Annotated in this window: 51 protein-coding genes and 2 pseudogenes (1 of these 53 cut by a window edge); 11 read left to right on the plus strand and 42 right to left on the minus strand. The window is 68.6% G+C overall.

Translation table 11 applies throughout. The annotated features are described in order from the left end of the window. Window positions 1-306 precede the first annotated feature (306 nt). The 6 genes and pseudogenes from tyrS to argH form a co-directional block, all read right to left on the minus strand. Window positions 307-1,581: a tyrosine--tRNA ligase gene (gene tyrS / locus BKH20_RS05370; RefSeq protein WP_075390245.1), complete on the minus strand. Its 1,275-nt coding sequence runs from the start codon at window positions 1,579-1,581 to the stop codon at window positions 307-309. A gap of 143 nt (window positions 1,582-1,724) precedes the next feature. Then, a pseudogene (locus BKH20_RS14605) lies at window positions 1,725-1,889 on the minus strand (SAM-dependent methyltransferase); the annotation flags it as partial. Then, the gene (locus BKH20_RS05380) at window positions 1,879-2,439 is read right to left on the minus strand and encodes a MarR family winged helix-turn-helix transcriptional regulator (protein ID WP_075390246.1); all 561 of its coding nucleotides are present in this window, start codon (window positions 2,437-2,439) and stop codon (window positions 1,879-1,881) included. The gene BKH20_RS05380 and the pseudogene BKH20_RS14605, both read right to left, overlap by 11 nt. Next, a complete protein-coding gene (locus BKH20_RS05385) occupies window positions 2,436-2,861 on the minus strand; it encodes a hypothetical protein (protein WP_075390247.1) in 426 nt (141 codons plus the stop codon). The genes BKH20_RS05380 and BKH20_RS05385 overlap by 4 nt, the downstream gene beginning before the upstream one ends. Before the next feature lie 134 nt (window positions 2,862-2,995). Then, complete coding sequence (locus BKH20_RS05390; RefSeq protein WP_178387875.1) at window positions 2,996-3,658, minus strand: DNA-3-methyladenine glycosylase; 663 nt, start codon at window positions 3,656-3,658, stop codon at window positions 2,996-2,998. 32 nt (window positions 3,659-3,690) lie between these two features. Further along, window positions 3,691-5,277, minus strand: coding sequence for an argininosuccinate lyase (gene argH, locus BKH20_RS05395; RefSeq protein WP_178388558.1), 1,587 nt, complete (start codon window positions 5,275-5,277; stop codon window positions 3,691-3,693). A 166-nt stretch (window positions 5,278-5,443) separates the two neighbouring features. Here argH and BKH20_RS05400 point away from each other — a divergent pair, with 166 nt between their 5' ends. Next, window positions 5,444-6,316: a formate/nitrite transporter family protein gene (locus tag BKH20_RS05400; RefSeq protein WP_075390248.1), complete on the plus strand. Its 873-nt coding sequence runs from the start codon at window positions 5,444-5,446 to the stop codon at window positions 6,314-6,316. A gap of 41 nt (window positions 6,317-6,357) precedes the next feature. Here the strand turns inward: BKH20_RS05400 and BKH20_RS05405 are convergent, their stop codons facing one another. From BKH20_RS05405 to pheS, 9 genes are all read right to left on the minus strand, one after another. Then, window positions 6,358-7,581: an argininosuccinate synthase gene (locus BKH20_RS05405; RefSeq protein ID WP_075390249.1), complete on the minus strand. Its 1,224-nt coding sequence runs from the start codon at window positions 7,579-7,581 to the stop codon at window positions 6,358-6,360. 81 nt (window positions 7,582-7,662) lie between these two features. Then, window positions 7,663-8,250, minus strand: a complete 588-nt coding sequence (locus BKH20_RS05410; protein ID WP_070660826.1) for an ArgR family transcriptional regulator — start codon at window positions 8,248-8,250, stop codon at window positions 7,663-7,665. Further along, a complete protein-coding gene (locus BKH20_RS05415; protein ID WP_075390250.1) occupies window positions 8,247-9,521 on the minus strand; it encodes an acetylornithine transaminase in 1,275 nt (424 codons plus the stop codon). Before BKH20_RS05415 ends, BKH20_RS05410 begins: the two co-directional genes overlap by 4 nt. Further along, window positions 9,518-10,444, minus strand: coding sequence for an acetylglutamate kinase (argB, locus tag BKH20_RS05420; protein ID WP_070660819.1), 927 nt, complete (start codon window positions 10,442-10,444; stop codon window positions 9,518-9,520). The genes BKH20_RS05415 and argB overlap by 4 nt, the downstream gene beginning before the upstream one ends. Further along, window positions 10,441-11,637, minus strand: a complete 1,197-nt coding sequence (argJ, locus tag BKH20_RS05425; protein WP_075390251.1) for a bifunctional glutamate N-acetyltransferase/amino-acid acetyltransferase ArgJ — start codon at window positions 11,635-11,637, stop codon at window positions 10,441-10,443. The genes argB and argJ overlap by 4 nt, the downstream gene beginning before the upstream one ends. Continuing rightward, window positions 11,634-12,740 (minus strand): N-acetyl-gamma-glutamyl-phosphate reductase, encoded by a 1,107-nt coding sequence (argC, locus tag BKH20_RS05430; RefSeq protein WP_075390252.1) that lies wholly within the window; start codon window positions 12,738-12,740, stop codon window positions 11,634-11,636. Before argC ends, argJ begins: the two co-directional genes overlap by 4 nt. Window positions 12,741-12,841: 101 nt before the next feature. Beyond that, window positions 12,842-13,360 carry a flavodoxin domain-containing protein gene (locus tag BKH20_RS05435; protein WP_075390253.1) on the minus strand — a complete coding sequence of 173 codons (519 nt, stop codon included), beginning with the start codon at window positions 13,358-13,360 and terminating at the stop codon, window positions 12,842-12,844. A gap of 126 nt (window positions 13,361-13,486) precedes the next feature. Further along, window positions 13,487-16,144 (minus strand): phenylalanine--tRNA ligase subunit beta, encoded by a 2,658-nt coding sequence (gene pheT / locus BKH20_RS05440; RefSeq protein ID WP_075390254.1) that lies wholly within the window; start codon window positions 16,142-16,144, stop codon window positions 13,487-13,489. A gap of 1 nt (window position 16,145) precedes the next feature. Further along, complete coding sequence (gene pheS, locus BKH20_RS05445) at window positions 16,146-17,231, minus strand: phenylalanine--tRNA ligase subunit alpha (RefSeq protein ID WP_075390255.1); 1,086 nt, start codon at window positions 17,229-17,231, stop codon at window positions 16,146-16,148. A gap of 200 nt (window positions 17,232-17,431) precedes the next feature. Between pheS and BKH20_RS05450 the strand changes: the two genes are divergently transcribed. Genes BKH20_RS05450 through BKH20_RS05460 form a run of 3 tightly spaced genes read left to right on the plus strand, consistent with a single transcriptional unit; the run spans window position 17,432 to window position 20,978 of the window. Continuing rightward, window positions 17,432-18,295, plus strand: a complete 864-nt coding sequence (locus BKH20_RS05450; RefSeq protein WP_075390256.1) for a MerR family transcriptional regulator — start codon at window positions 17,432-17,434, stop codon at window positions 18,293-18,295. Beyond that, window positions 18,292-19,308, plus strand: a complete 1,017-nt coding sequence (locus tag BKH20_RS05455; protein WP_081381602.1) for an ABC transporter ATP-binding protein — start codon at window positions 18,292-18,294, stop codon at window positions 19,306-19,308. The genes BKH20_RS05450 and BKH20_RS05455 overlap by 4 nt, the downstream gene beginning before the upstream one ends. Next, entirely contained in the window at window positions 19,308-20,978 is a 1,671-nt protein-coding gene (locus tag BKH20_RS05460) for an ABC transporter permease (RefSeq protein ID WP_075390257.1), read from the plus strand. Before BKH20_RS05455 ends, BKH20_RS05460 begins: the two co-directional genes overlap by 1 nt. 42 nt (window positions 20,979-21,020) lie before the next feature. Here the strand turns inward: BKH20_RS05460 and BKH20_RS14950 are convergent. Further along, window positions 21,021-21,379 (minus strand): annotated as a pseudogene (locus BKH20_RS14950) (hypothetical protein). A gap of 47 nt (window positions 21,380-21,426) precedes the next feature. On the opposite strand from BKH20_RS14950, the gene BKH20_RS05470 reads away from it, so the two are divergent. Continuing rightward, on the plus strand, window positions 21,427-21,903 hold the full coding sequence (locus BKH20_RS05470) for a MarR family winged helix-turn-helix transcriptional regulator (RefSeq protein ID WP_075390258.1): 477 nt from the start codon (window positions 21,427-21,429) through the stop codon (window positions 21,901-21,903). Between the two features lie 5 nt (window positions 21,904-21,908). Next, the gene (locus BKH20_RS15025) at window positions 21,909-22,163 is read left to right on the plus strand and encodes a type II toxin-antitoxin system Phd/YefM family antitoxin (protein WP_430793379.1); all 255 of its coding nucleotides are present in this window, start codon (window positions 21,909-21,911) and stop codon (window positions 22,161-22,163) included. 118 nt (window positions 22,164-22,281) lie between these two features. Here BKH20_RS15025 and BKH20_RS05480 read toward each other — a convergent pair whose 3' ends face one another. The 4 genes from BKH20_RS05480 to BKH20_RS05495 form a co-directional block, all read right to left on the minus strand. Beyond that, on the minus strand, window positions 22,282-23,157 hold the full coding sequence (locus BKH20_RS05480) for an amino acid ABC transporter permease (protein ID WP_075390260.1): 876 nt from the start codon (window positions 23,155-23,157) through the stop codon (window positions 22,282-22,284). Next, window positions 23,154-23,810, minus strand: a complete 657-nt coding sequence (locus tag BKH20_RS05485; protein WP_075390261.1) for an amino acid ABC transporter permease — start codon at window positions 23,808-23,810, stop codon at window positions 23,154-23,156. The genes BKH20_RS05480 and BKH20_RS05485 overlap by 4 nt, the downstream gene beginning before the upstream one ends. A gap of 129 nt (window positions 23,811-23,939) precedes the next feature. Further along, on the minus strand, window positions 23,940-24,920 hold the full coding sequence (locus BKH20_RS05490; RefSeq protein WP_075390262.1) for a glutamate ABC transporter substrate-binding protein: 981 nt from the start codon (window positions 24,918-24,920) through the stop codon (window positions 23,940-23,942). Window positions 24,921-25,009: 89 nt separating this feature from the next. Next, window positions 25,010-25,795, minus strand: a complete 786-nt coding sequence (locus BKH20_RS05495) for an amino acid ABC transporter ATP-binding protein (RefSeq protein ID WP_075390263.1) — start codon at window positions 25,793-25,795, stop codon at window positions 25,010-25,012. 265 nt (window positions 25,796-26,060) lie between these two features. Here BKH20_RS05495 and BKH20_RS05500 point away from each other — a divergent pair, with 265 nt between their 5' ends. After that, on the plus strand, window positions 26,061-26,711 hold the full coding sequence (locus BKH20_RS05500) for a TetR/AcrR family transcriptional regulator (RefSeq protein WP_143224944.1): 651 nt from the start codon (window positions 26,061-26,063) through the stop codon (window positions 26,709-26,711). Between the two features lie 209 nt (window positions 26,712-26,920). Continuing rightward, entirely contained in the window at window positions 26,921-28,201 is a 1,281-nt protein-coding gene (locus BKH20_RS05505; protein WP_075390265.1) for a glycosyltransferase, read from the plus strand. Window position 28,202: 1 nt separating this feature from the next. Here BKH20_RS05505 and BKH20_RS05510 read toward each other — a convergent pair whose 3' ends face one another. The 6 genes from BKH20_RS05510 to BKH20_RS05535 form a co-directional block, all read right to left on the minus strand. Further along, window positions 28,203-29,135, minus strand: coding sequence for a TrmH family RNA methyltransferase (locus BKH20_RS05510; RefSeq protein WP_075390266.1), 933 nt, complete (start codon window positions 29,133-29,135; stop codon window positions 28,203-28,205). A 123-nt stretch (window positions 29,136-29,258) separates the two neighbouring features. Beyond that, on the minus strand, window positions 29,259-29,639 hold the full coding sequence (gene rplT, locus BKH20_RS05515; protein ID WP_003780489.1) for a 50S ribosomal protein L20: 381 nt from the start codon (window positions 29,637-29,639) through the stop codon (window positions 29,259-29,261). 27 nt (window positions 29,640-29,666) lie between these two features. Beyond that, on the minus strand, window positions 29,667-29,861 hold the full coding sequence (gene rpmI / locus BKH20_RS05520; RefSeq protein WP_003780493.1) for a 50S ribosomal protein L35: 195 nt from the start codon (window positions 29,859-29,861) through the stop codon (window positions 29,667-29,669). Between the two features lie 124 nt (window positions 29,862-29,985). After that, window positions 29,986-30,585 (minus strand): translation initiation factor IF-3, encoded by a 600-nt coding sequence (gene infC / locus BKH20_RS05525; protein ID WP_430793377.1) that lies wholly within the window; start codon window positions 30,583-30,585, stop codon window positions 29,986-29,988. A gap of 363 nt (window positions 30,586-30,948) precedes the next feature. Next, window positions 30,949-32,559, minus strand: coding sequence for a DUF6297 family protein (locus BKH20_RS05530; protein ID WP_075390268.1), 1,611 nt, complete (start codon window positions 32,557-32,559; stop codon window positions 30,949-30,951). After that, window positions 32,556-33,227 (minus strand): ABC transporter ATP-binding protein, encoded by a 672-nt coding sequence (locus tag BKH20_RS05535; protein WP_075390269.1) that lies wholly within the window; start codon window positions 33,225-33,227, stop codon window positions 32,556-32,558. The genes BKH20_RS05530 and BKH20_RS05535 overlap by 4 nt, the downstream gene beginning before the upstream one ends. A gap of 300 nt (window positions 33,228-33,527) precedes the next feature. On the opposite strand from BKH20_RS05535, the gene BKH20_RS14610 reads away from it, so the two are divergent. Then, window positions 33,528-33,728, plus strand: coding sequence for a hypothetical protein (locus BKH20_RS14610; RefSeq protein WP_256693042.1), 201 nt, complete (start codon window positions 33,528-33,530; stop codon window positions 33,726-33,728). Window positions 33,729-33,750: 22 nt separating this feature from the next. Here the strand turns inward: BKH20_RS14610 and BKH20_RS05545 are convergent, their stop codons facing one another. The 3 genes from BKH20_RS05545 to hisH form a co-directional block, all read right to left on the minus strand. Beyond that, window positions 33,751-34,653, minus strand: coding sequence for an SseB family protein (locus BKH20_RS05545; RefSeq protein WP_178388559.1), 903 nt, complete (start codon window positions 34,651-34,653; stop codon window positions 33,751-33,753). Between the two features lie 86 nt (window positions 34,654-34,739). After that, window positions 34,740-35,492 (minus strand): bifunctional 1-(5-phosphoribosyl)-5-((5-phosphoribosylamino)methylideneamino)imidazole-4-carboxamide isomerase/phosphoribosylanthranilate isomerase PriA, encoded by a 753-nt coding sequence (gene priA / locus BKH20_RS05550; RefSeq protein ID WP_075372721.1) that lies wholly within the window; start codon window positions 35,490-35,492, stop codon window positions 34,740-34,742. A 42-nt stretch (window positions 35,493-35,534) separates the two neighbouring features. Next, window positions 35,535-36,173, minus strand: a complete 639-nt coding sequence (gene hisH, locus BKH20_RS05555; RefSeq protein WP_075390271.1) for an imidazole glycerol phosphate synthase subunit HisH — start codon at window positions 36,171-36,173, stop codon at window positions 35,535-35,537. A gap of 419 nt (window positions 36,174-36,592) precedes the next feature. Here hisH and BKH20_RS05560 point away from each other — a divergent pair, with 419 nt between their 5' ends. Then, window positions 36,593-38,176 carry a serine/threonine-protein kinase gene (locus BKH20_RS05560; protein WP_075390317.1) on the plus strand — a complete coding sequence of 528 codons (1,584 nt, stop codon included), beginning with the start codon at window positions 36,593-36,595 and terminating at the stop codon, window positions 38,174-38,176. 46 nt (window positions 38,177-38,222) lie between these two features. Here the strand turns inward: BKH20_RS05560 and BKH20_RS05565 are convergent, their stop codons facing one another. The 6 genes from BKH20_RS05565 to BKH20_RS05590 all read right to left on the minus strand — a co-directional run bounded on the left by BKH20_RS05565 (window position 38,223) and on the right by BKH20_RS05590 (window position 45,817). Then, window positions 38,223-39,137: a hypothetical protein gene (locus BKH20_RS05565; RefSeq protein ID WP_178388560.1), complete on the minus strand. Its 915-nt coding sequence runs from the start codon at window positions 39,135-39,137 to the stop codon at window positions 38,223-38,225. Next, window positions 39,137-39,736: an imidazoleglycerol-phosphate dehydratase HisB gene (hisB, locus tag BKH20_RS05570; RefSeq protein ID WP_070662245.1), complete on the minus strand. Its 600-nt coding sequence runs from the start codon at window positions 39,734-39,736 to the stop codon at window positions 39,137-39,139. The genes BKH20_RS05565 and hisB overlap by 1 nt, the downstream gene beginning before the upstream one ends. A gap of 111 nt (window positions 39,737-39,847) precedes the next feature. Continuing rightward, complete coding sequence (locus tag BKH20_RS05575; RefSeq protein ID WP_075390273.1) at window positions 39,848-40,990, minus strand: histidinol-phosphate transaminase; 1,143 nt, start codon at window positions 40,988-40,990, stop codon at window positions 39,848-39,850. Between the two features lie 334 nt (window positions 40,991-41,324). Next, a complete protein-coding gene (locus BKH20_RS05580; protein ID WP_081381603.1) occupies window positions 41,325-42,632 on the minus strand; it encodes an integrase core domain-containing protein in 1,308 nt (435 codons plus the stop codon). A gap of 287 nt (window positions 42,633-42,919) precedes the next feature. Beyond that, complete coding sequence (locus BKH20_RS05585; RefSeq protein WP_075390275.1) at window positions 42,920-44,845, minus strand: cation:proton antiporter; 1,926 nt, start codon at window positions 44,843-44,845, stop codon at window positions 42,920-42,922. A gap of 42 nt (window positions 44,846-44,887) precedes the next feature. After that, entirely contained in the window at window positions 44,888-45,817 is a 930-nt protein-coding gene (locus tag BKH20_RS05590) for a MarR family winged helix-turn-helix transcriptional regulator (protein WP_075390276.1), read from the minus strand. A 328-nt stretch (window positions 45,818-46,145) separates the two neighbouring features. On the opposite strand from BKH20_RS05590, the gene BKH20_RS05595 reads away from it, so the two are divergent. Then, complete coding sequence (locus BKH20_RS05595; RefSeq protein ID WP_075390277.1) at window positions 46,146-48,452, plus strand: RecQ family ATP-dependent DNA helicase; 2,307 nt, start codon at window positions 46,146-46,148, stop codon at window positions 48,450-48,452. Window positions 48,453-48,517: 65 nt separating this feature from the next. Here the strand turns inward: BKH20_RS05595 and BKH20_RS05600 are convergent, their stop codons facing one another. The 7 genes from BKH20_RS05600 to hisD form a co-directional block, all read right to left on the minus strand. Continuing rightward, a complete protein-coding gene (locus tag BKH20_RS05600) occupies window positions 48,518-50,011 on the minus strand; it encodes a Tat pathway signal sequence (protein ID WP_075390278.1) in 1,494 nt (497 codons plus the stop codon). 94 nt (window positions 50,012-50,105) lie between these two features. Further along, the gene (locus BKH20_RS05605) at window positions 50,106-52,061 is read right to left on the minus strand and encodes a DUF2334 domain-containing protein (RefSeq protein ID WP_075390279.1); all 1,956 of its coding nucleotides are present in this window, start codon (window positions 52,059-52,061) and stop codon (window positions 50,106-50,108) included. Next, entirely contained in the window at window positions 52,058-53,260 is a 1,203-nt protein-coding gene (gene wecB / locus BKH20_RS05610; protein ID WP_075390280.1) for a non-hydrolyzing UDP-N-acetylglucosamine 2-epimerase, read from the minus strand. The genes BKH20_RS05605 and wecB overlap by 4 nt, the downstream gene beginning before the upstream one ends. A gap of 84 nt (window positions 53,261-53,344) precedes the next feature. Beyond that, window positions 53,345-54,064, minus strand: a complete 720-nt coding sequence (locus BKH20_RS05615; RefSeq protein WP_081381604.1) for a hypothetical protein — start codon at window positions 54,062-54,064, stop codon at window positions 53,345-53,347. Further along, on the minus strand, window positions 54,061-55,623 hold the full coding sequence (locus tag BKH20_RS05620; RefSeq protein ID WP_075390281.1) for a glycosyltransferase family 2 protein: 1,563 nt from the start codon (window positions 55,621-55,623) through the stop codon (window positions 54,061-54,063). The genes BKH20_RS05615 and BKH20_RS05620 overlap by 4 nt, the downstream gene beginning before the upstream one ends. After that, entirely contained in the window at window positions 55,623-55,871 is a 249-nt protein-coding gene (locus tag BKH20_RS05625) for a hypothetical protein (protein ID WP_256277449.1), read from the minus strand. The genes BKH20_RS05620 and BKH20_RS05625 overlap by 1 nt, the downstream gene beginning before the upstream one ends. Window positions 55,872-56,224: 353 nt before the next feature. Continuing rightward, a protein-coding gene (gene hisD, locus BKH20_RS05630) for a histidinol dehydrogenase (RefSeq protein ID WP_075390282.1) crosses the window boundary here: on the minus strand, window positions 56,225-56,461 show its 3' portion. Its footprint extends 1,131 nt past the window's final position; the window shows 237 of its 1,368 coding nt (coding positions 1,132-1,368); its start codon lies off the right edge, out of view; its stop codon occupies window positions 56,225-56,227.

Raw genomic sequence — 56,461 nt, forward strand, 5'->3', positions numbered from 1 at the left:
CAAACAACACACCCACCGAGAACTCATCACAAGACGTTCTGTCTTCTGCTTCGCTCCCGGAAGCGCCTGAGAAACTTTAGCGAGCCGGATTTTCTGAGTCAAACGAATGGGCGGTGACCCTCGTCTCTTATTCGGCTCTCTTCAGTTCTCAGTTCCCGGTCGGCCTGAGGAAATTCATCCTCCCCGTTTCGGGCCGGAGAGAACATTACGCACCGACCACCAACCCGTCAAACTGTTGAGCGGTGACGGTGCCCACAAGGCACCGTCACCGCTCAACAACCGTGTTCGTAAGGTGCAGCTTCCCCCTTATGAGGAAGCCTGAACCGCGCGTCCGACGGCCAGGTTCCGCCGTCCCTTACGCACCAGGACCACTCCCCCGGCGAGCAGGTGCTCGGGACCGATGACCGCGGTCTCGTCGGCCACCTTGACGTTGTTGATGTAGGCCCCGCCCCCGGCAATGGTCTTGCGGGCGGCGTTGCGTCCTCGCTCCAGCCCCGTGCCCACGAGCAGGTCCACGATCGTGGTCTGTCCGACTGTCACGTCACTGGAGGCGAGATCAGCCGTGGCCGCCAGGATCGTCGCCTCATCGATGTCGGCGAGGTCGCCGCGGCCCCACAGTGCGGAGGTCGCCGCCTGCGCCTGGGCGGTCGCGTCGGCTCCGTGAACCCACGTGCAGACCTCATGCGCCAGAACCCGCTGCGCCTCACGTGCCTTCGGGTTCTCGGCCGTGGCCGCCTCCAGGCGCTCGATCTCCTCACGCTCCAGGAAGGTGAAGACCTTGAGGAAGCGCACGACGTCGGCGTCGTCGACCTGGAGCCAGAACTGGTAGAAGGCGTAGGGGCTGAGCATCTCGGGGTTGAGCCAGATCGCCCCGCCCTCGGACTTGCCGAACTTGGTGCCGTCGGCCTTGGTGATGAGGGGGTTGGTCATGACGTGGACCGAGGCGCCCTCGACCTTGTGGATGAGGTCCATCCCGCCCACGAGGTTGCCCCACTGGTCGTTGCCGCCGATCTCCAGGGTGCAGCCGTAGCGTCGGTAGAGCTCGAGGTAGTCGTTGGCCTGGAGGATCTGGTAGCTGAACTCGGTGTAAGAGATGCCCTCCTCGCTGGCCAGGCGCCGGGCGACGATGTCCTTGGAGAGCATGGTGCCCATGCGGAAGTGCTTGCCCAGGTCCCGCAGGAAGTCGATGGCGCTCATCGCCTGGGTCCAGTCCAGGTTGTTGACGATCCGCGCCGGGTTGTCCCCGCTGAAGTCGAGAAGGTTCTCAAGCTGCTCCTGCAGGCTGGCTGCCCAGCCGGCAACGACGTCCTTGGTGTTGAGGGTGCGCTCCCCCTTGGCGCACGGGTCGCCGATAAGCCCGGTCGCCCCACCCACCAGCGCCAGGGGGTGGTGCCCGGCGAGCTGAAGATGACGCATGACCTTGACGGCTACGAGGTGCCCGTGGTGAAGGCTCGGCGCAGTGGGGTCGAACCCGCAATAGAAGGTGACGGCCCCGTCGCTGAGCGCCGCTCGCAGCGCGTCAATGTCGGTGTGCTGGGCGATGAGCCCGCGCCACTGCAGTTCGTCCAGGATGTCCGTCACTGTCCAGTCGCCTTCCGTGGGTTGTCGTGCTTACCGCACTCGTGTTCCCGGCGCGTCACGCTCGGGTCCGGCTGATACCTCCGGCACAGATAGTCTGCCATGCTCCGGCTCGGCCTCCACGAAGAGACCAAGCCGACGACGATCTCGTCGGTTTCAAGTCCGACGGCGCAGCGGCACACCGTTGCCAGGCGCGCAAGCAGGAGCCCGTCACCGCATCCGACATCGAGCGCTCTGCCGCCGCGCAACGCCGCGTCCCGCACGATGCGCCGGTGAAAAGCGACGTTGTGGCTCCAGTAGTCACCGGCCACTGCGGGAACCTGGCGGAGTAGCCGCCTGGGGCGGACCGGCTGAGTCATCCGAGATCGTGGGGCTCACAGTCCGGTCGATGGACGCATTGGTCTCCTCGTTGGGCTGCGGCGCTGATCCGCGCGCTACGACGCCGGCTTCGCGCAGCAGCGCCTCACGCAGGTGGGGCACGGCGGCGAAGTACGCCTCGTCGGCATCCTCCACCAGACGCGTTGCCCGGGCCCCGACATCTCTGCCTGCCGCCGTCATGGTCACGATCCGGGCACGGGCGTCCTTGGGATCCGGTTGCCGCGACACCAGACCGGCCCGCTCCAGCCGGCGCAGCACCTGACTGGCGGTCTTCACGTCCATTCCCGCCTGGCTCGCAACCATCACCTGACTGGCCCCGTCCCCGTGCTCCTCGAGCCACTGGGTGCAAGCCAGGAGAACGAACTGGGAGTGCGTCAGTCCAACTGGCTCCAGGGCGGCAGCAATGTCTCGCTGCCAGGCCAGCGCGGCCCTCCACATGAGGAAGCCGGGACTCGCCCCAGGACCCTGGAACCTTGTCTTCACATATCGACCCTAGCAGCCTCGACGAGCGAGTCGATGGCCTGCGGAAAGTCCTCGGCGATTCCTGGGCCGATCGTCGGGCCTACATCGTCGGCACCGGGGCCGTCGATGTCGAGGCGGGTAGTCACCACACTCTTCCCTTGCGTCTGCGCGGGCATGAAGGAGTGGGTGAAGGTCAGCTCCACTCCCCCGTAGGAGACCCGGTCTGCCTGGACATGAGGGGGTTCCCAGCGGATCACCGTGATCTCGATACTGTCCTGCCCCTCCGGTGTCATCGTGATCGAGGCGCCGGGCCCCACAGGCTCACGCGGCTCGTAGCGATCTCCCTGCGGGAGCTCGATCCGACCGGAGAGCACCTTGATCCAGGTCTCCCACAGGACCTCCGCCGGGAGATCCACTGTCCGTTGGCACTCAGTCGACCACATGGCCGTCTCCTTCCTCCGCGCTCAGCGGTTCAGTGCTACGAATAGTCTTCGCAACGATAATCTGTGCACCCATTATTAGTGGATGGGAAGAGTGCTTGCAAGTGGGTGCCCGACGACGTGAGGCTCAGTGACGTTCAGTCCTGTGAGCGTCTCCTGGTGACGGCAGGCCGGTACGTCGAGACAGTGGGCTCTCCGTCCAGCCAGAAGCGCCACGGGAAGGCATCTCCGTCTCCCCCGGGGCCGGCCACCCCGGTTCGGGGCCCGCGGCGGATGCGCCCGGCATCCGGTGCCCGCTGCGGCTCCGGCAACGTCAGGCTGATGCGTGATCCCGGCCCGCCCAGCAGTGCGCCGTCGTCGGAGCGATCCAGTCCCAGTGCGGCGCACAGCCGCGCCGGGCCACGAGCCAGGTCGCGGTCAGTGCGGGCTGCGGGGCGACGCGCCCGAGCCTGCTCGATTCCCTCCACGACCTCTCCCCCGCGCAGCAGCACCGCGCGTGAGACTCCCTCAGGTCCGGTGACAATGTTGAGGCAGTGGTGCATGCCGTAGGTGAAGTAGACATAGATGCGCCCGCCGGCCTCGAACATGGAGGCGTTGCGCGCCGTGCGCCCCCGGAAGGCGTGGGAGCCCGGGTCCTTCTCGCCGCGGTAGGCCTCCACCTCGGTCAAGCGGATCGCGACGCGCCCGTGCGAGTCGCTCACGGCGATGACGGCGCCCAGCAGCGCCGGAGCCACCTCCAGGCTGTCGCACCTGAGCAGCGAGGCGACCTCGGAGCTCAACTCGGTCACCGTCTCCCCCATGCCACCACCTGACATCGTCCTGCCGCCCCGACTCAGTCCTGCTGCTCCTCGTCCCGCTCCACATCGGCCTCACTGGGCTCGGGCCACTGGGGCCCCGCGGGGCCGTCCAGCAGGGAGCCCTCCCAGGCGAAGACTCGCAGCTCGGCGCTGCGGGCGATGGCGCGGGCGAGCTGTTCCACCACCCGCACCGGGGCGGTGCCGCCGTGCCCGGTGCGAGCGGCTACCGAGCCCTCGGCCGACAGGACCTCCCGCACGCCCGGGGTGAGCCGCCCATCAATGGCGGCGAAGTCGGCGTCGGTCAGGTCCCACAGCTCGACGCCGCGCTTCTCGCACTCGCGCACGCAGGCTCCGGAGATCTCGTGGGCGCTGCGGAAGGGCACACCGTTCTTGACCAGCCACTCCGCGATGTCGGTGGCCAGGGAGAATCCCTGGGGGGCGAGCTCGGCCATGCGCTCGTAGTGGAGGGTCATCGTGCTCACCATGCCGCTGACGGCCGGCAGGAGAATGGCCAGGGTGTCGACGGCGTCGAAGACCGGTTCCTTGTCCTCCTGCAGGTCCCGGTTGTAGGCCAGGGGCAGGGCCTTGAGGGTGGCGAGCAGCCCGGTCAGGTCACCGATGAGACGTCCGGCCTTACCGCGGGCGAGCTCGGCCACATCCGGGTTCTTCTTCTGCGGCATGATGGACGAGCCCGTGGAGTAGGAGTCGTCCAGGGTGACGAAGTCGAACTCCTTGGTGTTCCAGATGATGATCTCCTCGCTCAGGCGCGAGACGTTCACCGCCACCATCGCCAGGACGAAGCTCAGCTCGGCGACGACGTCGCGGGCGGCGGTACCGTCAATGGAGTTCTCCACGGCGGCCTCGAATCCGAGGTCGGCGGCCACGGCATCGGGGTCCATACCGAGTGTGTTGCCCGCCAGCGCGCCGGATCCGTAGGGGCTCACGGCGGCGCGGGAGTCCCAGTCCTCAAGGCGCTCGACGTCGCGCATGAGGGGCCAGGCGTGGGCCAGCAGCTGGTGGGCGACGAGCACCGGCTGGGCGTGCTGCATGTGGGTGCGTCCGGGCATGATGGCGTCGGAGGCCTGGGCGGCCTGGTCGATGAGGGCGTCGACGACGTCGAGGACGAGTCCGGCCACGTGGCGGGCCTGGTCGCGCAGGTACATGCGGATGAGGGTGGCGATCTGGTCGTTGCGGCTGCGTCCAGCGCGCAGACGGCCCCCCAGGTCATCACCGGCGCGCTCGATGAGGCCGCGCTCCAGAGCGGTGTGGACGTCCTCGTCGGTGGCCTCCGGGACGAAGATGCCGGCGACGACGTCGGCCTCGAGACGGTCCAGGGCTCCCAGCATGCCGGACAGCTGCTCCTCGTCCAGCAGGCCGGCCTGCGCCAGAGCGCGGGCGTGGGCCCGGGAGCCGGCGATGTCGTAACGGGCCAGGCGCCAGTCGAAGTGGGTGCTCACCGACAGGGCAGCCAACGCGTCGGCGGGTCCTCCTGAGAAGCGTCCACCCCACAGGCTGACGCCGGCGGGGGCCGCGTCCTGCTGAGGTTCTGAGGCGACGGGCTGGGCAGCGGATGGCTTATCGGGCTGGCTGGAGAACTGGCTCATGACACCATCATGACCCATCTGCCCGCGCAGGTTCCTCAACGTCCAGTCAGGAAAGGCCCTGTCGTGGGTTATTCCCGGGCATTCGTGAGGAAGGTGAAGGAGAGGGAGCCAGGCCGGCGGTGCCAACCAACGAGAAGGAGGAAAGGCCTGTATCGCGGTTGACGGGCAATGTCATGATAAGCCAATGCCCGCCGAACAAGACGCACTTTTCCCAGGCAAGCAGTTCATCTCTACCGTACTCGAGGCCCTCGAGACCAAGACCAGGATGACCGGGGCGATCGCCCACCGCTACCTCATGCGCGCCGCCATGGCCGGCATGATCGTGGCGGTCTTCTACATCGTCAACTACGCCATTGTCGGCGTCTTCGACGGCCTGCGCCTCGGGGACGCCTCGCTCGCGGGGGTCGGAAAGATGCTCGGGGCCCTGGCCTTCGGGCCCGCCCTCGTCTTCATCTACTACACGAAGTCCGAGCTGCTCACCAGCAACATGATGGTGGTGGTCATCGGCTACTACTACAAGCGCATCTCAGCGTGGAGAACCCTGAGGGTGCTGGCCATGTGCCTGGCAGGCAATTTCATGGGCGGTCTCGTCTTCGCCGTCATGTACCACTTCTCCACCCTCGTGGACGGAGCCACTGGCGAGCAAGCCGTGCACTCGGTGGAGGCCAAACTCCATTACCTGTCATCGGCCTCCGGGGTCGCTGACCTGTTCGTGCGGGCGATCCTGTGCAACTTCATGATCAACCTGGCGATGCTCCTCATCTACAACGGCTTCATCCACGAGGACTGGTCCAAGATCTTCTCCATGATCATTGCCGTATTCGTCTTCGCCTTCCTCGGCTTCGAGCACTCGGTGGCCAACACCGTCCTGTTCACCGTCGTGGGGCTGACGCACGGGATCGATGTCCTGCCGGCGCTGGGGAACGTGGCCGTGGCGCTGCTGGGCAACTTCGTGGGCGGTGGGCTGCTGATCGGTGGCTACTACGCCTACGCCAACGACGACTCCCACTGGCTACGCCGCCAGCCCCACCACCACGAGGCACAGGCGGCCGAGTAGCCGAGTGCTTCGGAGGTGGCGGGGCCGGCGGCGCGGCTCGGTCAGAACCCTCGACCGTTGCCGGCGCGCACGTCGCGGGCGGCAGCGAGCTTGGACTGCATCCCGTAGATCTCGATGAATCCTCGTGAGGAGGACTGGTCGAAGGTGTCTCCGCTCTCGTAGGTGGCCAGGTTGAAGTCGTACAGGCTCGTCTCGGAGCGGCGCCCGTTGACTGTCGCCCGGCCGCCGTGCAGGACCATTCGAATGTCACCACTGACGTAGCGCTGCGTGTCCTCGATGAAGGCGTCCATGGAGCGCTTGAGCGGGGAGTACCACTGGGCCTCGTAGACGAGCTCGGCCCAGGTCTGCTCCATGCTCCGCTTGTAGCGGCGCTGCATGCGTTCCAGGGTGACGGCCTCGAGCGCCCGGTGGGCCTCGATCAGGGCCACGGCGCCGGGGGCCTCGTAGATCTCGCGGGACTTGATCCCCACGAGTCGGTCCTCGACCATGTCGATACGTCCCACGCCCTGGGCGCCGGCTCTGCGGTTGAGCTCCTGAATGGCTTCCAAGGGGCTGACCTCGCGACCGTCGATGGCTACGGGAACGCCCTCCTTGAACGTGAGGATCACCTCGTCGGGCAGGGGCGGGTAAGCGGGGTCATCGGTGTAGATGTAGACGTCCTTAGTGGGGGCGTTCCACAGGTCCTCGAGGAACCCGGTCTCGACGGCACGCCCCCAGACGTTCTGGTCGATGGAGAAGGGGTTGTGCTTGGTGGTCTCGATCGGCAGGTTGTGCTTCTCGGCGTAGTCGATGGCCACGTCACGGGTCAGTGCCAGATCGCGCACCGGGGAGATGCAGTCCATGTCAGGGGCCATGGAGGTGATGGAGACCTCGAAGCGGACCTGGTCGTTGCCCTTACCGGTGCAGCCGTGCGCCACGGTGTGCGCGCCGAACTCGCGGGCGGCCTTGACCAGGTGGCGAGCGATGACGGGGCGGGAGAGGGCCGAGACGAGCGGATAGGTCCCCTCATAGAGGGCGTTGGCCTTGAGAGCCGGCATGCAGTAGTCATTGGCGAACTCGTCTCGCGCGTCGGTGACGTAGGCCTCGACGGCGCCGCAGTCGAGGGCTCGCTGACGGATCACCTCAAGGTCCTCGCCGCCCTGACCGACGTCGACGGCGACAGCCACAACCTCTCGACCGGTGGCCTCGCCGATCCAGCCGATAGCGACGGATGTGTCCAGGCCTCCGGAGTAGGCCAGGACGACACGGTCCTTGTGGATGCTCATGGGATCACTCTTCTCTTCGTGATGGCGCCGACGAAGCGGCGTTGAGGTGACTGGGAATGTCAAGGGTGGTGGGGAGAAAGGTCAGGCTCGGGCCGAGGGATCGGCCAGAGCGAGCAGGTGCCTGGCCACATCGGCTGCAACCTGGGCGCCGCGGGTGATGACCAGGACGGTGTCGTCGCCGGCGATGCACCCCATGACGCCGGGCATCATGGCGTCGTCGACGGCCCCGGCGAGCAGCTGGGCGGCGCCGGCAGGAGTTCGCAGGACCACCTGGGGGCCGGCCCACTCGGCGGTGACGAGCAGCTCGGCGCACCAACGGGACAGGCGAGGGGTGGTGTGGGCACGCAGGGAGTCGTCGGTCTCCTCCGTCTCGGAGAGGGTTCCGGCATGGACCTGGCCGGGGGCACCGGCCTCAGGCATGGCGTAGATGAGCTCTCCGCCCGGAGCGCGAATCTTCGTGGCCCGCAGCTCCACCAGATCCCGTGAGAGCGTGGCCTGGGTGGTACTGATGCCGCGCTGAGCCAAGGACTTGCGCAGCTGGGCCTGGGAGCGGATGCGTTCACGTGACAGGATCTGGACGATACTGGCGTGCCTGGCGGCCTTGGTCCCGGGAACCAGTGGGGCCGCTGCCGTCTGGTCACGTTGAGAGGCCTCGACTGCGGCACTCATGAACCGGCATTCTCTGACAGGGCCCGAGCAAGGACCTTAGACAGTGTGGTGGTGAAGGCCCTGGCGTCGTCATCGGAGAGGATGAAGGGGGGAGCCAGGCGGATCGTGTCGGGGCGCGGCGCGTTGACGATGAAGCCGCGGGTCGCCAGGGCGGCGGCGAGCTCAGCAGCGGGCGGGAGCCCGTCTCCCATCCCGACACCGAGCAGCAGGCCCCGGCCGCGCACCTGGTCGACTCCGTCAACGGCCGCCAGCTCTCGGGACCAGGCCGAGCCGAGCCGCTGAACCCGGTTGAGCAAGGCCTGGCTGCGGATGGTCTCGATAACGGCGAGCGCTGCTGCGCAGGCCACGGGGTTGCCGCCGAAGGTGGTGCCGTGCTGGCCCGGCTCGAGGAGAGCCGCGGCCTTCCCGGTGGTGACCACCGCACCGATGGGGATGCCTCCGCCCAGTCCCTTGGCCAGGGTGACGACGTCGGGGACGACGCCCGGTGCCAGCAGGTGATGGGCCATCCAGGCGCCGGTGCGTCCCATTCCGGTCTGGACCTCGTCAATGATGAGCAGCGCGCCGGCGGCCTCAGTCAGCTCGCGGGCCGCCTCCAGGTATCCGGCGGGAAGCTCACGCACCCCGGCCTCGCCCTGAATGGGTTCGACGATGAGTGCCGCCACGTCCGGCCCCAGTGCGGTGCGCAGTGCCTCGACGTCTCCGGCGGGGATGAACTCGACCCCGCCGGGCAGGGGCTCGAAGGGCTCACGGTAGGCGGCCTTGTAGGTCAGGGCCAGGGCACCCATGGTCCTGCCGTGGAAGGCATTCTGGAGGGCCAGGACCCGGGGGCGCCGGCTACCGCCATGGCGGCGGGCGATCTTGAAGGCGGCCTCGTTGGCCTCGGTACCGGAGTTGGCCAGGAAGACGCGGGAGTCGTGAGCGGGGCAGTCGGGGAAGGTGAGCCGGACGAGTTCCTCGGCGAGACTGACCTGGGCGGGGGTGGTGAAGAAGTTCGAGACGTGCCCCAGCTCGGAGAGCTGCTCGGTGACGGCCTGAACGATCGCGGGATGCGCGTGCCCCAGGCAGTTGACGGCGATGCCCGCCAGCAGGTCGATGTACTCCTGGCCGTCGGCGTCCCAGACGTGGGCGCCCCGCCCCCGCACCAGGACCCGGCTGGGGGTGCCGAAGGTGTTCATGACGGCGTCGGTGTAGCGGGTCAGCCAACCGGCGTTGCCGGTGCCGGCCCCGTTCACCTCTGCGACGGGTGCCTGAGCGTGTGAGGAGGGGGTCATAGGCTTTTGCCTCCGTTCAGCGGTGGGACCGGGGCGTCTCCGGGGTGAATGACGGTGCCGACGCCCTGGTCGGTGACGATCTCGAGCAGCATGCTGTGGGCCTGACGTCCGTCAACGACGTGCGCCTGTGCGACTCCCCCGTAGACGGCCCTCAGGCAGGCCTCCATCTTGGGGATCATCCCGGCCTCGAGCGTGGGCAGGAGCTCCTCCAGCGCGGCGGCGCTGATGAAGGGCACCAGCGTGCTGCGGTCGGGCCAGGCGGCATAGAGCCCCTCGACGTCGGTGAGCATGAGCAGGGTGCGGGCCTTGAGGGCCACGGCGATCGCGGCGGCGGCCGTGTCGGCGTTGACGTTGAGGACGGTCTCGGAGTCCGTCGTCAGCGGGGCGACCGAGGAGATGACCGGGATGCGGCCCTGGTCGAGCAGGTCGATGATGGGCTGCGGGCTGACGTCGACAACGTCACCGACTAGGCCGACGTCGACCTTGTTCCCGTCCACCGTGGCCAGGCGCTGCCGGGCTCGCAGGAGTCCGCCGTCCTCACCGCTGATGCCGACGGCGGCTGAGCCGTCGATGTTGAGCAGGGAGACGAGCTCTCTCTGCACGGAGCCGGTGAGGACCATGCGGACCACGTCCATGACCTCGGGGGTGGTGACGCGCAGGCCTCCGCGGAACTCCGAGGCGATGCCCAGCCGCTTGAGCATCGCGTTGATCTGGGGCCCGCCGCCGTGGACGACGACGGGGCGCACCCCGACCTGGTGGAGGAAGAGAATGTCCTGGGCGAAGGCGCGCTTGAGCTCATCGTTGACCATGGCGTTGCCGCCGTACTTGATGACCATGGTGGCGCCCTTGTAGGTGCGCAGCCACGGCACGGCCTCCAGCAGGACGGATGCCTTGGTCTGTGGGTCGAGAGGGGTCCGTTTCATGTCGTGTAGTCCGCGTTGATGGTGACGTATCCGTGAGTGAGGTCGTTGGTCCACACGGTGGCCTCGGCCGGGCCCGCCGACAGGTCGATGTCGATGCGGGTCTCGCGTGGGCTCATGTCCACCGCGTCCCGGTTGGGCTGGGGGGCGCCGTGGCTGAAGATCGTGATGCCGTTGATGGCGACGTCGACCTCATCGGGGTTGAAGGGGCAGACGTCCTCGGGCACGGTCCCCAGCTGGGAGAGGATGCGCCCCCAGTTGGGATCGGCCCCGGCGACGGCGCACTTGAGGAGGTTGGAGGAGCTGACGGTGCGGGCCGCGGCCTCGGCGGCCTCCTCGCTGACGGCTCCGGAGACGGTGATGGCGATGTCGTGGGTGGCGCCCTCGGCGTCGGCCACGAGGCGCCGGCCGAGCCGGCTCATCACCTCGGTGAGCGCCTCGTCGAGCTCGGCCCGGGAGGGGGTGGTGCCGGAGGCTCCGGAGGCCAGCAGGAGGACCGTGTCATTGGTGGACATGCAGCCGTCGGAGTTGATCCGGTTGACGGTTCGCGTTGTGGCGAACGCCAGGGCATCCTGCGCCTGCTGAGGGGTGAGAACGGCGTCAGTGGTGATGACGGCGAGCATGGTGGCCATCCCGGGGGCCAGCATCCCTACTCCCTTGATCATGCCGCCGATGGTCCAGCTCTGTGCCCCGGTACCGACCGTGAGGGTGTCCTCCTTGGAGACGGTGTCGGTGGTCATGATGGCGGTGGCGGCGTCGGTCCCGGCCTGGGGCGTGTCGGCCAGGGCGAGGGCGGCGACGTCGATGCCCTCCAGGAGGACGGGCATGTCGATGCGCTCCCCGATGACGCCGGTGGAGCAGACCAGGATCTGGCCCGGTTCGGCGCCCAGCAGACCCGCGGTGCGGGTGGCGGTGGCTTCGGTGTCGTGCATGCCCTGCGCTCCGGTGCAGGCGTTGGCGCTGCCGGAGTTGAGGACGACGGCGCGGGCGTGGCCCCGCTGCCCGCCTTCCTGACCGGCCAGGAGCCGGCGTGACCAGACCACGGGGGCGGCGACGACCCGGTTGGTGGTGAACACCCCGGCCGCGGTGTCCAGCGGCCCGTCATTGACGACGAGGGCGAGGTCAGGCTTGCCGGAGGCCTTGAGGCCGGCGCGCACGCCGGCGGCACGGAATCCCTGGGCTGCGGTTACGCTCACGGTGCGACTCCTTGGGCGGTGATGGCGGTGGTCTCCTTCAGCCCGAGAGCAAGGTTGAGGGACTGAAGGGCGGCACTGGCGGTGCCCTTACCGAGGTTGTCGATGGCGCACATGGCCACGACGGCGTCCGCGCCACGGTCGATAGCGACCTGAACGGTGGCGGTTCCGCTTCCCAGGACGGTGCCGGTGGTGGGCCAGGTCCCCTCGGGCAGCAGCTGGATGAGGCTCTCACCGGTGCCGGTGGCCCCGTAGGCGTCGTTCCAAGCCGCCCGCAGGACGGCTTCGGGTTCGGGGGCCTCGCGCAGGGCCGTAGTCATGGGTGCGGTGACGGTGGCGAGGATGCCGCGGCTCATGGGGACCAGGACCGGGGTGAAGGACAGGTGCACGCAGCCCGCGGCGGCGCCGGCCACCTCCAGGTTCTGGAGGATCTCGGGAATGTGCCGATGGGTGCCTCCGACGGCGTAGGGCTGAGCCGACCCCAGCGCCTCGGCTGCGGTGAGGTGAGGCTTGAGGGTCTTGCCTGCGCCGGAGTAGCCGACGGCCAGCACCGCGGTGAGCCGGGAGGGATCGAGGAGTCCGGCGGCGATGCCGGGCTGGACCGCCAGGGTGACAGCGGTGACGTTGCAGCCGGGGACAGCGATGCGCCTGGTGGCTGCCAGCTCTTCACGCTGAGCGCGGGCGCGCGTCTCGCCGTGGTGCAGGAGCTCGGGCATGCCGTAGGTCCAGGCACCGGCGTAGTCCGATCCGTAGAAGGTCTCCCACGCCTGCTGGCTGGTCAGTCGGTGGTCCGCCCCGCAGTCGATGAGAAGCGGCGCGCCGCCGCTCGAGGTGAGCTCCTCCAGCGCCGCCGTGACGGCTCCTGAGGCTCCGTGCGGCAGGGCCAGGACGACGACGTCGTGCTCGGCGAGGATCTCCGCCTCAGTGGGTTGGACGATGCGATCCGCCAGGGACAGCAGGTGCGGATGGTGGTCTCCGATCCGACTGCCCGCGGACGAGGCCGCGGTGAGTGCGCCGACCTCCACCTCCGGGTGGGCTGTGAGCAGGCGCAGAACCTCGCCGCCGGCATATCCGGTGGCTCCAGCAACAGCAACTGACCAAGTCATGCAGCAACCATACATCCGCATGCATAGAAATGCATTCATCGCCCGCTGCTGTGATTCATCTCCTCCCTCCGCCCTCAGGGTCGAAGACTCAGGGTCGAGGACTAGGAGCGATCACGGCGGCCGGTGAGCGCGTCGTCATGGAGGGAGGTGGCGATGGCGTCGGCCCACTGGCGCACCTCGTCCCAGTCGCGGTAGTCGCCCTCACTCGCTCCCCCGAGCTTGGCGATGGAGCGCTCCCGCAGGCTGAGCCTGGAGGGGTCGAAGCGGCCCGCGAAGGTCATGTGATCCTTCGGGTCGATGGCCAGGAGCACCGGGCCGATGCGCATGGGGTCGGAGACCTTGCCCTTGGGCAGGCCGGAGAGCCCCACGGAGAAGGCCCACACGGGCTTGGCCCTGAGGACGTCATGGAAACGCTTGGTGAAGTCGACGGCCTCCGGCGTCCACTTGGTCATGTAGACCGCACTGCCCAGGATGAAGGCGTCATACTCCTCGACGCTGTCGACATCCTCGGGGCGCTTGGTCTCCACATCGATCTGGGCGGCCTGGAGCCGCTCGGCAATCACCGCGGCCACCTCATCGGTGGACCCGTGCTTGGAGGAAGAGGTCAGCAGGATCTTCATGCCGCCTAGTATTACTGAGACCACACCCGCTGTCTGGGATCCCCTACTCGACGAAAGCACTGAAAAAGCGCTGACGGCCATGATGTGCATCACATATGGCCGTCAGTGCTGGTAGATCTGCGTGGTTCAGCTGCGCAGCTCGGCCCCCAGAAGCTTGGCTGCCCGCTTGACCACGCGCTTGCGCACAGCGGCGGTCTCCTCGGCTGTCAGCGTGCGGTCGGGGGCCCGCAGCACCAGGGAGAAAGCCAACGACTTCTTGCCCTCGCCGAGCTGGGGGCCGCGGAAGACGTCGAAGAGGCGAACCTCCTCAGCCAGATCCCCTGCGGCCTGTCTGACCAGGGCCTCGACCTCGGCGGCGGTAGTGGTCTCGTCGACGACGAGGGCGATGTCCTCCTTGGCGGCCGGGAAGGTGGAGACGGCCTTGACCTGGAGCGCCCCGGCGCTGCGGGCGGCCTCCAGCAGCGGGTCGAGGTCGATCTCGACGGCGCAGGCACGCTCGGGAAGTCCGAGCGCGCGCACCACCCGCGGGTGGAGCTCTCCGGCATGGGCGACGAGCCTGCCGGGCTCGATCTCCTTGCCCCGACGTCGGCCGGGCAGGCGGATCTCCGCGGTGCGGCCGGGGTGCCAGGGAGCGTAGGGGTGCTCAGGGGCGCAGACCTCGACCTGCACCCCGAGCGCCGCGGCCACGGTGCGAACCACCTCGACGGCGTCGGCCCAGTCCCAGGGGCGGCCCGCCCCGAGAACCCCGGAGCGCTCGCGCTCACCGGTCATGACGGCACCGACGTGGGTGGGCTGAGCGGGGATGCCCGCCTCGAGGGCGGCCTCCTCGGACTGGCTGGGGCGCTCGGAGGTTCCGGGGATCGGGGCGGGAACGGTTCCGGCCGGGTGGGTGACGGAGCCGACCTCGAAGACGGCGACGTCAGTCAGGCCACGGGAGACGTTGCGCCGGGCGACGTCGACCAGGGAGTCGAGCACGCTGGTGCGCAGGTAGGGGGCGTCCTCAGCCAGGGGGTTGGCCAGGCGGACCCTCTGGCGGCGAGCGTCGTCGGCAGGGATCTCGAGCAGGTCGTGGACGTCCCCGATGAAGGGGTAGGACAGGACCTGGGTGAGTCCAGCGTCGGCCAGGGCGCGCACGATGTCACGGCGGGCCCTCTGGTCGGCGCTCAGTCCCGTGCCGGCGGGGGCCGTGGGCACGATGACCGGGATGGCGTCGTATCCGTCGAGGCGGGCGATCTCCTCGGCCAGGTGGGCGGGGCCCACCAGGTCCGGGCGCCAAGTCGGCGGGGTGACGGTCAGCAGGATGGTGCCGTCGTCGGCGGAACCGCTGTGCTCCACGGTGCATCCGATGGTGGTGAGCAGCTCGGTGACGCGCTCGGTTCCGTAGGCGACGCCGGTGAGGCGCTCGGCGGCGTCGGCGCGCATGGTGATGGGCTCGGGGGCCCGGGTGCGGTTGATGTCGGTGGCCACAGGCTCGGCGGTGCCGCCGCCGTACTCCACGAGCAGGTCAACGGCCCGCTGGGCGGCGATGGGCGCCAGCTCGGTGTCCACGCCGCGCTCGTTGCGTTTGGAGGACTCGGTGGGCAACTTGTGGCGTCGCGAGGAGCGGGCCACACTGACCGGGTCGAAGTGGGCGGCCTCGATGAGGACGTCGCGGGTATCGGCATCGACTTCGCTCAGGGCCCCGCCGAAGACGCCGGCCAGAACCAGTGCCCGGGAGCCCTCGCCCTCCGGGGAGTCGGCGATGACCAGGTCCTCGGGGTCGAGGGTGCGGGTGACCTCGTCGAGGAAGGTGAGGCGCTCACTCTCTTGAGCACGGCGCACGACGATGGGGGCGGTGAGCTTTCCGGCGTCGAAGGCGTGCAGCGGCTGGCCCAGGTCGAGCATGACGTAGTTGGTGACGTCAACGGCCAGGGAGATGGGCCGCATGCCTGCGGCGGCCAGGCGGTCCTGCATCCAGGTGGGCGACGGGACACTCGGGTCGATGCCGCGCACGAGGCGGGCGACGTAGCGATCGCATCCGGGGCGCCCGTGGATGGGGCGGGGGTCCTCGGGGACGACGACGTCGAAGCCGCCCTCCCCGACGGGGGCCACGCCGTTGGGGTACAGCCCCGTGTTGGTGGCGTCGGCGGGGTCGGTGAAGCGGGCACCGGTGGAGTGGGAGTACTCGCGGGCCACGCCGCGCATGGAGAAGCAGTAGCCGCGGTCCGGGGTCACGTTGATCTCCAGGACCTCCTCCCCCAGGCCGAGGATGCCGATGGCGTCGGTCCCGGGTGCGGGCGGCTCCTCGCCCTCGTGGCCGTGCTCAGCCAGCCACTGCTGGAGCACGATGATGCCGGAGTGGTCCTCCCCGATACCCAGCTCGCGGGCCGAGCAGATCATGCCGTCGGAGACGTGCCCGTAGGTCTTACGCGCGGCGATGCGGAAGTCGCCGGGCAGGACGGCGCCGGGCAGGCAGACGACGACGTAGTCGCCGACGTCGAAGTTGTGGGCGCCGCAGACGATGCCGCGGCTGGGCAGGTCGGAGGGCTCCTTGCCGGTGCCGGGGGCGTCGTTGTGCTCGGGGCCGACGTCGACGCGGCAGTAGTTGATGACCTTGCCGTTGGACTGCTCCTTGGCCTCGCGGGTGAGGACCTTACCGACGACGAGGGGGCCGGTGACGGCCGGGGGGACGATGCGCTCCTCCTCCAGGCCCACGCGCACGAGGTCGGCGGCGAGCTGCTCGGCGCTCAGGCCGGTGGGGACGTCGACGTGCTCGCGCAGCCATTCGATGGGGACGTAGGGCATGTCAGTTTCCCTTTCCGGTGGTGCCGAACTGCTGGGAGAAGCGGATGTCGCCCTCGACGATGTCATGCATGTCGGCGATTCCGTGGCGCAGCATGAGGGTGCGCTCCAGGCCCATGCCGAAGGCGAAGCCCGTGTAGACCTCGGGGTCGATGCCGCAGGCGGTGAGCACGTTGGGGTTGACCATGCCGCAGCCTCCCCATTCGATCCAGCCGGCGCCGCCCTTCTTCTGGGGGAACCACAAGTCCATCTCGGCGCTGGGCTCGGTGAAGGGGAAGAAGGAGGGGCGCAGGCGGGTGCGCGCCTCGGGGCCGAACATGGCCTTGGCGAAGTGGTCCAGGACGCCCTTGAGGTGCGCCATCGTCAGGCCCTTGTCCACGGCCAGGCCCTCGACCTGGTGGAAGACGGGGGTGTGGGTGGCGTCGAGCTCGTCGGAGCGGAAGACCTTGCCGGGGCAGGCCACGTAGAGCGGGGGCTGCTGCTCGAGCATGACGCGGGCCTGGACCGGGGAGGTGTGGGTGCGCAGCACGAGGTTGGCGGCCTGCCCCTCGGCGGCCCCGACGCTGGCGCCGTCGATGTAGAAGGTGTCCTGCATCTGGCGGGCGGGGTGGTCGGCGTCGAAGTTGAGGGCGTCGAAGTCGAACCACTCGTGCTCGACCTCCGGCCCCTCGGCGATGGACCAGCCCATGGAGGTGAAGAAGTCGCAGACCTCGTCAATGAGGATGTCGAGGGGGTGACGGGCACCGGCCTGCGTGCGCGAGGTGGGGATGGTGACGTCGACCGCCTCGGTGCGCAGCATCTCTTCCTCGGCGGCGGCCTCGAGGGTCTCCTGCCTGGCGGTCAGAGCCTTGGCGATGTGCCCGCGAGCGCCGCCCAGGAGCTTGCCGGCGGTGGGCTTGTCCGCCTTGTCCAGGGTGCCGATGAGCCGGTTGGCCAGGGTCAGTGGTGAGGCGTCGCCGGTGTGGGCCAGGCGGGCCTCCTTGAGCTCGGCGAGGGTGCCGGCTGCGGCGAAGGCGGCCAGGGCCTCCTCGACGGCGGCGTTGATGCCGGCCTCGTCCAGGGGCGAGAGCGCGCCGGGAGCGTCAGTCATATGCGGTGCCTTCCACCAGGTGTCTCCGGGGTTGTCCGCCCTTAAGGGTAGTCCGCGCCGTCGCGTGGGTGTGAATCGTCCCGTCACCGGGGTGGCGCGGGGGTCACCCCCCGCTTGGTCATGCGCTGTCATGCGCTCCGGTCGGGTTGCTGCCACCTGGGACTTGACGGTGACGTTACGTCACCTGCTGAGATGGATTCATGCACGTCAAGGAGCTCGCCCGGATCGCCGGTACCACGCCGAGGGCGGTGCGCTACTACCACCACCTGGGTCTGCTGGAGATTCCGCCCACGGTGCGGGGGCGGCGCGAGTACGGCGTCGAGCACGTGGCCCGTCTGCTGCGTATCCGGTGGCTGGCCGACGGAGGACTGTCGCTGACCCAGGTGGCGGAGATGCTCGCCTCGGACACGATCGGCACCGATCAGGACTCTCGTCGCGAGGCGGTGCTGCGCGATCTGCGGGCCACACGGGGCACGATCGAGGCTCAGCAGCGCAGCCTGGCCGAGCAGGCCTCCCGGGTCGATGAGCTCATTGCCCGGGTGGAGCGCGGTGAGGGCCTGTCCCCCGCTCCCAGCGCTCTGACTCGTTTCTACGACGACATCGAGGCCCGGATCGCTCGCCTGGGCGGCAGTGTGCAAGTGCTGGGGGCCGAGCGCCAGAAGATGGTGGTGCTCGCCTCGCTGGGCATGGTGCCCGACAGCGTGGTCCCCTTCATCGAGGCGCTGGATGACGATGATCGAGAGCTGTCCGCTCAGCAGATCATGGACTTCACCCGCCTGGCCACGCTGAGCGAGGTCGAGGGGCGCGTTGAGGCGCACCGGCTCGCGCACAACGGCTGGAGGCTGGCGTGCCGCCACAAGGAGCATGCCCTGGCCGTCCTGGCGGACCTTCCCTCGGGCGCTCTGGGGCGCGCCATGTGGCGACTGACCCATGTCCTGACCACGTCCAGCTATCCGTATCCGGCTCAGCAGGCCTTCGTGGCTGAGCTCATGGAGCTCATGCTCGCCGATCCGGACTTCGCCGCAACGATCCGCCGCTCGGCGGGAGAGGAGCCAGTGCTGTGAATGCCAAGAGAACCAAGGCGAAGAAGGCAGCACGTACGTCAGCAGTAACGTCGCATGCGGAGGTGGCCCAGCCCGCCACCGCCTCTCCTCCCACCGCGGTCCGTGATCTGGGAGCCGGCTGCGAGCCGCCGGTGCGCGTGCACGGTCTGGTCAAGCGCTTCGGGCGCTTCAGGGCGCTTGACGGCCTGGATCTGACGGTGGAGGCGGGCAGCGTCCACGGTTTCCTCGGCCCCAATGGGGCGGGGAAATCCACCACGATCCGTGTCCTGCTGGGGCTCTACCGGCCCGACGGCGGCAGCGTGAGCGTGCTGGGCCGCGAGCCGTGGAAGCAGGCCGCGCTCATCAACCGGCAGGTCTCCTATGTTCCCGGTGACGTGGCGCTGTGGCCGGCCCTGACCGGCGGGCAGGTGCTCGACGCCCTGGCCGGGCTGCGCGGCTCGCGCGATGCCAAGCGGGAGGCCGAGCTCATGGAGCGCTTCGACCTGGATCCCAGCAAACGGGTGAGAACCTACTCCAAGGGGAATCGGCAGAAGGTGGCACTCGTGGCGGCCCTGGCCGCACCGACGAGCCTACTGGTGCTCGATGAGCCCACCAGTGGCCTGGATCCGCTCATGGAGCGGGTCTTCACCGAGGAGGTCGCCAGAGCCTGCGGCGAGGGCCGTACGGTTCTGCTCTCCAGCCACATCCTGGCCGAGGTCCAGCGCCTGTGCAGTGCGGTGACGATCATCAAGAACGGCCGGGTCGTCGAGCACGGTGACCTGGGGACCCTGCGGCGGTTGTCGCGCACCCGCATCGAGCTGGGTGCTGCGGCCGACGAGCTCGGGACCGTCTCGCAGGCGTTGGAAGCCCTGGGGCTCGACGTCGTCGAGGACGATGGCCGCCTGACCCTTGAGGTGCCGGCGGAGCAGGTGCCGACGGTGCTGAGCCTCGCGGGCGAGCACCGGATCCAGGACGTCACCTGCGAGCCGACCAGTCTGGAGGATCTCTTCCTGCGTCACTACGAGGAGGCCTGATGAACGCCGCATCGAGCACAGCAGCAGGCAAGACAGCACCGGCCAGCGGCTCCGGCGCAACCGGCGCCCTGGCCGGCTGGGACACCTACCTGAGGGTTCTGCTTCGACGATTCCGGTTTCAGATCTCGGCCTGGCTGGTGCCTCTGTGGCTGTTAGCCGGTGTCACCGCACCCAGCTACGGGCGCTTCTACCCCTCCTTGGAGACCCGGACGGTGCTCATCGAGCAGATGCGCAAGTCTCCGGGAACGCGTCTTCTTTACGGCTACGTCCCCTGGCCCGGCCGGCTCGGTCAGCTCCTGCAGTGGCAGACAGGAACCTTCCTGCTCGTGTGCACCGCGCTCATGGCGATTATGCTGACGTGTCGGGTCCTGCGGGCTGATGAGGACGAGGGTCTCGTCGAGGTTCTGCGTGCGACGGGCGCGGGCAGGTCGGTTCCTTTTCTCGTGCCGGTGGCCCTGGTGTGGGTGGTGGTCGGCACCCTGTCTGCGGGGGTCGGAAGCATTCTGACCTGGCAGACCAGGAGCATCGAGGAGCTGACGGTCTTAGGGGCCTGGACACTGGCCGGGACGGTCTGCGTGACCGGCTGGACGTTCTCAGCTATCGCGGCGGTGGCCTGCCAGCTGGGTCATCAGGCGGGCCAGGCCAGGGGCCTGTCCATGGTGATGCTCGCACTCGCCTTCGTGCTGCGGGTGAGCGCCGACCAGATCTCGGACGGCACCGGCTCGGACTGGCTCAGGTGGCTGACTCCCCTGGGCTGGCGCGACCTCGTGCGCCCGTACACCGATGACCGGTTCACGGTGCTCGCAGCGTGCAGTGCCGTGGCCATCGCTGTGGCGCTCGGCGCCGTGGTACTCGCCGCGCGCCGTGAGTACCTGGGCGGCTACCTGCCCGACCGCAGCTCGTCTCGGCGCCGGTGGCGGGTGCGGGGTCATGTGGATCTGCTCGGGCGCCTGTCGTGGCACGATCTCGTCGGTTGGGCCCTGGCCTCGACAGGTCTGGCGCTCCTGTATGGATCCGTCTCTGGCAGCATCAAGGATCTGCTGGCGCCCGGTTCTCCGACGGCGTCCTATGTCGGCAAGATGGCCGTGGGGTCCCCGGTGGAGCAGTTCGTGTCCCTCATGACGGTGGTGACAGTGCTGCTCGTGGCTGTTGCGGCGGTGCGACGGATGAACTGGCTGGCGGGCCTGGAGCGCGCGGGACTGGTGGAGGTCGAGCTCGCCGCCGGGGTCAGTCGTGGCCGTGTACTCCTCTGCCAGGTTCTGTGCGCGCTCATCGAGGCGGTCGTCCTGCTGCTGGTCTCGGCGACGGTCCTTGCGGCCACGACGGCGACTCAGCTCACCGATGACCACGCCGTGGCGCGTTCCTTCGTGTTCACGGTGAGCCAGCTGCCCGGCATGGTGGCGGCCATCGGGATCGCAGCGGCCCTGGTGGGCCTGGCGCCGAGACTGACCGGACTGTCCTGGGTGGTCGTCACCTGGAGCGCTTTCGCCCAGTTCTTCGGTGGACTCGTCGAGCTCAAGGACTGGGCCAAGGACCTCAGCGTGCTCGGGCATCATCTCGACGTCGTCGGAACCCCCGACTGGGAGCCTCTGGCCGTCCAAGCCGTGGTTGGTCTCATCGGCATCATGATCGGCCTGGTCGCCTACACCCGCCGCGACCTGCCTGCCTGACGACGAGACCGCCCTCTCTCACCTCGTCGTCTCGCTTTGCTCTCAGAGCAGACATACCGCGCTGACCAGGTGGACGAGGGCAACGGCAAGAGGGAACACACCATCCCCGGAACACGGTGCACGACACCGATCAGCGCGTCTCCAAGCTGGGCGGCCGCCGCTGCGACCAGGACGAGCAAGGTCAGCGGCCGAGCAGGAGCCAACCAGACGACGGCAGCGACTAGCACTCCGAGCGGGACGCTCCGGGCCGCGTACATAGCCGGATAGAAACGCTCCCCGGACTCGCCGTCCCAGGAAGGGTCGAGCGTCTGCGGGCGGATCACCGCAACGACACCGAAGCCTGCTGACATGATTCCCAGCGCCGAGTTCAGCAGCGCGAGCCACCACGGCATGAGGACCACCCCCTATCGTTCACATCTGAATCATTCCGTACTGTACCGTGTCTCTCATGACCGGAGAAGATGGCCACGCAATCCTGTCCTCAACATGCTTCCAGCTCGGCGTCGCAGGCAGCCAGATCACCCAGTCCTTCTCGAGACGCATCGAGCACGTCGGCCTGTCCCACAAACAAGTGGGACTGCTCGCCGTTGTCGACGCCGGAGTGGCGACCTCCCAACGGGAGATCGCCACACGACTTCATGTCGCCCCAAGCCTGGTGGTCACACTGGTCGACCAACTCGCCAGTACCGGCGCCGTGCGCAGGACGCGTAGTCGGAGCGACCGTCGAGTGCAGACCATCGAGATCACCGACGAAGGGCGCAGGCTACTGAAGGCTGCCATCGACGTCGCCAGCAGACTCGACGCCGACCTGCGCACGGCCCTCTCCCCTGACGATCAACAGGCCTTGGACAGGCTCCTGCCTTTACTCCTTCGCACCGCTGTGACAACAAGTACGGAGTGCGTCGCTACAGTTGCTACGGGATGATGTATATGCATACGATCACACACCGGGAACTGCGCAACAACAGCGCCGCGATCCTCCACCAAGTTCAGGCCGGTCAAACGTTTGAGATCACCAACAATGGTGAACCCGTTGCGATACTCTCACCTATTTCCCGGGACCGGCTCCCCATCCTCAGGCAGCAAGGAGCGGTCCGTCAAGCGACGCATGTCGACTTCAGGGCACTGAAACGCACCGCAGACATGAGTTCCCAAGCCGTATTGGACGATCTTCATGGGGAATGATGAGCGGTCTACTACCTCGATACCTCCGCGGCCTTGAAGCTCCTCATTGAGGAGAAGGAGGCTTATTCACAGCATCCGTCAAAGGCGCTGTGAATAAGCCTCAATAGGTCGCCCTCCCTCAGCGAGTACGCGCCTCGATGTACCGGGCCAGTGCCCCCAGGGACCAGTTCACAATGATGTAGAGCGCGGCAATGATGACGTAGGTTTGGAAGAAGACAGACAGATGGGCGTCGATCTTCGCCTGGCCGATCATGGTGGAACCGCGATACATGAGCTCGGGGTAGGCGAGCACGTACGCCAGCGTCGTCCCCTTGATGATGGTCACCATCTGCGTGATGAGGGTTGGGAGCATGAGGCGCAGGGCCTGTGGCGCCAGGATGAGGCGCATGGTGAGCGATGGACTCATCCCCAGTGCCCAAGCGGCCTCCGTCTGGCCACGGTCCAGCGCCCGGACACCGGAGCGGAAGACCTCTGCCGTCGTCGCCGAGGTGCACATGACGATGGGCAGTGCCAGCTTCCAGAAGTCTGAGATCGTGGCGAAGCGGGGAACCACCAGGAGGAAGAAGTAGACGAGCAGCAGCATCGGCACCGCCCGCATGGCATCGATCCACAGGCCGACCAGCCACCTGATGGGGCGGTTGTCCAGCAGGCGGAGCCAGCCCAAGGCGATTCCCAGGGGGAAGGTGAGCACCGCGGCAACACCCCCCAGGGTCAACGTGGTGCCGGCCGCCTCCAGGAGCTGGCTGACCACCGACTGCCCCAGGAAGTAGCGCCACTTGGGATAGTCGAGCTGTCCCGCGAGGTCCAGCCGGTAGAGGACCGCGGCCGCCAGCGCCGCGATTCCAATGACGGCGACGACTGATCCGATGGCGATCAGGATGCGCCCCCGCGGCCCGGGCTCATCGAAGAGCAGTGCCGCATCCGCCGCCCCGGAGCCCTGGCCCCGCTGACGGCGTGGACGGGGCTCGGTCATCGGCATGATGTCTGAGCTCATGCTCGTCCCCTCCCCATGAACTCGAGGCGCCTTTCAAGGAGCCCGCCGAATCTCGTGGCGGCAAAGGCGATGGCCAGGTAGGTAAGACCGGAGGTGAGGAAGGTGATGACTCCCGCGGCTCGTTCCTGGTTGATTCTCTGCGTCACGGCCGTCAGCTCGACGACGCCGATAGCCGCGGCAAGCGAGGAGCCGATGAGGCAGGCGATGAAGATGTTGACCAGTGGCTGGATCGTGCGGGCCAGCGCCTGGGGCAGGACGATGCCGCGAATGATGAGCCCGAAGGGCATGCCCAGTGCACGGGCGGCTTCGATCTGTCCCTTGGGCACCGAGTTGATCCCGCTGCGGACCGTCTCACACACGAATCCCGATGAGGAGAAGACCAGCGCCACGATCACCGACCAAAACAGTGGGATGGTGATACCGACATGAGGCAGCGCCAGCCCAACAAGCACCATGAGGCACAGATTGGGGATATTGCAGGCCACTGTCACCCACGCCGCACCCAGCGCACGCAGCGGGGGGATGGGACCGACCCGAAAGATGGCCATGAGCGACCCCAGGAGCAGCCCACCCAGGTAGGACAGGACGGAGATCACCAGCGTGACCAGCAGCCCCCAACCGATAGCAGGGAGATTGTCGGTAATGGCACTCACAGTCGCCTCCTTGAACGATGCGGGTCGTCACCATGACGGGAATGCTGTCGGCTGCCGCGCCGTCGGCCCTGCGGCGGGTCCGCTCGGTCGGGCCGAGGACGCAGCGAGCCTGACAGGCAGTGAGGTCGTTCAGGAGCTCTGCGCGGTCGCGTCGCCGCCGGCCGAGGACCCGGGTACCGAGCCGAGGGCCGGGGGCTGAGGGGCGGTGCCACCGAGGGACTTGCCGATCGTCGCCTCCCAGATCCTCTTCCAGGTGCCGTCATTCTCGATCGTCTTGAGGAAGGTGTTGACGAAGGCCTGTGCCCCGAAGTCCTTGGGAAGTCCGATGCCGTAGGGGTCTTCGGCGAAGGTATCACCGACGATCTTGACCTTGTCATTGGACAGGACCTCGCTCTTGAGCAGGGACTGGTCCACGACATAGGCCTTGACCTGTCCGCTCTCGACGGCGGCAACGCACTTGGCCTGGGTGTCGAAGGGCTTGGCGGTGGCCTTGGGGGCGTACTTCTTCAGGGCGGCGGCCGACGAGGAGTTGGACTGGACCGCGACGTCCCCGGTGAGGGTGTCGACACCGGTGATGTCCTTGTTATCGGCCTTGACCAGGATGGCCTGGCTGGAAGCGTAGTAGGGGCCTGCGAAGTCGATCTTCTTGGCCCGCTCGGGGGTGATCGTGTAGGTGGCGATGACGGCCTTGACCGTGCCGTTGGTCAGGACGGTCTCGCGCGTCTCGGACGTGACCTGCTGGACCTCGAGGAGGGAGCGAGCATCATCACCGCCGATGATGTAGCGGGCCAGCGCCTGGGCGATGGCCGCGTCGAAGCCGGAGATCTTCTTCGTCTTGGTGTCCTCCCAGGAGAAGACCTCCGAGGTCTTGGTCCCACCGGTGACGAGCTTGCTCGCCTGCTTCACGGAGGCGGCCCAGGGGGAGGCGGCCACGACGTCGGCGGCGGCCACCGGACCGGAGTTGATGGCCTTGTCGTAGTCGGCATCGGAGGCCGTCGACGAGGCGATGGCCTTACCGTCGGCGCCCGTGTCAGCGCAGGCGGCCAGGACGCCTACCAAGGAGAGAGCGCCGGTCGTGGCCAGCAGTCCGCGGCGGGAGAGGGTGGTCATGGTGTTCCTTTCGTTCGGACGGGGAGGGGCCGTCCCAGGCGCTGGGCCTGCGGTGGTCGCCGCACTCGGGAGAGGATGCGGTTCAGGGCTCAGTGGCTGAGCACCTTAGAGAGGAAGTCGCGGGCACGCTCGGTGCGCGGGGAGGAGAAGAACTCGGCAGGCCGGCCGGACTCAACGATCTGGCCGCCGTCCATGAAGACGACCCGGTCGGCGACCGAGCGGGCGAAGCCCATCTCGTGGGTGACGACGAGCATGGTCATGCCCGAGGCCGCCAGGTCCTTGATGACGTCGAGGACCTCGTTGATCATCTCCGGGTCCAAGGCGCTGGTGGGCTCATCGAAGAGCATGAGCTTGGGGTCCATGGCCAGCGCGCGGGCGATGGCGACGCGCTGCTGCTGGCCTCCGGAGAGCTGGGAGGGACGCTTGTCGGCCTGGTCCTCCAGACCGACTCGGGCCAGCAGCTCACGGGCCCGTTCCTCGGCGCGGTCTCGGGGGATGCCGCGCACCTTGATAGGCGCCAGGGTGATGTTGTCCAGCACCGTGCGGTGCGGGAAGAGGTTGAAGGACTGGAAGACCATCCCCACCTCGGCGCGCAGCTGGGCCAGGGCCCGGCCCTCCTGGGGCAGCGGGATTCCGTCGATCTCGATCCGCCCTTCCTGGATCGGCTCGAGGCGGTTGACGGTGCGGCACAGGGTCGACTTGCCCGATCCGGAGGCGCCGATGACCGCTACGACCTCGCCACGGTGGATGTCGAGGGAGACGTCGTCGAGAGCCTTGAAACGGCCGTAATACTTGGTGACGTGGCTGATCCGCACCAGGACGTCATCGTTCTGGTCTGCGGCGGTCTGGTCAGGAGAGGGTGCGGATGCGGTCACGAGTACCTCGTCTCAACATGGGTGTGGGAGCGTCATCTGTCTCATCGACAGCAACAGCAACACATCCGCATGCGCACTGCATTCCTCCTTGGCTCGTGTCAGCCTACACATTTAAGAGAGTTCCAACCTCTCGCCAGGAAGGGTAGCACCGTCTCCAACCGGAGCGTCAACCGTCTCAGAGCGTCTCGGATCCTGGGACGATGCTCACACGCCATGCAGAGCACCTAACCGTGTATGCCGACCATGCGGTCGTAGTCTCATCTGCATGAGTCCAGCGAATACCACCGATCCGCGCCGCCGCCTCCAGCCCGAGCAGCGTCGGGAGGAGCTGGTGAGAGTCGGCGTCGAGCTGTTCGCGGAAGGAACACTGGACCGCACTCACGTCAACGAGATCATCAAGCGGGCCGGCGTCTCACGCACGCTCTTCTACCACTACTTCCCCTCCAAGATCGCCTTCGCCCGAGCCATCGTGGAGTACGAGATCCTTCACCTTCACGGCCTGGTCGAGCAGCAGACGGCACTGACCCTGGAAGGGGCGATCTCCACCTTCGCGGGCTACGTGAGGTCCAGGCCAGACAGCCTTCGAGCGCTTCACACCGGAGGCCTTGACCAGGACCCTGAGATCGCGGCCGCGCTGGCCACCAGCTTCGAGCGTTACGAACGCCTCGTCCTCATGCTCATGGGCATCGCCGAGCCCGACGAGCGCGCCATGTTCGCCGCCGAGGTGTGGATCAGCACGATGATCACCCTGTGCCTGGCCTGGCTTGATCACCCCGAGATCAGTCAGGAGACCATCACGAACATGTCCGCCCAGACGCTGCGAAGCCTGGTGTCTCAGACTCGGCAGGGCGCCGAGCACACCTCCAAGCCGGCCGCGACACCGGCCACCGCCCAAGAACCAGTGAGCGACCGCTGAGGGGGTGGGCGTCGAGCCGCACTGAGACTCAGCGCTCCCCTGGGGCCGCTCACACCCTTTTTTCCAGCATTTTGAACCTGTCGTAAAAAAGGCGTTCGCATAGGCGCGAACGTGCTAACCTCTCCCCCGGTTGTACAAGACGTACAATAGAACGACGATGAGGGCTCCCCGCACTGTGGCACCCCTCGCTCTCAGAAGGAGAGCCGATCATGCCTCAAGGCACCACTGGAGATGTGGTGGCTGTACGCCGCAGGACGTCGCGTGTCCTCTTCGCTCCGGAGACATTCAACTTCGCCGAGGTGACCCGGGCGATCGAGGTGGCCCGCCGGATGCCTTCGCACGTTGAGTGCGTCTTTGCCTGCTTCTCGCGACGCAACACCGAGTACATCAGGGCCGCGGGCTTCAAGTTCCGTCTGCTGACCCCCCACCTCAGTGAGGAGGAGGGACGGCTGGCTCTGAACTTCGACCAGGGCCGCAGCCTGCATCACCCGTTCACGGCGAAGATGCTGGCCCAGCGGGTGACAAGTGAGCGCGTGCTGCTGCGCTCCCTACGTCCGGACGCCGTTGTCATCGGAGTAACTCCCAGCCAGTTTATTTCTGCACGGGCGGAGTGCGTGCCGCTGGTTTTCGTACGGCCCTTCGCCTACTCCCTGGCGCACCTGGAGGCGGCGCGCACCACCGGGGCTACCGGCTTCCTGCCCCGCACCTGCCTGGAGGAGTGCCTGGCCGACAACATGGCCGCCCATGCGCTCCATGCGCTCGGGACTCGGGTCCCCTTGCCTCGTTCCTTCCATTCTGTGGCCAGGGCCAACGGTGTCTCACTGCCCCAGGGGATGCTCGCCGGGCTCACTGCCGATCTCAATCTCATCACCACTGCCCCGCATCTGCTGCCTGGGTGGCTGAGGATGCCGCAGGGGCACCGGGTGGTGGGGCCGGTCTACGCCCGCCTGCCCGGGGAGCTCCCCGAGTTCCTGACCGACCTGGCCGCCGGGCCCCAGCCCCTGGTGTACTTCACCATGGGCTCATCGGGGAACCGTGACCTCGTCCTTGCCGTGCTGGCAGGCCTGGGCCGGGCGGACTGCCAGGTGCTGGCTCCGGTGCGCACCCACCTTCACGAGGAGGACCTGGAGACTCTTCCGCGCAATGTTCACGTCACTGACTGGCTCCCGGCCCACGAGCTGGGCGGCGCCGTCGACCTGGCCATCACTCACGGCGGGGAGGGAACGGTGCAGACCAGCTGCGCCCAGGGGTGGCCCTTCATCGGGATTCCGTTGCAGCTCGAGCAGCGATTCAACGTGCAGCGTTGTGTGGCCTTCGGCTCGGCCAGGCTCGTGTCGCGTAGGGAGGCCCGCAGGACCGACTGGGCGGAGCTGGTGCGCCAGGCCCTGGCCGACGACGGCATGCGTTCGCGCGCCCGGCGAATGGCCACGCTCATGGAGGGACTGGACGGACCGGGCCGGGCTGCCGAAGCGATCTGCGAGCTGCTGTGAGTCAGCTGCGGCTAGAGTTCTGTCCCTGTGCCCGGGCGCTGGCGTAGAGGCAGACGGCTGCGGCCGCGGCGACGTTGAGGGACTCCGCCTTGCCGTAGATGGGGATGGAGACGACGGCGTCGGCTCGGCTCAGTGCCTCTGAGGGCAGTCCGTGGGCCTCGTTGCCGAGCAGCCAGGCACTGGGCGCCTCCAGGAGGGACTCGGCCTCGAAGAGGTCGAAGTCCCCGCGTCCGTCGGCGGCGAGGACGGTGAGTCCGGCGTTGTGGAGGGCGGTGACGGCGTCGTCGAGGGCGACGCCGGTGACCACGGGCAGGTGGAAGAGGCTTCCGGCGGTGGAGCGCACGACCTTCGGTGCGGTGGGGTCCACGCTGCCGCGCACGAGGACGACGGCGTCGGCGCCGGCGGCGTCGGCGGCCCGGATGATGGTGCCGGCGTTTCCGGGGTCCTGGGCCTGGGTGAGGACGACGACGAGCCTGGCCCCTTCCAGGGCGGCGGTCAGCGCCTCGGAGCCGGTGGCCTCCTCGGTGGCCACGACGGCGAGGAGGCCCTGGGCGTCGGGGCTCATGGCGTCCATGACCTGCTGGGTGGTGACGTGCACGTAGAGCCCGGCTGCCACGGCCTCGTCCCAGATCTCGTTGTGGCGCTCGAGGGCCGCCTCGGTGAGGTAGACGTCGAGCACGCGGCCGGGGGCGTGCCGGACGGCCTCGCGCACGCCCTGGGGGCCTTCAACGAGGAAGCGATGGTGCTTGGTCCGCGCGTTGCGGCGAGACAGGCCCGCCACCCGGGAGATGCGGGCCGATGCCGGATTGCTCAGCACCTCGCGGCCGGCGGCCGGGCCCTGGCTGACGGTGCGCCGCCGCGGCCCGCGGGCCTGAGGACGCTCGGCGGAGTCGTCGAGGAACTCATCGGGGACGGCAGAGTCGGTAGGGGTCATGCCGTCAGCCTACGCGAGCGGCCGCTCAAAACACCGAATCCTCGCCACAAACCGGCTCTGGGGCTGTGACGAGGACTCGGTGATGATGTGTCAGTGGGGCTGATGCCCTGCTGCACTGGTGATTCAGGCCTTGGGGGCGTTGACGTCCTCGGGGAGGGCCTTGCGGGCCACCTCGACAAGGGCCTTGAAGCCCTCGGGCTCGTTGACGGCCAGCTCGGCGAGCATGCGGCGGTCGATCTCCACGCCGGCCAGGCCAAGACCCTGGATGAAGCGGTTGTAGGTCAGGCCCTCGGCGCGGGCGGCAGCGTTGATGCGCTGGATCCACAGGCGACGGAAGTCGCCCTTGCGGGCGCGACGGTCGCGGAACGCGTAGACGCCGGAGTGGGTGACCTGCTCCTTGGCCTTGCGGTAGAGGCGCGAGCGCTGGCCGCGGTAGCCCGAGGCCTTCTCGAGAACAGAACGACGCTTCTTCTGGGCGTTAACAGCCCGCTTCACACGTGCCATGGTGAGACTCCTTGGTGGGTTGGGCGGTCAGCGACCGAGCAGCTTCTTGACCTGGCGGACGTCGGCCGGGGCGACCGGCTGGTCCTGGGACAGCTTGCGCTTGCGGCGGGAGGACTTGACCTCCAGCAGGTGGCGCTTGTTGGCCTGCTCGCGCATGAGCTTGCCGCTGCCGGTGACCCGGAAGCGCTTCTTGGCACCGGAGTGCGTCTTGTTCTTCGGCATGGGTAATTTCCTCTTCTCGGTCCCTGGCAGACCAGTGGTCGCCGGGACTGCGGACCCCGCTCACGGTGGCGAGGGGGGTGGGTCGGTGGTGTCAGGTGAGTGTCGAGTGCGCCCTCGGGTGCACTCAGGCGTTCTCGCCGGCAGGCTTCCCGTCCGAGGCCTTGACGCCCTTGGGTGCTCGGCCCGCGTGCTTCTCGGCACGACGGGCGGCGCGGGCCTCCTCGCGGCGGCGGCGCTGGTCGGACTTGACCTCGGCCTTCTTACGGACCGGGGCCAGGACCATGACCATGTTGCGGCCGTCCTGACGGGGGTGGGACTCGATGGTGCCCAGCTCGGCCATCTCCTCGGCCAGGCCCTGCAGGAGCCTGATCCCGAGCTCGGGCCGGGACTGCTCGCGGCCGCGGAAGCGGACGATGCACTTGACCTTGTCCCCGCCCTTGAGGAATCGCTCGACGTGGCCGCGCTTGGTGGCGTAGTCGTGCTCATCGATCTTGGGGCGGAACTGGATCTCCTTGAGCTGGGTGTTTGCCTGGTTGCGTCGCGCGTCGCGCGCCTTCATGGCCGACTCGTACTTGAACTTGCCGTAGTCCATGAGCTTGCACACCGGTGGGCGGGCGTCGGGTGCCACCTCGACCAGGTCGAGGTCGGCCTCCTCAGCCAGACGCAGGGCGTCCTCCACGCGGACAACGCCGACCTGCTCGCCGCTGGGGCCGACGAGACGCACTTCGGGAACGCGGATCCGTTCGTTGATACGGGGCTCGCTGATGTCGGTTCCTCACTCTGAGTCACGGATGGTTGCGGAACGAGGAAAGGCCCCCGTTCCTGCCGCGCAGGTCGGAGGCCTCGTGATGAGCGCGTTCTCCGCACGGCCGTGGCCGAGCAGGGACCGCGAAGGGCTTGTCACCCTCGCATGAACCCGATTCCCGAAAGGAACCCAGGTGGGATCGCTCCGCTTGCGCACCGGGGCGAACCCCGGGTGGTCAGTGAGAAATGCTACCAGGACAAGGGCTCGCTCTCCCACTGCATCCTCGCCATATTGACGTGAGTCCTCCCACGTATGAGGCGGATTCTGAGGCGAGGCAGGCCGTCAGGAGGCCCAGCGGTTCGTGCGGACTCCCCACACGACGGCGATAATGCCGGCGGCGGCCTGGATCCCGAGCAGCGTCGTCGTCGGCGCCGCGATACCACTGGCGACGAGCGCCGTGGTCAGTGCTCCTACGACGGCGGCGTCGGGCCCTTGAGTCAGCATCTGCACCAGTCCCGGCGGTAGGGAGCCCACGGGCGAGGTGACGAGTCCGGCGGCGAAGTCGGGCATGTCCCGATACCCGGAGCGCAGTGCCGCCCCGGCCCAGGCCCAGCCGCTCACCATGGCCAGGGCCACCACGATGACGAGCCCCTTCCAGGCAGCCGCAGCCCCGAGGACCGCTATGGCCGGGACCAGGCTCAGCAAGGACCACGTGCTCATGAGGACGGCCGGCACGAGCAGGTGGCCTGCGCGCACCACCCGGGGCGCCACCGGCCAGGAGGCGTCAGGACCGCCGTCGAACCAGGCCTGACGTGCCGGCTCGGCAACAGCCAGCGTCGCGATCCAGCCTCCGATGAGATAGCCGACGGCGCGCAGAGGGTCACCGACGGCTCCGGACAGGAGCGGCAGCACCGCGATGGCCAGCCCGACCCCCATCTGAAGCAGGCGCCGGCGCTGGCGGCGCAGCAGGAGCCAGTCCACCTGAGCCACTCCTACCAGCGCCCCAAGGGGGCGGGGCAGCCGGCTCCCGATCCGCGCCGCCCACAGCGGTGAAGGTTTCACGGGCCGGGCGGGTTCCGGGGAGAGCAACCGCCCCAGGGCCCTGGTATCCAGCGACAGCAGTGAGACGTGCGCGCCGAAGGACCGCGCGACAACGGCCAGGAGTGCGGCATCATGCACCTGCCCCAGGCTGCCTCTGGCTCGTCTCCATTCCATGACGGCCAGGGCGGCCAGCACCCCGGCCAGGAGGGCGACCGCCGTGTTCCCGAGCGGGGAGCGCGGGAAGGGAAGCGCCACACCGGCCAGGCATGCTGCGGCCCCCGTCAGGACGAGACGACGGCGCAGCGGCTCGACACCGCGGTTAAGGATCTGGGCCTTGATGAGCTCAGTGAGCACCAGGCAGGTCCCGGCCGACATCAGGGCCGGCCACGCCGTGGCGGCGAGCCAGCCGCCTCCAGCCGCCAGCGCTGGGAGCACGCCCACCGTGGCTCCCGCAGTGGCCGCGATGAGGTACTCGACGCGGGCCACCGGCACCAGGAGACTGCCCCGGTACCCGGGCATGGGCAGCCACCAGGCAGCCTCGTGGGGACGCAGGAACAGTGGGCCGAGCCGGCCGAGTGAACCGACGCCGACCGCCGCCAGCAGCACAAGCAGCGCCAGGAACCCCCACCCGGGATCGAGGCCCACCGTGGCGAAGTCGCCGAGCACGTCGGTCCCGGCCGCCGAGGCGGGCCGATCCACGACCAGCCGACGCAGATATGGGGCCAGGATCGCCACGGCGATGATGAGCGTCAGGAGCGCGGAGTAAACGTCCCCCACGAGCGCCCAGACACCGCGGCGGTGCCGTCGGGTACGGCGCCTCACCCAGCTGCGCAGCGCGGCCCCGTCGGGAAACGCCGTCTTGTTCGGGGGCGTGGACAGGGGCTGCTCCTCCCGCGCCCCCAGCGGCGTCACCTCAGCCCCTCCTCAATGGCACGCACGCCGTCATCCACGCTGAGCATCCGGGTGTCGCGTCCGACGAGGAGCACGTCAGTGGCCGCTTCCTCAACGATCTCCGGGTCGTGGGAGACCATGAGCACTCCCCCACCGGCCTCACGCTCCTCGACGAGCATGTCGGCCAGGAGCAGGCGGGTCACCCGGTCCAGGCGCTGCTCGGGCTCGTCGAGGACCAGCAGCCTGCGGGGCCGGACCAGGACCGATGCCAGTGCCAGTCGGCGCCGTTGTCCCGAGGAGAGCTCCTCTGGCAGGTGCCCCGCGAGCCGTCGCAGCTCCAGGTCCTCCAGCAGGTCACTGACCCGTTCGTCGGCCTCGACGACGCCGTGCCCGAAGCAGACCATCCGCAGGTGCTCGGCGACGGTCAGGGTGGGGAAGAAGGACTCCTGCCCCAGATCCGTGGCGAGGGCGGCACGCTGGGCGCCTGAGCGGGGATCCGGGACGTGTCCGAGTACGTGAACCTGCCCCGCCAGCGGGCGCAGAAGCCCGCAGCAGGTGCGCAGGATCGTCGACTTGCCGGCCCCGTTGACCCCGACCAGCGCCAGCACCTGGCCGGGAAGCAGGTCGAAGGTCGCCGGGGCGCAGACCGGCTGGTCACCGTATCCGACACTGAGGTCGCGGGCGCTCACCAGCGGCTCACGGCTTGCCGCCGGGGGCTGGGTGCCTCCGGTGAAATCATGTCCGTTTCCAGGTGGCAGCCCAGGGTCCGGCCCAGATGGGGCTGAGGTGGTCGACATCGCGCTCATCAGTACTATTCCAGCACACTAATTTTCGGTGGCCTGGTCGAATCGGATGCCTTACGCTCCGCAGTCATGGATTGGAACAGCGTGAGGACGCCGGACCCGAATGGCGCGTCAGACGGCGATTGCGCCGTCTCCCGTGAGGCAGGGACCGATTGGAGCACCACGAGGGACCCGGGCCCCGGCCGGGTGACGGTCTCGACCCGGGATCTCGCCCAGATCCGTGCGATCGCTGAGGCCTGTGCCCGGATCGCCCAGAATGACGGACGATCCCAGGACGGCCAGGCTCTGCGCGACGTCGTTGCCCGCTTCGACCAGGTGGCCGGGCCGTTGGAGGACCACTACGGACAGGTCGGGCAGTGGGAGGCCCTGATCCTGGGCCGCTCCTGAGATCGGCTCCCAACCGCCCCGATTAGGCGGGAAGCGGGCACAGCTCCACGGTGTCGATGAGGTCGCCCCATGCCGGGTTGACCATGACGTGCTGGCAGCCCTCCAGGCTCCGGGCCACGGCGGCGCGACCGCCTGCGGCGTCGATGCGGATGAAGACCCGCAGCTCGGCTCCCTCACCGGGTCCGAAGGCCACGCCGGTGACGCCGTCGACCTCCTGGAGCTGGGCGCGCACCTCGGCCTGAACCGGCTCGTTGCGCCATGAGGGCACCCATGCCTCTCCCCCGGCCAGGGCCACGACGGCGGGGCGCGGCAGTCGCAGCTCCCGGCTTCCGGGGTCGAGCACCCACAGCTGGTCGGTGGACAGGCAGGCGACCTGGGCGGCTCGCTGGGGCGAGACGGGCACGGGGCGCACGTCACTGCGCCACCGGTTCATGGCCTCGACGCTGGTGAACACCGGCAGGGCGATGTGCCCGTCGGGCAGGCTCACCGCCAGGGTCGCTGCGTCCTGGCAGGCGTCGGCGGTGTGCACCTCATGGGCCGGAACCTGCGGTGCACCATCGCCCGACGGGCCCTGGGGCAGGGTCACGGACTGCACCTGGCTGCCCCCCAGGCGTCCGGGAAGGGCGTGAGCGGCCACGGGAACGATCAGCCGGCCACCGACGAGGGCCGCCCACAGCTCATCGAGGTACTGATGACGCGGCAGGTCCACGGCCTCCAGCGCCATGCGCACCTGCGGACTGATCGAGCCGTCGTCGTCGGCGAAGGGGGCCGGCGCAGCCAGAAAACGCTCCAGCTTGGCCCGCGCGGCCATGGCGGCAGCCACCTGGGAGACCTGCGGAGGCTCGGTCACCGAGTCACCGACCGGCCCGGGGACTGGTCCAGGAACTGCCTGCTGGTTCTGCGCTGACTGGCTCACGGCCCTCACGGTAGCGCCTTTGACATCCCACTGTCCCTGACGTCGATGACCATGCCTGCGATGCGGGAAACCGGGGCGCCAAGGGCCCGGAGTGGTCAGGAACGAGCCTGCGAGGGCTCGCACCTCTCCTCGTCACCGGCCACGGCCAGGGCATCCTGAAGGGTGAAGTTGCCGTTGTAGAGCGCCTTGCCGACAATCGCGCCCTCCAGTCCCAGCGGCACTAGACGGCGCAGCGCGACCAGGTCGTCGAGATGTGCGATACCGCCGGAGGCGACCACCGGCGCCGCGGTGCGCTGGCAGACGTCGGTGAGTAGGGCGGTGTTGGGGCCGCTCAGCGTGCCGTCCCGGGTGACGTCAGTGACGACGTAGCGCGCGCATCCTGCGGCATTGAGCCGCTCGAGGGTCTCCCACAGGTCTCCGCCCTCCTTGGTCCAGCCGCGGGCCGCTAAGGTGGAGCCGCGCACGTCGAGGCCGACGGCGATCTTCTCCCCGTGCTCGGCGATGACCCGTTCGGTCCACTCGGGGTTCTCCAGAGCCGCCGTCCCCAGGTTGACCCGGGCGGCTCCGGCGGACAGGGCACGGGCCAGTGAGGCGTCATCACGGATGCCTCCGGAGAGCTCCACCTTGATGCCGACCTCGCCGACGATGCGCGCGAGCAGCTCATGGTTGGAGCCGCGCCCGAAGGCGGCGTCGAGGTCCACCAGGTGGATCCACTCGGCCCCGGCGCGCACCCAGTCCCGGGCGGCGTCGACGGGGCTGCCGTAGTCCGTCTCTGAGCCGACCTCTCCCTGAAGGAGGCGGACGGCCTTGCCATCGGCGACGTCGACGGCGGGAAGTAGAGTGAGCATGCGTGTCTCCTGCAGAGGGGTCGTGGGGTGGCTCGAGTGAGGTCAGAGGGTCGTCAACCAGTTGCGCAGCAGCTGAGCCCCTGCGTCACCGGACTTCTCGGGGTGGAACTGCGTGGCGCACAGGGAGCCGTTCTCGACGGCGGCGATGAAGTCGTGGCCGTGAGTGGCCCAGGTAACCTGCGGCAGGCGGGTGGGGCCGGGGCCGAGCAGCTCGGCAGGGTCCTGGGTGGCCGCATAGGAGTGGACGAAGTAGAAGCGCTCGTCGGCAACGCCGTCGAACAGGACGGAGCCCGCGGGAGGACGGACCAGGCTCCACCCCATGTGCGGAACGACGTCGGCTCTCAGGCGGGACACGGTGCCGGGCCACTGTGCCAGCCCCTCCTCAGCGGTCCCGTGCTCGTCGGAGCGCTCGAACATGACCTGCATGCCCACGCAGATTCCCAGGACCGGCCGTCCCCCGGCCAGGCGCCGCTCGATGAGGCGAGGTGCGTCGACCGCCCGCAGCTGCTCCATGACCGCACCGAAGGCACCCACCCCGGGGACCACGAGCCCGTCGGCCTCGGTGACCTCGTGCGGGTCGCTGGTGAGGGTCACCTGCGCGCCGACGCGTTCCAGAGCGCGCACCGCTGAGCGGACATTGCCGGATCCGTAGGACAGGACGGTGACACGGGGCGCTCGCATGTGACACACCCTACCGTCCCTGCAGATCATTCTGAGTATCCTCCACACTCTGAAACGCCCTGTGACGTGCGCAGAACCGGAACCGGCAGCGCTGGCTCAACAGCCTCGGCGCAGCGGTCCGGATGACGCGTCGAGCTGGTCGCGGCCTCGCGCGGGTATGGCGCGAAGGCGCGGGCGCAATGCGTGATCTGAATCCGGGTCGTCGGCCTCCTTTCACGATTCCCCCCAAAATGGGCGAGTATTCGTCTGTGAGCATGCAGTTCCCCTCCGGCCAGGCCCCGCCTCCGCCTTGGCCGGCATCCCCTCCTCCACCGCTTTCGCAGGCCTCCTCGGACCACTCCCCCGCAGCGGCGGGGACAGGTTCCAGCGGGTCGCGCAGCGCTGCGCCGTTCTCCATTCCCGGAGTGCGGATCACCTCGGTGCTGGGGCGTGGCGGCTTCGCCACGGTCTATGCCGGCGTGCAGGACTCCCTGGAGCGTCCGGTCGCCGTCAAAGTGGACTCCCGCCCCTTGGATGATCCCCGCAATGAGCGGCGGTTCATGCGTGAGGTGCAGGCGGCCTCGAGGATCTCGGGGCATCCTCACGTGGTCTCCCTGGTGGACACGGGCAAGCTGCCCGATCTGCGCCCCTACCTGGTCATGGAGCTGTGTGCGGGCGGCAGCCTCTACGACCTCGTCTCGCGCGGCCCGACCCCCGCCTCTGACGCTGTGGCCCTGGTGGAGGCCGCGGCCTCGGCCCTGGGGGCCGCCCATGCGGCCGGCGTCATGCACCGGGACGTCAAGCCCGCCAACATCCTTCTGGACTCCTACGGCTCTCCCCGGCTGTCGGACTTCGGTATCGCCGCTGTCCAGCGCGAGGGTCAGGACCCCACCGTGACCCTGGAGTGTCTCACCCCCGACTTCGCCGCGCCCGAGGCCTTCATGCTGGCCAGCCCCGGCCCCGAGGGGGACGTGTGGTCCATGGGTGCGGTGCTCTTCGCCCTGCTGACGGGCCGGGGTCCCCGACGTGGCCCCGACGGCGTGCAGCGCAGCCTGCCGGAGATCGTCCGGTCCCTCGACGACCCCCTGGACCTCACTGACCCGAACGTTCCTGAGGTCCTGCTGCCGCTCCTGGGCAAGGCGATGGCTCCGGATCCCAAGCACCGCTACCGCAACGGCACTGAGCTCACGGGGGCCCTGGGGCAGATCCGTGAGTATCTGGGGACGGGAAACCTGGCCGTCGGCGGACCGGTGACCTCATTGCGGCTGGTTGAGGCCGGACTGGCGCCGCCTCCGCGCAGCGAAGAGGCGGGCTCACCCGACTCCTACGCTCCCAGCAGTGCATCACAGCGGGCGGCATCGGACTCCGTCTTCCCGGTCCGCCCCGCCGGCTCCTCGGGGTCCGCCGCCTCAGCCCCCTCGATCGTCTCAGGCGGGCCGGAGCGCTCTGAGAAGGCTCTGCTGAACGCCCCGGTGTCAGCTCAGCGGAGTCAGTCTCTGAGACTCTCCGGCCGAGAACGTCGACGGATCACTCTGCGCTCCGCGGCGATCGGCGCGATTGTCGGCCTGGTCGTCGGTCTGGGCGCAGGGTGGGTGGCGGGCGCCCGTCTGGCTCCCGCCGCCAGTGCCACCAGAGCATCAGGAGCCGCGTCCCAGCCCTCGTCGTCGGGTCAGGACAACGCCTCGACCCCACCGCACCCGGTGGGTACCTGCCTGGCGGGCACCACTTCGATCTCGGGCCAGACCACGGCCAGGAAAGTCAGCTGCAACGAGCCCCACTCCTGGGAGGTCTATCAGGTGGGGACCCTGGCGGAGAGCACCTCGGGCTCCAGTGATGACGACCTGGCGGCCGATCCCAACGTGCAGGCCACCTGTACCGCGCAGGCCGCCCAGCAGTACGGGGCCGCCGATCCGAGCACATCGGTGCTGGGCCCGGGGGAGGCCGGTTGGAACGCCGGGAAGCGGGGCTTCTCCTGCATCGCCTCCGACAAGGGCGGGCAGCGGACGAGCTCCTACGCCGGCTAGGAGTCGCTGCCCGCCGGCCAGCAGCGGGCGGCGCGCGCCGGTGAGGTCACTGCGGGGGACGGCGCAGGCCGCGTCCGAACCAGCGCATCGCCCGGGGCGCCTGGATCTCGGAGGACTTCACCGCTCCGGGGACGTCGTCGGCGTTGATGACTCCCAGGAGGATGTCCTCGACAACCTGGTCCATGGAGGACAGCAGGAGCCCCGCCGACGCCTCCTCGCCGGGCTGACCGTTGGTGAAGTGGCGGGCGGTGATCGTCCCGGACAGGCCGGACTCGATACCGACGTCGGTGGCCAGGTCAGCGGTCATGAGGACCGCCCCGGCCCGTGACAGGCGGGAGAGCTGGGCGGCCAGCTCCGCGGCCTCTGCGGGCTCGGAGTCGGAGCCGCCGAGCAGCTCGGCCACGTCCCAGTCCGAGTGGGCGGAGACGAACTGCTTGACCGCGAAGGCCCCGCTGGAGGAGGGCACCACGGTGCAGTCGAGGTCCAGCAGGGAGCACATTCCGGCCAAGCCGTCGGCCCGGTTCAGCGGCGTCATGACGACGGCGACCTTGACCGCCCGGGGAGCCTGGTCCTCGGACTGACCGGGCACGTAGGAGCTCAGGGAGTCGGCCGCGGCGGCGATCTGCGCCTCCTGGGCATCGGTGAGCCGGGACGGGCCCTCGGTGTCCTCCGCTCCGCCCTGTCTCCCGTTCAGGGGATGGTAGGTGTTGTGGGGGACGTCGCCGGGCCTGACGTCTGCTGGTCCGCTCTGCCCCGCGGAGCCGGCCGATACGGAGTCATCCCCCGCCAGGGTCCGCAGGCCCGGTTCGCTGTCGGCCTCCTGCACAGCCCCCAGGTCTTCGGCCGAGAGGTCGTCGGGGATCTCCACGTCGCCCATGAGGGCGGCGAACTCGGCATCCAGGTCGCGCTGGTGGTCCTGGTGGTCGTTGTGGCTCTCGTCGGGCCGGGGGGTCTGGTCCATCACAGGCTTCCCTTCGTGGATGGGATGGTCTCGACGCGGGGGTCGTCCTCCACGGCGGCGCGCAGGGCGCGCGCCAGCGCCTTGAACTCGGCCTCGGCGATGTGGTGGGGATCGCGCCCGGACAGGACCCGCACGTGCAGACAGATGCCGGCGTGGTAGGCGATGGCCTCCAGCACGTGACGCACCATGGAACCGGTGAAGTGGCCGCCGATGAGGTGATGGACGAAGGCCTCGGTCTCCCCCTCGTGCACCAGGTAGGGACGCCCGGAGATGTCGACGACGGCATGAGCCAGGGCCTCGTCCAGAGGGACGCTGGCCTCACCGAAGCGGCGGATACCGCGCTTGTCCCCCAGCGCCACGCGCAGGGCCTCACCGATGCAGATGGCGGTGTCCTCCACGGTGTGGTGCACGTCGATCTCGGTGTCACCGGTGGCGCGCACTGTCAGATCGATGAGCGAGTGGCGCCCCAGAGCGGTGAGCATGTGGTCGTAGAAGGGGACGGTGGTGGAGATGTCGGTCTGGCCCGTGCCATCGAGGTTGATCTCGACGACGACGCTTGACTCACTCGTGGCTCGCTCAATACGCGCGGTACGGCTCATAGGTGCTTCCTCAGCATCGGGTGTCGTGCTTTTTCAGCACAGTGGTTCATAGGTGACTCAATCGATAGCAACCCTACCGGTCCTAGGCGCTGATCGCTGCCGGCATCCTTGTCATCCGCCGATGGCTGCGGTCAGGGCGGTGCGCAGGCGGGCCATCTCGTCAGGCGTGCCGATACTGGCCCGCAGGAAGCCCTCGGGACCGACGACGCGGATGAGGACCCCGGCGTCGAGCAGGGCCTGCCAGACAGCCTCGCGGTCGGGGAACGGGCCGAACAGGACGAAGTTGGCGTCTGATTCGTGCGCGACCAGTCCCTGGGCTCGCAGCCACTCAACGAAGGCATCGCGCTCATCGCGCAGGGAGGCCACCTGAGCCATGAGCTCGTCGCGGTGGGACAGGGCGGCCAGGGCCGCCGCCTGGGTGACGGCGGAGAGGTGATACGGCAGGCGCACGACGCGCAGGGCGTCTACCAGGGCGCGGTCGGCGGCCAGGTAGCCCAGGCGCAGGCCGGCGGCACCGAAGGCTTTGGACATGGTGCGGGTGACGGCCAGGTGCGGGTGGGCCGGCCCCACCAGCTCCAGGGCGCTGGGCACGCCTGGACGGCGGAACTCGGCGTAGGCCTCGTCGATGACGACGACGCAGTCGCTGGACCGGGCGGGCGAGCCGATCTCGGCTCCGAGTATGGGACCGTGGCCGCGGGCCGCCTCCAGGATTCGCTTGATGTCCTCCAGCGGCAGGGCGGTTCCGGTCGGGTTGTTGGGGCTGGCCAGGACGACGACGGCCGGCCGAAGCTCGTTGATCGCGCTCACCGCGGCGTCGACGTCGAGGGTGAAGTCCTTGCGGCGCGGTCGCGTCGCGTAGTCGGTTAAGGTGTCGCGGGCGTACTCGGGGTACATCGAGTAGGTGGGGGTGAAGGTCAGGCAGGTGCGCCCAGGACCTCCGAAGGCCTGGAGCACATGGAGCATGACCTCGTTGGAGCCGTTGGCCGCCCAGATCTGCTCAGGGGTCAGATGCGCACCGGACTCGGCCGCGAGATAGTCCGCGAGCGCGGCCCGCAGCCGGGGAAAGTCCCGCTCCGGGTAGCGGTTGAGCCCCTGGGCGGCCTGAGCCACGGCGGTGGCGATCGACTCGATGACCGCGGCCGAGGGCGGGTAGGGGTTCTCGTTGACGTTCAGCCGCACGGGGACGTCGATCTCGGGGGCCCCGTAGGGGGTCTCGCCCTCTAGGTCCGGTCTCAGGGGCAGGTTCGCGTTCACGCCTGGAGTCTACGGCTCAGTCCGCTCCAGCGGTTGGGCCACCCGTCCGGCGGTGCGCACGGCACCGATGTGCTGTCTCATGACTTCTGAGACAGATGAGCGTCATGACTTCTGAGACACCGGTTGGGCGGCTTGCCGGGGGACCGTGCTACGCACCACGCCTGACCAGCTCAGCCCGGCCTCCGGGCTCACCCTTGGGTGAGCGCCTCGCGTTCGTAGGGTAGGTCGCGCGTTCGTACCCTGAACCCCCTGTGCTGTCTCCTCACTTCTGAGACATTTGGGTGTCATGACTTCTGAGACGTTTGGGTGTCATGACTTCTGAGACGTTTGAGTGTCATGACTTGTGAGATGTTCGGTGGTGTCGGGGTGGTAGCGGGATGAGTCTGTAGGGCGGTTTCTTGGTGTCGATGGTGGAGCGGTTGCCTTGCTGCCTCTGGGTGGGTTGGGGCCAGGGCAGGGACACGAAGCGGCGTCCGTCGGGGTCGTAGAGGTCCAGGCGCGTGGGGTACTCGATCAGGGTGACCTCGGTGCCGCGCATGGCCTTGCCCAGTGACAGGGCACGATCCTTGTAGGACACGCACCCGTTGGACATCACGGTGCGTCGGGCGCGGTCCACGGCACTGTCCGAGCCGGCCGGGTCGGTGGGGTCGGGCAGGCTGATGGGGCCGCCGCCGGCTGGGAGGCGATCCAGGTCGATGGGGGCCGGGCTGGCTAGGGCCCTGGGGGCCTGGGTCCATACCCTCAGCGGGGTCAGTGCGACGCCGTGGCCCTGGTGCTGACGCTCGGTGTTGTAGTAGCTGGTGAAGCGGTCCAGCTCGGTGTTGAGCTCCTCAAGGGTGCTGGCCGGGTGAGCGCGCAGCCAGGCGGCGGCCGGCTGGTGGGAGCGCTCGACCTTGCCCTGGGTCTGGGGGTGGCCCACCCGCCCGCTGATGGGACGTACCCCCAGGGAGGCCAGCCATTTCTCGGTAGCACCCGGACCAGTGGTGCGGCTGGTGTTGAACGCCAGCGCGTTGTCAGACAGGATCGCCGCCGGGCGCCCCCAGGTGGTGAAGGCCTCCTCAAGGACCATGCGGGTGCCTGCCACGCTCTCACCGCCCCAGCAGGCCCGCAGGGCGGTGATGACCCGTGAGCAGTCGTCAACGACCTGGTAGACGGTCACCACACGGTCCTCCAGGCGCCACTGGAAGCCGTCGATCTGCCACAGCTCGTTGGCCGCGCTGCGAGTGAAGCGCTTGTAGGAGGTCCTGGGCCGCTTGCGCGGGGCGGGGACCACCAGGCCGGCTCTGCGCAGGCTGCGGGCGATCGTCGCGCGCGAGGGAGCCGGGACACTGGCGCCCTGGCTCATCACCCACCACACCGAGACCGGCCCCGCCTCCCGGCCGGCAGCCAGCAGGTCGGCTCGCACCTGGGCGATGCGCTCATCAGTGCCCTGGTCCCACACCCGCGCCGGGTGGTGCGGAGCCCGTGAACGCGGCGTCAGCGCGGCAGCCAGTCCCTCGTGCTCAGCGCGTCGGCGTATCCGGTAGAACGATGCCCGCGAGATACCCACCTGAGCGCAGAACTCCTCCACACTCATCCCACTGGTCCTGGAGTCGAAGCCTATGACCTGCTCACGCCCAGACGGCGAAATCGAGTTACCCATACCCCCAGGCAACCCACCCAACCAGTGTCTCAGATGTCATGACATCCGAAACTCTCAGAAGTCATGAGACAACACAGTACCCTGAACCCCCGAACGCGAGGCATAAGGTACGAACGCGACGCCGGCCTACGCGGCCACCCTCGTCTCTAGGACCACTGCCTGCCCAGGGACCCTGCCCGAGCGAGTGCCTCAGAAGCCACGACACTCACATGTCTCAGAAATGAGGGGACAGCATAGTGCTCTCGGCACTGAGGGCGGCGGTCGCAGCGTCCTGCTTGGGGGCGTTGTCAGTGCGGCTCGCTGGTGAGCATGATCTCCTGAAAGTCGAGGCGGTTCAGGGCGTGTTCCAGGGAGTCGGCCGAGTAGAGGCCCTCGTCGCCGGCGTCGAGAAGGGCTTCGCGCTGGGCTCGGATTATGTCCAGGGCTCGTTCTCGCATGGGGGCGAGGTCGTCGTGGCGCCAGGTGGGGTCGGCCCAGGCCTTGGCGACGACTGCTGGAGAGACGACGACGTCGTCGCCCTGCCTGCGTACGAGGCCGTGCTGCTCAGTGGTGGGGCTGAGGCTCTCGTTGTTCTCGGGGTCGGGGGCAGTCGGTGAGACCTTGTCCAGCCCGGGAGTGCTCGTCGTCGTTTGAGCGCCCGAGGCGCCGGGGCCTGCGGCACCGGTGGGTGCGGTGTGCTGGGAGGCGCCGCGAGTACCGACGGAGGCGACGTCGCGGGCGGCGTTGACCAGCAGCGAGATGACGGCGGCCTTCTCCTCCTCGTCGGCGGGGCCGGCCATGGCGGGTCTGACGACGCGGACCAGTGCGGGCAGCGAAAGTCCTTGGATCGTCAGTGATCCGGCGGCCACGAGCATGGCCACCAGGAGAAGGAAGGAGTAGTGAGGCGCTGTGATCGGCAGGGTCTGGGCGGCGGCCAGGGTGATGGCGCCGCGCATTCCCGCCCAGACGATGACGGCGCCCTCGCGTGTGCCCAGGGGCTCGGCTGCGAAGTAGTCCAGGTCGGCGCCTCGGCGTCTGACCCGGCTGGAGAGGCTGTGTGCGCGCCGGGCGATGCTCTCGTGGTTGGTCGCCTGGCGGAGCTTGCGCTGGACCTGCGCGAAGGGGCGCCGGTCCCAGGGAACCGGGGGCATCTCGGCCTCTCCACGCACGATGGCCGAGCAGCGATTCTGGAACTGGTGGATGGCCTCCGCGTTCTCCTGCCAGTGGATCGCCCAGCGCGCGGTCCGGTGGCTGAGGAGCTTGAGCATGGGTGTCACCACGAGCGCCCGGATGACGACGGTCAGCGCCCCAGCAACGACAGCGACCGCGATGGCCCGGACAACACCGAGAGTTGAGGCGCCGACCTTCTCCACGATGCCGAAGAACTCCAGCCCCATGACCAGGAAGATGAGTCCTTCCAGGGTGAGCTCGACGGTGTGCCAGTTGGTCCGTGAGGCTACACGGTGGGCGGGTGGCAGCATCCGGGGGCCGCGGTGGCCGGTGATGAGCCCGGCGACAACGGCTGCCACGAGGCCCGAGCCGTGCATGTGCTCGGCCGGGATCGCCGCGAGGAAGGGCACGGTGAAGGACACGACCGTGTCCACGGTGGGGTCGGTGATGTGGGAGCGCACCCGCAGACTCGCCTCGCCGACGAGCCAGCCCACTCCCAGGGCCACGAGGACCGCCAGGGCGAAGCCGCCCAGCACGCCTCCGACACTGACGCCGCCGGATGTTGCCGCGGAGACGGCGGAGGACAGGACCACCAGTGCGGTGGCGTCGTTGAGCAGTCCTTCCCCTTCCAGGACGGTGATGATGCGTTGGGAGACTCCCAGCCGGCGGGCGATGGAGATGGCCACGGCGTCGGTGGGGCTGAGGATCGCTCCCATGGCGATGGCCCAGGCCAGAGAGAGCCCCGGGACCAGGAGGGTGAGGACCGCGCCGATCACCGCGGCGGACAGGGGCACCAGCAGGATGGCCAGCACCGCCACCGGGACGAGCTCGCGGCGGAAGTTGATGGTGGAGATGCTCACCGCCGTGGAGAACAGCAGCGGCGGAAGGACTCCTTCCAGGACCACCTGGGGGTCCAGCTCAATCGCCGGGATGAAGGGCAGGAAGCCCACCGCTGTCCCACCCGCCAGGAGGATCAGCGCCGGGGCGACCCCGATGCGGTCGCTGAGCTGAGAGGCCGCCGCAATGGCCAGAATGCCCAGCACGGCGATGATGAGGAGGTCCATGGGCCAAGGGTATCCAAGTGCATCGGCGATGACGCTGGGGCTTCAGCAGTCGTGGTCGGTGAAGCCGGGGAAGTCCATACCTACCCCAGGGGTGCGCCGTGCACGACCGGCTCTGAACCTACGGTCCCCACGCTCGGGAAAGTCCTCTCCAAGAAGAGCGTCGCCGCCTTGACGGGGACGTCCCCCGCGGCGCGGCCCACCGTGGCCCGCCCGCCTACGTCGCCTGCCACAGTCCGCTGATGGGTCGACGTCATCGACCTCCGGGCCGAAGCCGGGGCCGAAGGGGCTGAAGGGGCCGAAACCGTGCTCGCGCATGCGCATCATGGCCTCGAAGCGCTCCTCGCCCATGCGACGACGGGCGCCGGCGAAGCGCGGCCCGCGCTCACCGTCCTCATCCGGCCCGAGCTGAGTCTCCAGGGAGTCGATGATCTTGTCGAGAAGCCGAGCCAAGGTTGAGACCTCCTCATCGGTCAGAGACTCGAGGTAGTCGGCTCTGGGCCCGCTCAGTGGCGTACTGCGACCGGCCTCGGTGAGGTGGACGACCATGACCCGACGATCCTCCTGACTGGGCCTGCGTTCGATGAGGCCATCGGCCTGGAGCTTCTTGAGAAGCTCGTTGAGGGACTGCTGGCGGATATCGAGGAGGAAGGCCAGGTCTCGGGTGGGGATCGGGCTCTGCATGCGCAGGGCGGCCAGAACCCGGCCGCGGCCGCGCGTGATGTCGGCGAAGGGGCCGTCGCGATGCGCCGTCATGCGGCTGCGGCGCATGAGGTGCTGCAAGCGCCGGAATCGTTCGTGAAGGGAGGCCCGCTGCGGGTGCTGCGACCAGGCTGCACCGTCAGCGTCCTTGGAAACATGGGGGTGGGAGCTGTTCGTCATATCGGTCTCCGTCTCAGCGCCTTGATAGGCGACGTGTTGAGTGTCGTGTGAGGTGGTGCTCGGCTCGGTGTTCCTGATGCTCTTGGGATTCATGAGCTTCTCCTGACTCGTGAAGGCACCCGTGCGGATCTGCTGGCGTTCCCGTCGACACCGGTTCGCGCGGCCGTCGCGGACAGTGCGGCACCACACTTCAGAAGGTGCCTGTTGTATCTTGACGACATCAAAACTACAGGCACCTTCCGATTTTGGTCAAGGAGTTATGACAGGTACCTGTATGCTGTGAGTCACTTTTCAACCGGTGTCTGGCCGCACCGGTCCCGGAACCTGTGTCGACAGCCGCAGCCGCGCAGACACGTCGATGGACGTCAGTGGAATCCGGTAGTCGGCAGTGGAAGTCAGCGGCCGGCGTTAGCGTTGCAGCATGTCTCAGACGACCATGACATCGGGATCCCCAGGGATGGGCAGCCCTGTTCGCGAGCGCGCCGAGGCCGTCCTGCGCGAGCTCGTTGGTCGCAGCGACGCGCACCTGCGTGAGGACCAGTGGCGGGCGATCGAGGCGCTTGTCATCGCACGCCGCCGCGCGCTGGTGGTCCAGCGCACCGGGTGGGGCAAGTCGGCGGTGTACTTCGTGGCGACGGTCCTGCTGCGAGAGGGCTGGGGAGCCTGGCGTCCGGGCGTCCCGCCGCCCTCCCCCGGTGCGCGCTCCGGCACCGGGGCCAGCGTCATCATCTCGCCGCTGCTGGCCCTCATGCGTGACCAGGTCACTGCCGCAGGCCGCGCCGGGATCCGGGCCGTGACCATGAATTCGGCCAACGTCACCCAGTGGGATGAGATTCAGGCCCAGGTGGCCGCCGGTGAGGTCGATGTCCTGCTGGTCTCCCCGGAGCGTCTCAACAACCCGGTCTTCCGCGATGAGGTGCTCCCCCATCTGGCTGCGAGCGCCGCGCTGGTGGTCATTGACGAGGCCCACTGCATCTCGGACTGGGGCCATGACTTTCGCCCCGACTACCGGCGCATCGGCACCCTGCTGGCCGGCCTGCCGCCGCGCACCCCGGTTCTGGCGACGACGGCGACCGCGAACCACCGGGTCAGCGCCGACGTCGCTGAACAGCTGGGGGCGTCCCTGGAGGAAGGCGGGGCAGGCGGCGAGCAGGTCCTGGTGCTGCGGGGGTCCCTGGAGCGCGACTCTCTCCACCTGGGGGTCAGGATGCTGCCGGATGCCGCCTCCCGCCTGGCCTGGCTGGCCGCCTACATCCGCCGCACTCCCGGCAGCGGCATCGTCTACTGCCTGACGGTCTCGGCGGCGCAGGAGGTCGCCGAGTACCTGCGTGCGGCAGGTGCGGAGGTGGCCGCCTACACGGGGCAGACCGACGCCACCGAGCGCGAGCGCCTGGAGGAGGACCTCAAGGCCAACCGGGTCAGGGCGCTGGTGGCCACCTCCGCTCTGGGGATGGGCTTCGACAAGCCGGACCTGGCCTTCGTGGTGCACGTGGGGGCTCCGTCCTCACCGGTGAGCTACTACCAGCAGGTGGGCCGCGCCGGTCGTGGTGTGCAGCGGGCTGAGGTGGTCCTGCTGCCCGGCCCGGAGGACCGGGCCATCTGGGAGTGGTTCGGCTCGCAAGGCTTCCCGCCCGAGGAGCAGGTTCGCGTGGTCCTGGACGCCCTGGAGGAGCGCAGGGCCGGGGGCGGTGGGGCGGCGTCCACAGCGGTGCTGGAGACGGTGACCTCGTTGCGACGCAGCCGGCTGGAGTCCACGCTCAAGGTCCTTGACGTTGACGGCGCCGTGCGCCGGGTTCGTGGCGGTTGGGAGTCCACTGGCCGGCCCTGGTGCTACGACGCCGAGCGTTATGCGCGAGTCGAGGCCGCGCGCCGGGCCGAGCAGGAGGCGATGCTCACCTATGAGCGTCTCGGGGCCGTTCCTGCCCCCGGGCAGGGCTCGTCCCCCTGCCGGATGGCCTTCTTAAGGTCGGTGCTCGATGACCCCCAGCTTGAGCCGGGATGGCGCTGCGGAACCTGCGACCTGTGCGGGGGCCTGGACCTGCCTGACGCCCCCGACCAGGAGCAGGTCGGTGCCGCCCGAGCGGCGCTGGGGCGCGCAGGGGTCGAGCTGCGGGCACGCCGCCAGTGGCCCACCGGGATGGACCGACTGGGCCTGAGCCATCTCAAGGGCCGCATCGGAGCCGACCGTCAGGCTGCGACCGGGCTGGCGGTGGGCAGGCTGGATGGGTTGGGGACCTCGGTGGCGCTGCGCGAGCTGGTGTCCTCCGCCGCCGACGGCGAGGTCCCGGTGGTGATCAGGCCTCAGGTGCTTGAGGCGGTGGACCGGCTCGCTGAGATCATCCGCAATGAGCAGGACGCCGCCGAGGTGAGCCGTCCGAGCCGGCCACCGGCCGTCGTCGTCGTGGACTCCCGCACCCGCCCCAGCATGGTCCGCCAGCTGGGGCACGCCGTGGCCACACGGCTGGGCGCACAGGCCCTGGGCGTCGTGGGTCTGGCCGGTCAGGATCCGCCGCAGCACGATGTGGGCTCTGCATTTCGCCTGGCACAGGTGGCCCGAAGCCTGACGCTCCAGGAGTGGGCGACTCAGGCCCTTGACGAGCTGCGCGAGCGCGTCGTGGTCCTCGTGGACGACTGGAGCGACTCAGGCTGGACGCTCACGCTATCGGCCTTCCTCCTGCGTGAGGCGGGGGCGGCGGCGGTCCACCCCTTCGTCCTGGCGCAGAGGTAGGGGCCGGTGGGCGATGCCTGAACAGGCATCGCCCACCGGCCCCGAAGTCCTAGAAGCCCAGTGCCCTAGAAACCAGTGGAGACGGCGGCCAGTGCCGGAGCCACCTGGCCCCCAGGGGTTCCGACCTGGTCCTCGAGGTAGTACCACCAGAAGGGGGCTCCCCAGGCATCGGATCGCCCCAGTGCCGCGCCGGTGACATGCTCGGCGACGGCGGTGCGGGCCACCGCGGGGTCGGAGGCCGAGCCGAACCACCAGGGGCCGGTGTTGAGGTCCTCGCCCCCGTACCCGAGCTCGGTCACGGCAAGCCGGGAGGAGGCGAAGGCGGCCTCCAGGGTGCTCAGGATCCGGTCAGCTGCTGTACCCAGCGGATGGAGCTGGGGGTAGACCGACAGTCCCACGACGTCAACCAGCTCCCTGATCGATGCGGGGATCTCCTTGGCGGCATAGCTGAACAGGGAGTACGCCGGGTCCGCCTGCCCGAGCTGGTAGTACAGGGTCAGCACCGTCGTGGCGCTGGTGCGCTCACGCACAGCCTTAGCCGCTCGCTGGGCCTTGGCCACCGGCCCGGCGCCCAACCAGTCCCCTCCGATCTCGTTACCGACCTCCCAGGCGTCGACGTTGGGAAGCGCCTTGATGAGGGTGTCGACCCGAGTGTCCCAGGCGGAGTCGGTCAGGGAGACCATGTCGTGGGAGTCGCAGATCTGGGCCAGGGCCTGACCGCCCTGCGCGTGCAGGGCCTCCACCGTGCTGCGCCAGCCGGCCATCTCCTCGGCGTCATTGGGGTCACCGATCACGAGACGGGCCGACACCTTCCGCTTGCCGCCTCCGGGGCCGCTGGGGGCCAGCGCGGCGGCAACCTCCGCGGACGTGGGCACCCGAGTGAAGGTCACTCCGATGACGGCGTCCTGCGGCGCCTGAGCGGCCAGCGCCCGGTCCAGGGAGAGCTGGGCCCCTGCGGCCGACTCCAGGGCGGAGTTCGCCAGGCGGCCCCGCTCCGTCCAGGACTGGGCCTTGGAACAGGCGTCCAGGGACTGCTGGGCGGAGGCGCGCAGCTTTCCCGCCTCGTCAGCACCCTTGAAGCCCTTCGCGGTGGCCTGCTGGAGGCGCTCGGGCTGCCTCTCGTGGAGGGTTCGGGCCGCCAGCTCCAGGAGATCATGCTCGCCAGAGGCCGGCAGATCCGCCATGAGTGCCGAGTACCCGTGGCTGGTCGGCCACGACATGGTCAGAGTGCACTCGCGTCCGGTGGGCACATCGATGCCGACGGCACCGCCCTCGTCCTGGTAGAGCGGGCCGACGGCGATGACCTCCAGGGTCTTGGCATCCAGCAGCGCGTCGTCATAGCCGACCTCGCCCTTGCCGTTGGACTGAATGCGTCGCAGCGCCTCGAGGTTGAGGGCGTTGCCCTGAGCATCACTGATGTGAAGGCTCAGGTGGGTGGTGGCCCCGTCCCCCACGGCCGGCGGGATCACGTTCGCGTGCCCGCAGGAGGACACTGACGCTCCCAGAATGCCAGTACCCAGGAGCGCCAGTATCCCTCTGCGGTTGGTCTCGAATGTCATGGAAGCAGTATTCCAGTCTTGTGAGAGACATTTCGACCGAACGGTCTCATGTCCGTGATTCCGAGACCGCTGAATCTCACAGTCGGCGTCGTGGTCATCTCAGCTCCGAGGCCGGCACGAAGGTGTACCCCTCGGCCTTGATGCCGGCGACGATCTTCTTCAGCTCGGCCAGCGGGTAGTAGGGGTGGAAGAAGAAGCTGGCGGTGGCGTGAGTGTTGACCAGGTTGAGCTTGGCGGCGTCGATGATCTCCTGAGCCAGGCGCGGCGGGTGCTGGTTGATCTCGTTGGGCTCGAAGTTGCCCAGGTTCTCGGGCAGGACGTGGGCCCCGTAGGGGTCGTTGACCGCGTAGGGGAAGAACTGCCCGTAGTAGTCGAACGGACCGGCCTGGGTGTTGGTCAGGGTGCCGGCGTAGAGGAGCTCGCGCTCGTAGCGCACCGGGTAGTGCTCGCCGATTCCGTAGTAGGCCTCACGGGTGGCCGAGTAGTGCGGGGTCTCGAAGATCTCCGGAGTCGGCAGGTCGACCTCCCCGAAGATCTGGCGTCCCTGATCCACGCGCTCGGAGGCCCATTCCTGGGAGGTACCGGGCAGGGCGCCCCCGATCTGGACGAAGGACTTGTCCTGGCAGTCGATGGCCGGGGCCTTGGTGTCGTTGGTGGCCGAGCACCACGAGCGGATGAACTCGAAGTCGTCGGCGGAGACGGCGTTGTAGGGGTTGTCCAGGGTCCCGAACTGGTGAGTGGTGCCGTGCTGAACGATCGTTCCGCCCTTGTTCACCGCGTCCTGGATGACGGCCACCAGCTCCGGGGCGTCCTCAAGAGTGAGCTCCTTGGGCTCCCCGTCGTTCTCAGTGCCCTTGGGGTCGATGTACTTGGGCACCACGGCCATCTGGAAGGGCACGTTCTGGCTGTAGAAATAGTCGACGATCGCCTGCAGCTCCTCGGGGTCGCTGTCCGGGGTCACGTCCTCCAGGCGCACAGCGGCCTGACGGAACTGCTGGGCACCGGGCTGGAGGAAGTCCAGGAGGATGTCGGCGGCTGCGATGTAGCGGTCCTGCTCACCCAGGTAGGTCAGAGGGATCTCACCGATGAAGGTCATTCCCGAGGAGCTGACCGCCCAGGGGAAGGAGCTGGTGCCGGACTGGGCGACGGAGGCGCAGGCGGTGGCCGCTCCGCCGGGCTTGGAGCACTCGGCGCGCCCGAGGACCTTGACGTCCTTCTCGCGGGTGATGTGTGGGGCGATGATGCCACCGGTGTTGAGCTCGTTGCGCTTCAGGGAGGCGCCGTTGTAGCTGATCTTGGTGACCCGGTCAGTGGAGTCGATGTAGGAGGTGGCGGCGTCCCAGCCGTAGCGCTGGGTGAAGGCGGCGCGGTCGGCGTCGGTCTTGGCCAGCTGCCAGATGTTGAAGCCGGACCACATGACCGGGATGTTGCCGGTCAGGGTGTCGTCGATGAAGGCCCGCGGCAGGGGCTCGTCGTAGGTGGAGCCGATGTAGACCACGTTAGTGAAGCGACCGGCCAGGCCGGCGACGTAGTCCTTGACCGGGAGGGTCGTCACGGTCCCGGAGTGGCTGGCCAGGGTGCCCATGCTCAGGGCGTAGTACTCCCCCAGCTTGGCGTAGTCACCGGTGGTGTCGAACAGAACCAGGGTCGATGCCGGCCCCGCCTCCTGGTTGGAGAAGGTCACCGCGCCGGCAGGAACCTCGGGCGCGTTCTGCTTCAGGTCACGGATCTTGACCTGTCCCGCGGCGGGCGCGGGCTTGTTGAGGTCCACGTCTGCCTGCTTGTCGCCCTTGAGGGGGAGCTCCTTCTTGGCCGCAGCGGCCGGCTCGGGCGGAGCCGGAAGCGGTTTCTTGGCCGGGTCGGCGTCGTTGGCCTGGGCCCCGCCGGCGGGCTTGGCCGCGGCGGCCTGGACCGCCACGGGAGGCTGCGCGCCAGCGGTGGGGGCGGCCTGAGCAGGGCCCACCGCGGCGATGGAGCTGCCCAGGCACACCGCGATGGCGGCCAGTGCGCAGCGGCGTCGTCGTGCAGACACAAGGGTCGGGAGGATCATGAACGCTCCTTCGATGAGGTGGGAACAGGTTCGAACTCGGGAAGGGGGACACCGCGGCCGAACAGGGCTGCGGTGGCGGCCAGGATGCGCTTGCACGCGTGTCCGTCACCGTAGGGGTTGGCGGCCTGGGCCATGGCTGTGTAGGCCGTCTCGTCGGTCAGCAGGGTGGAGACCCTCTCAACGATGCGCTCCTCGTCGGTTCCGACCAGCTCGGCGACCCCGAAGGCGACGGCCTCGGGACGCTCGGTGTTGTCCCGCATGACCAGGACGGGCTTGGACAGCGCGGGGGCCTCCTCCTGGACGCCGCCGGAGTCGGTCAGCACGACGTCGCAGCGGTCGATGAGTGCGCAGAAGGCGCCGTACTCCAGTGGGTCGCACCAGATGACGTTGGCATGGCCCTCGATCTGAGGCAGGAGGTCCTCGCGAACCTTGGGGTTGCGGTGGACCGGCAGCACGAAGAGCACCTCGGGATGCCTGTCGGCCAGGCGCGCGACGGCGCGGCCGATGGCCCGCATCGGCTCGCCCCAGGACTCACGGCGGTGGGCGGTGACGAGCACGACTCGCCGGGAGGCGTCCTTCAGTGCTGCGGCCAGCTCCTCATCCGGTGGCGGGACCCGGCGGTCGACGGCGACCAGGAGCGCGTCGATGACCGTGTTGCCGGTGACGCTGACGGTCTGCGGGTCGGTGTTCTCGCGCAGCAGGTTGTCCCGGCTGGTGGTGGTGGGGCACAGGTGCAACGTGGTCACCTGGCTGATGAGCCGCCGGTTGGCCTCCTCGGGGAAGGGTGAGGAGATGTCCCCGGTGCGCAGGCCGGCCTCGACGTGGAGGACCGGCACCTCGTGGTAGAAGGCCGACAGCGCGGCGGCGAAGGCGGAGGTGGTGTCCCCCTGGACGATGACGGCGTCGGGCCGGTGGGCCTCGATCGCCCGCCCCACCCCTTGCAGACAGCGGTTGGTGATCTGGGTGAGGGTCTGCCCCGGCGAGTGGATGTCGAGGTCGTCGTCGGGCACGATTCCGAAGAACTCGTGCACCTGGTCGAGCATCTCACGGTGCTGCCCGGTAACGACGACGATCGGATTGAAACGCTCGTCGTCGCGCATGGCGGCCACCAGGGGGGCGAGCTTGATCGCCTCTGGGCGGGTGCCGTAGACGAGCATGACTCTCAGGGGGCCACCCGTTTGCGTGGAGTCGGTTGTCATGGGGTTCTCCTGGTCGTGTGTCGGGAGTGGGACGAGGTGGGCCTCAGCGGTGGTTGAGTCCGGCGCTGTCGTCAAGGGCAGGCCTTACTTGTCCTCGGTGATCGGGGTGAAGGTGACGTCGGAGTCCTCGCAGTAGGCCGCCACGGTGCCGGAGCGGTAGGGGGACTGCTTGTCGGTGACGGTTCCGAGCTCCTGCCCGTCCACGATGATGGTGAAGGTGACTTCCGACGACTTGGTCGTGTCAATGGTGACGGTGACGTCGTGGCTCTCCCCGGGCGGGTAGACGGGTGTGTTGCCCGATGACAGGAATCGCTGGTATCCCGGGTAGGCGGTGTCCTGTTTGGAGACCTCCCAGCCGTTGGGCTTGAGGGCCAGAGCGTAGAAGTGGTTGTTGTCGGTGTAGTTCCACAGGAGCCAGGCGACCTCCCAGGCATTGGGCTCGCCGTCCTCTCGCAGCTGCTTGACGGTGGTCATCGTGGTGTGGATGGTCTGGACGCCTCCCGCCTCGATCTCGACCGTGGTGGAGGTGGCCAGACCGGCGTGGGTCGTGTCATGGGAGTTGGCCGACGTCGGCTTGAGGCGCAGCAGGCCCTCGGAGCACGAGGCCTCGCCATAACCATCGAAGATGATCTCCCACTGGGAGCAGTCCGGCGTCTCAGTCCCTGTCTCTCGGGCGTGGCAGTACACGGTGACTCCTAGAACCAGTGCCAGGACGCAGACCGTCAAGAGGGCGCGACGCAGGATCCTGCCGCGACGAGAACCGTCGACGGCTCCTGCATGCTGAGGCGCGTTGGCAACTGTCATCTCATCTCCTCATTGGTCAGGCGACTGGCTGTAGGACGGGGACGCCGCACGATCACAGCAGTGGGGTTCAGCAAGGGGCGGGCCGGGACAGCCGGCACAGCACTGCCCGGACCTGCGCCCTGAGGGGCCGCCAGGGGCTCCACCCTCACCGGCTCGCTGGGCGGCCGCTGCTTGCTCGGTAGCGGCGAGCCCACGGCTGCTGCTCCATGGGAGCCGGCCACCGACCCGCTGGGCGCGCCCTGCGCTCCTTGAGCCGGTTCAGCCTCCCGCGCGGTCTTGGCCCACCCGGTGCGTCCGGTCAGCTCCCGGGCGACTGCTCGCCAGCCGTAGAGGCTGGGAAGGAGTCCATAGAGGACGAACAGGTGCGCGTAGCCCACGGACTTGAGCAGGTTCAGACCCTCGCTGCGCTCGATGCGCCAGTAGATCCAGGCGTAGATGAGCGCCGGGCCGAAGGCAATGACATAGGCCCCCACGAGCCATGCCCATGACTGCTCCCACCTCAGGACCGCGGCCACACCGGCGGTCACCATGGTGATGAGGAAGGACAGGGTCAGCAGGGAGCCAGTCAGGAGCAGGTAGGGCGTAAGTACCTGCCAGAGCGTGTCGGCCCGCCCCAGGCCGCGCTGTTCGCGGGCCACGGAGCGCAGCAGGTGCAGTGCCTGGAGGTTTCCCTGGAACCAGCGGGTGCGCTGACGCATGAGACGGCGCATGCTGGTCACGCCCTGCTGGTGAACGGAGGCCGCGGGCCAGAACTCGTTGGTCCAGCTGGTGGCGTTGAGCCGGATCCCCAGGTCGAAGTCCTCGGTCAGCGACCGGGTCCAGGGCCGGGGTCCCAGGGCGTCGAGCGCGCTGAGGCGGACGAACTGGGCGTTGCCGCCCATGCCGACACTGCGGACTCGGCGCCGGCCTCGCTGGAAGACCTCGGTGAAGATCACGAACTCCATGTCCTGCATGCGGGCGAGCAGGGAGCCGAAGCGGTTGTTGATGCGCACCCCCATCTGAACGGCGCCGACCTCCTGCGGGGCGAAGGCCTTGCGCACCTCCCCGATGGCGTGGGGGTCGAGCCTGCCGTCGGCGTCCATGACTCCCACGACGACTCGCGAGGACGACACCGTGGTGCATCGGGAGCGCACGATCGATAGTGCGTCGTTAAGAGCCTCCCCCTTACCCAGGCGGGCGTGGGGAGGACGACGGCGAACCACCTCGACACGCTCGTCGCCGGCCTGGGCGGCCACCTGGGCGGTGTCGTCGTCGGAGCCGTCGTCGATGACCATGATGCGCAGGCCCGGGTCCGGGATTGAGGTGAGCCGTCTGACACTGGCACCGATGACCTCCGCCTCGTTGAGGCAGGGCATGAGGATGACGATGAGCAGCGGGGCATCGGGGTGCGAGGGCCCGCCGTGCCGTGGGGCACCGCGCGAGGCGATGAGCATGAAGAAGGTGTAGGCGAGAGCGACTGCGATCATCCCCAGGGCACCCCACCAACCGATGCGGTCGAGGATTCCCAGGGGGCTTGAGGAATCGAAGCTCATAGACGGAAACGGGGCCTGGGTCCTCATCACGCTCGCAGACTCATCAGGCCGCTGCGCTGCTGAACGTGGCGTCCGGCGGTGCGCCGGGGGCGCGGGAGCAGGGCGCGGGCCGCGCCATAGAGATTGGTCAGCAGGAAGAAGGCCAGGATGGCGACGAACACCAGCCCGGCGCAGTCGATGAGGAAACGAGCGACGAGAGCGGGAGGGGAACCTGCCGGGGCGACATACCACACGACGAACAGTCCGGTTCCGGCGGCGAATGGGGAGTAGTGCATGAGGCCATCCATCTGGATCCAAGGGGTAGGGCCGATACCGACTGTCATCACCGCATTCGCGAGCAGTTCCAGCCGGTACCAACGCCTCGGTGCGACGCGCCCGGGGATGACGGGATGTGGGAACTCAGCCCGTCGGGCACGGCGCACCGTGCGTCACCACCAAATATAACAATAGAGTAACGCTTTGCAACACTGTGCCATTCGACCATGCAATAAGCGTCCTCTTGGAGATGGCTCACAAGGACTGAAAGTGGCGGGATTCCGCCACTTGAATCGTCAATGAATCCAGATCTGCATCGTCCCCACCCGTCTGACGCATCAGGAGATGGTCACGAGTAGATCACAGTTCGATCTCACAATGCGTGTTCAGCAGCCTTTTTCACTGTCTGGCGGGCACGGGCCGCCTCACCGTGGGCGGGCAGATCCTCACAGCTCGCCAGGACCTCCAGTGCCGGTGTCATGGCCTCCAGGGCGCTCGCACTGTACTCGATGAGCTGCACCGGTTTGAGGAAGGCCATCACGTTCAGTCCGGCAGCGAACCGGGCAGTCCCACCGGTGGGAAGGACGTGGTTGGAGCCGGCCAGGTAGTC

The organism is Actinomyces oris (genome assembly GCF_001937445.1).
GTDB classification, from domain to species: Bacteria; Actinomycetota; Actinomycetes; order Actinomycetales; family Actinomycetaceae; genus Actinomyces; species Actinomyces acetigenes.

Excerpts from the sequence above, each read along its gene's own strand:
- BKH20_RS05385 (WP_075390247.1), bottom strand. The coding sequence starts at position 2,861 with ATGTGGTCGACTGAGTGCCAACGGACAGTGGATCTCCCGGCGGAGGTC.
- BKH20_RS05390 (WP_178387875.1), bottom strand. The coding sequence starts at position 3,658 with ATGGGGGAGACGGTGACCGAGTTGAGCTCCGAGGTCGCCTCGCTGCTC.
- argH (WP_178388558.1), bottom strand. The coding sequence starts at position 5,277 with ATGGGTCATGATGGTGTCATGAGCCAGTTCTCCAGCCAGCCCGATAAG.
- BKH20_RS05400 (WP_075390248.1), top strand. The coding sequence starts at position 5,444 with ATGCCCGCCGAACAAGACGCACTTTTCCCAGGCAAGCAGTTCATCTCT.
- BKH20_RS05405 (WP_075390249.1), bottom strand. The coding sequence starts at position 7,581 with ATGAGCATCCACAAGGACCGTGTCGTCCTGGCCTACTCCGGAGGCCTG.
- BKH20_RS05410 (WP_070660826.1), bottom strand. The coding sequence starts at position 8,250 with ATGAGTGCCGCAGTCGAGGCCTCTCAACGTGACCAGACGGCAGCGGCC.
- BKH20_RS05415 (WP_075390250.1), bottom strand. The coding sequence starts at position 9,521 with ATGACCCCCTCCTCACACGCTCAGGCACCCGTCGCAGAGGTGAACGGG.
- argB (WP_070660819.1), bottom strand. The coding sequence starts at position 10,444 with ATGAAACGGACCCCTCTCGACCCACAGACCAAGGCATCCGTCCTGCTG.
- argC (WP_075390252.1), bottom strand. The coding sequence starts at position 12,740 with ATGACTTGGTCAGTTGCTGTTGCTGGAGCCACCGGATATGCCGGCGGC.
- BKH20_RS05435 (WP_075390253.1), bottom strand. The coding sequence starts at position 13,360 with ATGAAGATCCTGCTGACCTCTTCCTCCAAGCACGGGTCCACCGATGAG.
- pheT (WP_075390254.1), bottom strand. The coding sequence starts at position 16,144 with ATGCCCTACGTCCCCATCGAATGGCTGCGCGAGCACGTCGACGTCCCC.
- pheS (WP_075390255.1), bottom strand. The coding sequence starts at position 17,231 with ATGACTGACGCTCCCGGCGCGCTCTCGCCCCTGGACGAGGCCGGCATC.
- BKH20_RS05450 (WP_075390256.1), top strand. The coding sequence starts at position 17,432 with ATGCACGTCAAGGAGCTCGCCCGGATCGCCGGTACCACGCCGAGGGCG.
- BKH20_RS05460 (WP_075390257.1), top strand. The coding sequence starts at position 19,308 with ATGAACGCCGCATCGAGCACAGCAGCAGGCAAGACAGCACCGGCCAGC.
- BKH20_RS05470 (WP_075390258.1), top strand. The coding sequence starts at position 21,427 with ATGACCGGAGAAGATGGCCACGCAATCCTGTCCTCAACATGCTTCCAG.
- BKH20_RS15025 (WP_430793379.1), top strand. The coding sequence starts at position 21,909 with ATGCATACGATCACACACCGGGAACTGCGCAACAACAGCGCCGCGATC.
- BKH20_RS05480 (WP_075390260.1), bottom strand. The coding sequence starts at position 23,157 with ATGAGCTCAGACATCATGCCGATGACCGAGCCCCGTCCACGCCGTCAG.
- BKH20_RS05490 (WP_075390262.1), bottom strand. The coding sequence starts at position 24,920 with ATGACCACCCTCTCCCGCCGCGGACTGCTGGCCACGACCGGCGCTCTC.
- BKH20_RS05500 (WP_143224944.1), top strand. The coding sequence starts at position 26,061 with ATGAGTCCAGCGAATACCACCGATCCGCGCCGCCGCCTCCAGCCCGAG.
- BKH20_RS05505 (WP_075390265.1), top strand. The coding sequence starts at position 26,921 with ATGCCTCAAGGCACCACTGGAGATGTGGTGGCTGTACGCCGCAGGACG.
- BKH20_RS05510 (WP_075390266.1), bottom strand. The coding sequence starts at position 29,135 with ATGACCCCTACCGACTCTGCCGTCCCCGATGAGTTCCTCGACGACTCC.
- rplT (WP_003780489.1), bottom strand. The coding sequence starts at position 29,639 with ATGGCACGTGTGAAGCGGGCTGTTAACGCCCAGAAGAAGCGTCGTTCT.
- rpmI (WP_003780493.1), bottom strand. The coding sequence starts at position 29,861 with ATGCCGAAGAACAAGACGCACTCCGGTGCCAAGAAGCGCTTCCGGGTC.
- priA (WP_075372721.1), bottom strand. The coding sequence starts at position 35,492 with ATGCTCACTCTACTTCCCGCCGTCGACGTCGCCGATGGCAAGGCCGTC.
- hisH (WP_075390271.1), bottom strand. The coding sequence starts at position 36,173 with ATGCGAGCGCCCCGTGTCACCGTCCTGTCCTACGGATCCGGCAATGTC.
- BKH20_RS05565 (WP_178388560.1), bottom strand. The coding sequence starts at position 39,137 with ATGGACCAGACCCCCCGGCCCGACGAGAGCCACAACGACCACCAGGAC.
- hisB (WP_070662245.1), bottom strand. The coding sequence starts at position 39,736 with ATGAGCCGTACCGCGCGTATTGAGCGAGCCACGAGTGAGTCAAGCGTC.
- BKH20_RS05580 (WP_081381603.1), bottom strand. The coding sequence starts at position 42,632 with ATGGGTAACTCGATTTCGCCGTCTGGGCGTGAGCAGGTCATAGGCTTC.
- BKH20_RS05585 (WP_075390275.1), bottom strand. The coding sequence starts at position 44,845 with ATGGACCTCCTCATCATCGCCGTGCTGGGCATTCTGGCCATTGCGGCG.
- BKH20_RS05590 (WP_075390276.1), bottom strand. The coding sequence starts at position 45,817 with ATGAATCCCAAGAGCATCAGGAACACCGAGCCGAGCACCACCTCACAC.
- BKH20_RS05595 (WP_075390277.1), top strand. The coding sequence starts at position 46,146 with ATGTCTCAGACGACCATGACATCGGGATCCCCAGGGATGGGCAGCCCT.
- BKH20_RS05600 (WP_075390278.1), bottom strand. The coding sequence starts at position 50,011 with ATGACATTCGAGACCAACCGCAGAGGGATACTGGCGCTCCTGGGTACT.
- BKH20_RS05605 (WP_075390279.1), bottom strand. The coding sequence starts at position 52,061 with ATGATCCTCCCGACCCTTGTGTCTGCACGACGACGCCGCTGCGCACTG.
- wecB (WP_075390280.1), bottom strand. The coding sequence starts at position 53,260 with ATGACAACCGACTCCACGCAAACGGGTGGCCCCCTGAGAGTCATGCTC.
- BKH20_RS05615 (WP_081381604.1), bottom strand. The coding sequence starts at position 54,064 with ATGACAGTTGCCAACGCGCCTCAGCATGCAGGAGCCGTCGACGGTTCT.
- BKH20_RS05620 (WP_075390281.1), bottom strand. The coding sequence starts at position 55,623 with ATGAGGACCCAGGCCCCGTTTCCGTCTATGAGCTTCGATTCCTCAAGC.
- BKH20_RS05625 (WP_256277449.1), bottom strand. The coding sequence starts at position 55,871 with ATGCACTACTCCCCATTCGCCGCCGGAACCGGACTGTTCGTCGTGTGG.